A 56,427-nucleotide genomic window follows, 5' to 3' on the forward strand; every position below is an offset into this window, starting at 1 on the left:
GCCGACTCACCCCGACCACCGACACCGACTCGCAGACGGAGGTGAGCACCGATCCACTGATGGAACTACCCGCCTGATCACCAACGAAGGATCAGAAACCAGTTACACCACTACCCGGGACTTGACCCTCGACTCCCGTGCTCGCACGGTCGGTTTGATGTTCCCGCGTGGCTCGGGGAAGACGACGCTGACCGCCGCGATCGGGCTCTACAGCTTCTTCTGTTGGGGTGATGGCGCGAACGTGGTGGTGTTCGCTGTCGACGAGCGTCAGGCGGGTCTCGCGTTCTCGGCTGCGCGCCGGATGGTGGAGTTGTCTCCCGAGCTCGCCGAGCGCTGTCAGGTGTTCAAGGACCGCCTGTACATTCCGGCGACGGACTCCAGCTTCACGGTGTACCCGGCTTCCCCTGCAGCGGCTGAGGGCCTTGATTACGTGATGGCGATCGTTGACGAGGCCGGCGTGGTGAACAGGGACTTGTTCGAGGTTGTCCAGCTCGCTCAGGGTAAGCGTGAACGCTCGGTCCTGGTGGCGATCGGAACGCCTGGCCCGAATGTCGAAGACCAGGTTCTTCTGTCGCTGCGCGAGTACGCGCTCGCCAATCCTGGCGACACCACGATGCGGTGGAGGGAACATTCCGCTGTTGGTTTCGAGGACCATCCCGTCGACTGCGAACATTGCTGGAGCCTGGCGAATCCGGCGTTGGACGACTTCTTGCACCGCGATGCGCTGGTGGCTCTTCTGCCGCCGAAGACTCGGGAGGCTACGTTCCGGCGTGCTCGTCTGTGCCAGTTCGCTACCGATGTGGATGGCGCCTTCCTGCCGCCCGGTGTGTGGGACAGCCTCGGCAACGGTGAAGGTGTTCCTGAGGGCCTGGAAGTCGTTGTGGCGCTTGATGGTTCGTTCTCTGATGACACGACGGCCCTGCTCGTCGGCACGGTGTCGACGGAACCTCACTTCGACAAGATCCGCGTGTGGGAGAAGCCGCCTGGTGATGATTCTTGGCGGGTGCCGGTCGCCGAGGTGGAAGACGAGATCCGGCAGGCCTGCAAGCGGTGGCAGGTCGTGGAGATCATCGCCGACCCGTTCCGGTGGACCCGCACTCTGCAAGTCCTGGAATCGGAGAAGCTGCCGATCCTGGAGTTCCCGCACTCGCCGTCTCGCTTGACCTCGGCGACCGGCACCCTGTACAGCGCTGCCTTGAACGGCAAGCTGAGCCACTCGGGCGAATCCACCTTGGCCGCGCACGTCGGTGCCGCGGTGATCGTGGAGGACGCCCGGGGAATCCGCCTCGCCAAACAGTCGAGGTCTCGGAAGGCCCGCAAGATCGACCTGGCCGCGTGCTTGGTCATGGCGCACTCACGAGCTACGTGGCGCGCTACCCGCAACACCCGCAGAAGAACACGGAGTTTCCGATGACTGACACTTTGACCACCCTGCTGCTGCAGCTCGACCAGCCCGCGGCGATCTACGCCGAGAACGAACGGTACTACTCTGGCCGGCAGGCTCTCGCGTTCCTGGCCCCCGAATCCCGAGATGCGCTCGGTGACCGGTTCGGACGAATGGCAACGAACGTTCCTCGCCTGACGATCACCAGCCTGACCGAGCGGCTGCGCGTCACCGGCTTCTCCGGCGTCGACGTCTGGGATGACTGGCTCAGGAATGATCTCGATCAGCAGTCCACCATCGCGCACCGTGAAGCACTCCTCCTCGGCGCCTCCTACGCGATCGTGTGGGCCGACCAGTTCGGCAGGCCCAAGGTCACCATCGAATCGGCGCGGCAGGTCACCGTCATCACCGACCCCGGTACCCGGCAGATCGTGGCCGCGCTGAAGCGGTGGGAGACGGAGACGACGACCGAGGCTGTCCTGTACGGCCCGCACGAGATTGTGCGCCTTCGTGCCGAGCAGACCGGTGCGACGACGGCAGGCTTCAAGGTCATCGAGACGTTGGCGAATCCGCTGGGCATCGTCCCCGTCGTCCGGCTGACGAACTCGGATCGACTTCTCGACGATGGTGTCTCGGAGATCGAGGACCTGAAGCCGCTGATCGACGCTTTGAACAAGCTGTTGACGGACATGCTGGTGACCTCCGAATACGTTGGCCGGCCTCGCCGCTGGGCCACCGGAATCGAGATGGAGGAAGACGAGGACGGTAACGCGATCAACCCCATCCCGGAAGGCGATCGGGCGATGATCTCGGAGAACCCGGACTCGAAGTTCGGTCAGCTCGAAGCCGCGGATCTCGGAGGCTACGAATCGGCGGTCCGCATCCTCCTCGGGCAGATCATGGCGGTCTCCGCTCTGCCTGCGCACTACATCGGGCAGTTGACGGCAACCCCGCCATCGGCGGACGCTCTGCGCGCTGCAGAAGCGTCACTGACCGCCCGCGCTCAGGCACGACAGCAGGTGTTTGGTCGCGCGTGGGAGCAGGTGGCCCGACTCGTCGTCGCTGTCCGTGACGGTATCGATCCGCTGATGGTGGAACCTCGGGTGATCTGGGCTGATCCGGCTACCCGCTCGATCGCCCAGGAAGCCGACGCCGTGGTGAAGCTGTTCTCGTCGGGTCTGTTGCCCGCCGACTACGCCCTGCAGCGCCTCGGGTACGGGGATGACGAGATCCTTGCTATCCGGCAGGCCCGCCGTACCGCTGCGCTCGACTCCACCGCCGTGGATCTGTCGAAGCTGGTGGGTTGATGGCTCTCACGGACACGCTGAAAGCGTTGGCCTCCGACACCGAGCAGGTCGTGATCGCCGCCTACAGGAGCTTCCTGGAAGGTCTCATCGACCGAGACGACACTGTTGTTCTCATCGCCCAGGCCATCGCCGAGGCGAACGGACGAGCCCGGAGCTTGGCAGACATGTCGGTCGCCGCCCAAGTGATGATCGAACTGCAGGAACCGGTGCCGGTGTCCGGTGTCGACTACCCGAACGATGTGCCGCGCCTGCAGAAGGCCGCCGAGACGGTTCTGACGGTCGCCGAGGGCTCGGAGGTACCGGAAGCCATCATCGGACGGTTGGCCCGCTCGGAACCGCTGGAGGCCGCGGCGTCGACGTACTCGGACGCGATGGTCCGGTCGGGTGTCACGAAAGGGTGGGTCCGGCAGAAATCGGCGTCAGCGTGCCAGCTCTGCGAATGGTGGTGGCGCGCTGGCCGCGTCTGGCCGGCAGAACACCCGTTCCAGCACCACAAGGGCTGCACCTGCACCCCGAAGGTCGTTCTGAAGGAAGGAATCAAGGAGACATGGAAGACAGCACGAGCGAAGGGCATCCGATGACCGAAGTAGATCAGCAGCTCGACACCGAGCTTGTCGCCGACGAGGTACGGCAGGAGAGCGCAGGCCCTTCTGCGCCGACCGGCGAAGAAGTCACGGATGACCTTGAAAAGCCCGAGGACGAGCCCGAGACGTTCCCACGCGAGTACGTGGAGAAGCTGCGCCAGGAGAACGGGAAGTACCGTCAGCGGGCTCAGCAGGCCGACGACCTCGCCCAGCGGCTGCACACTGCGCTTGTCGCCGCCGATGGCCGACTGCAGGACCCCACGGACCTCGCCTTCGACCCGAGCCACCTGGACGACGACAACCTGACCGCGGCGATCGATGACCTGATCGAACGCAAGCCGCACCTGGCGGCCCGCCGAATTGTCGGCGACGTCGGGCAGGGTGCCACTACCACAGCAGGAGCAGTGAACCTGCTCGGAATCCTCGGAGGGAGGTGAACATGAATCTGAAGAACGAGACCGCAGAAGCCATCCTGGCCCGCATCAAGGATCTCGCCGAGAACGCGCCCGCTGGGAACGTGCGTGAACTCGCCGAGGCTTACTCGCTCGTCGTCGCCGCAAACCGGGGTGCCGGCGTGCCCGACGAGGATCGGAAGCGACGGACCGCAATGGCAATCTGATCTCAGTATGTGAGACGATGAAGGGGCGCATCTGGAATGCGCCCCTTCTTCTCGTCCTGGCGACGATCTAGAAATTCTCAATTCGTAGATCGCCCCAGGAGGCACCAATGGCTGAATCCACCGCCACCAATCCCACCCTTCTCGCCGATCAGGTCGCGTCCCTGCTCGTCCAGCCCCTCGAAGCCGCGTCGGTCGTCCTCGCGTCCGGTCCCCGGATCTTCGACACCGCACGCGAGCTCCGCATCCCCAAGCTCGTCTCCGGCTCCACCCCCGGCTTCGTCGGTGAAGGCGCCCTGATCCCCGACACCGCAGACGCGAGCTTCAGCGAGATCACCCTGATGCCGACCGAACGCAAAAGCATCAAGACGATCATGCGCTTCAGCTCCGAACTGGTCCGGCAGTCCGTCATCGGCATCGACTCGGTACTGAAGGCCCGCCTCGTCAAGGACGTCTCCGATCTCCTCGACGACGCCCTCCTGCAGGGAGCCGGGACCTCCGACTCGATCAAGGGAATCACCAAGCAGGCCGGCGTCACGACCGGCGATCTCGACGTCACCGACCCGGACAGTCTGCTCGACGCCATCGCCGCGCTGAACGCCAAGGAGATCACCCCGAACCGGTGGTTCCTGTCCGGCGCCGACTTCGCCGAACTCCGCAAGCTGAAGGAGTCCTCGACCTCGGCCCGCTACCTGCTGGAGCCCGACCCGTCGAAGGCCTCCGGCACCACCCTGTTCGGTATCCCGGCGACCGTCACGAACAAGCTGGACGCCGGGACCGCGGTCCTCGCCGACATGTCGACCGTGGCGATCGCACGCGACACCAGCCCCAGCGTGACCGTGCTCAACGAGCGTTACGCCGAATACGACCAGGTAGGTCTTCGTGTCACGTGCCGCTACGACCTCGGCCTGCTCCACCCGGAGGCGGTCTCGGTCCTGACCGCCACCCCGTAATGGCACCATCAGGGCAGGACGTGGCCGCGTTCCTGGGGAAGGAAACTGATCCTGGTGCGGTCGCGCTCGCCGAACAGCACGTCCAGATCGTGACAGCGATGGCCCGCGCCTACACCCGCGGTCGTGGCTTCTCGGCAGCTGGCGACCCGTCCGAGGACGTTGCCGCAGTCATCACGACGGCAACGGCACGGTTGGTCACCAATCCTGGGCAGCTCGCCTACGACCAATCTGCCGGCCAATTCTCGACGTCGGTCCGTGACTCGTTCGCGGGCTGGACGTTGGCGGAACTGTTCGTCCTGAACCGGTATCGGCGGAAGGCACAGTAGGAAGACTCGCGTTCCCGGCGCTCCCCGGTTGTAACGCGACGAGGCCCAGCGGAGGACCATCCCCGCTGGGCCTCATTCCGTCCGCAGTGCGTCCGCAGTAGATCCGAAACAGCCCGTCAGCACCAAACGCACACAACGCTTTGACCTGCACGAACAACGCCACCAAAACTCCGGCAACGTCAGCAAACCCCCAGGACGCAATTCCAGATGTACTACGACTGCTGATCGGCCACGGCTGACGACACGACTCCGCCCGCGCGACCTACGTCGCGCGGGCGGAGTCGTTCGCGCGGGGAGTCAGCCGTCGTTCCGCACGCCGGCGAGAAGACGTGGCTGATGGCCGGTGCAACCGCCGCCGTCAGAACAGGGAGGCGGCGGCGACGCCGAGTGCGGCGGCGGCGACCGCCGCGACGAGCGTGCCGAACAGTGCCGCGGCGGCCGCACGCCACCGGCCGCCGCGAGCCAGGGTGGCGACGTCGTACATCGCGGTGCTGAACGTGGTGTACCCGGCGCACATCCCGGAACTGAGGACGATCCCCCACTCCGCGCCGTCACCGCTGAAGATCGCCAAGCCGGTGAGGAAGCCCAGCACGAAGCTGCCGACGACGTTGATGCTGACGGTTCCCCACGGAAAGGCGGGTCCCGCCCACGACCGCACCAGAGTGTCCTGGCCGTAGCGGAGCAGCGCGCCGAGGCCGCCGAATACGCCGACGCCCAGGAGCAGCCACACGCTCATCGGAGGCCGCCCGCGCGGCGCAGCCCGTGCGCGGCCCAGATGCCCAGCGCCACCGCAGCCAGCCCGGCCGACAGGCTGGCTGCGGCATATGCCGCCGCCAGTGGAAGCCGATCGCCGCCGGCCAGCAGTTCGATCTGCACCGCGAAGCTGCTGTAGGTGGTGAACGTGCCGAGGAAGCCGGTGCCCAGGCACAGGCGCACTCGTCGACGGGTCCCGGACTCGGGTTCGGTGGTCTCTGATCCGGTGGTCTCTGATCCGGGAGTCTCGGGGCCGGCGAGCACCAGTGACTCCAGGAGCAGGCCCAGTGCCAGCGCGCCGACGACGTTCACCACGAACGTCGCCAGCGGGAAGCCGCCGCGGTCGCCCAGCGCCTCCTCGACGAGGTAGCGGGCCGGGGCACCGAGCAGTCCACCGAGGAAGACCCAGAGCATGGTAGTCCCGCTTCCCCGGGTGCGCCCCGTCGTCTAGCCGGAGGTCTGCAGGTACCGCTCCAGACTGTCGTCCAGTTCGTCCATCCACCGGGTGTGGTGAGGAATGCTACGGGTTCCGGTCATCACCGACGTGTAGGTGTAGTCGCGGTACCCCATGATGTCGGCGGCCTTGTCGTTCTTCCAGGCCAGGAAGATCTCCACCACCCCGTCGACGTCGAACTGCGGGTAGTCGGTGAGGTTCACCAGATCCTGGACGTAGTCGCCCTGGAACCGGATCTCGTCGGCGGCATCGGCGAGGGCGACGAAGCGCTTGCGCCACTCGGCGATCGACGCGTCCCGCTCGCTGCGGTCGGGCATCGCGGAGCGGCCCAGAATCAGGTCCCGGACGTACCAGGCCTGCGCGTCGAACATGTTGAAGGTGAACCACTGGTCCTGGGCGCCGACGTAGAACAGCTTCGGATTGTCGTTCCACACCACACCGCGGTAGAGCCCGTCCGGGTACACGTTGTTCGGCGACCGCAGACCCAGGTCCTCCGGCAGGTACGCGTACTTGTGCAGGTAGCCGGTGCACACGATCACCGCGTCGACGTCCTTGGTGGAGCCGTCGATGAAGTGCACCGTGTTGCCGTCGAACCGCTCGATGCCGGGCCGTTCGGAGAAGCCGTCGGGCCACTGGTAGCCCATCGGCTGGGTGCGGTAGCTCGCGGTGACCGAGCGGGCGCCCATCTTGTACGCCTGGCTGCCGATGTCCTCGGCCGAATAGCTCGAACCGATCACCAACACGTCCTGATCCTTCAGGCCCTCGGCGCCGCGGAAGTCGTGCGCGTGCGTCAGCATGCCCGGGAAGGTCTCGATCCCGGCGAAGGTCGGGAAGTTCGGGTAGGAGAAGTGACCGCTGGCCACCACCACGTAGTCGAAGGTCTCGGTCGAATCGGCCGCGGTCGGCAGCGTCTGGCTGGTGACGGAGAACTGTTCGGTGTCGGCGTCGTACGACACCCAGCGCACCGCGGTCTCGAAGCGGATGTACTTGCGGACGTCGCTCTTCTCCACGCGGCCGGCGATGTAGTCCCACAGCACTTCGCGCGGCGGGTACGACGACACGGGACGACCGAAGTGCTCGTCGAAGGAGTAGTCGGCGAATTCCAGGCCCTCCTTGGGGCCGTTCGACCAGAGGTTCCGGTACATGCTCGACGGCACGGGCTCGCCGTAGCCGTCCAGTCCGGTCCGCCAGCTGTAATTCCACTGTCCACCCCAGTCGGTCTGCTTCTCGTAGCACACCAATTCGGGGATCTCTGCTCCAGCCTGGCGCGCGGCCTCGAAAGCGCGCAGCATGGCCAATCCACTCGGTCCGGCACCGATAATCGCTACCCGGGACATGTAAAACCTCGCGTTCTGCATCTACTCAAATAACTCGGTGACGAGACGCGGTACACAGCGGTCGCGGCCTGGGTTCGGGCCTGCGACGGGACACGCTCGCGGGAGGTCGTCCCGGGCGGTATCCCACAAATCTTCCGCCGGTACTCCACACTCGCGCACCAACAGGCCCTCTGACCTTATCAAACTGTTCGGTAAGGTGACTTTCCATGAGACTCAAGCCCATGCTCCTGTTGCCCGTCGCTGCCTCCGCGCTGCTGCTCGTCGGCTGCTCGTCCGACGATTCGTCGAGCAGTGCGGACACCACCGGCGCCGCCCAGTCGGCCACCGACGGCGCGGTCACCGCGACCTCCTGCCCGAGCACCGAACCGGCCGCCGACACCGCACCGCAGTGGACCGTCACCGGCACCACCGGATCGATCGCCGTGGTGGGTCAGTCCGACACCACCGCACCGCTGATCACGGTGAAGGACAAGCCGTTCACGGTGGACAAGACCGAGGTCAAGACGCTGGAGGCCGGCGACGGCGCAGTCGTCACCGACAGCGAGATGATCAGCGTCTGCTACCAGGGCGTCAACGGCGCGACCGGCGAGGTGTTCGACAGCGCGTACGCGCGCGGCGAGGCCGCCGAGTTCAGCGCGGGCGGCGTGATCCCCGGTTTCGCCGAGGCTCTCGTCGGCCAGAAGAAGGGTTCCAGCGTCGCCGTCGTGATCCCGTCGACCGACGGGTACCCGCAGGGCACGCCGGACGGCTCGATCAAGCCGGGCGACACCATCATCTTCGCCCTGAAGATCCTCGACAACTGATCGCACAGCGACCCCAGCGGGGACCTCACCGGATCGCGGTGCGGTCCCCGCTCTCGTTCCTCACCCCTGCACACAGTTCGTCACCGGACCGCTCGTCACGGGTGTCGCGACCCTGTTGCCGCCTCGCGCACGGGGCTCGCGGCGGCGACCCGCTGTCAGGGTCGCGACACGCCGGGGTCAGGGACGGCCGACGGTAGGTCAGCCGGACCGCGGCCGTCGCGGTGTGTTGGCGAACGGTGTGATGAATTCGGGCGCGCCGGCCATGCCGCGCAGCGAACTGCCGGAGATGTTGGTGTACTCGATGCCGGGCAGATAGGGGTGGCCGTCCGGGTTCATCTCCGCGATGAAGAGGGAGCCGTCCATCATCTGCGGCAGTGCTTCGCACGGCATCACCAGCGACGGATCGACGCCCAACCGGTTCCGCAGGGTCGCCATCGCGTGCTTGGTCCCGTCCAAGGGCCGCCGTCCCCTGCCACAGCGGCGCCAGGGAGATGTACTTGCGGATCTTGCCCTCGCCACCGAGGAAGCGGGCCCAGTAGTTCGGGATCAGGGTGCCCTGCGAGTGCCCCACCACATCCACCTGGTCCGCTCCGGTCGCGGCCAGTACCTTCTCCACGAACTCCCCGAACTCGGCGGCGCTCACTTCGATGCGCCGCATGCCGCCGAGCGCCGAGATCGGCCAGTTGGCGTGTTCGACGGCGCCGTAGGTGAGGGTGAACACCGCATAGCCCGCGTCGGTGAGCAGCGGGACGTAGGTGCCCCAGTTGGTCTGCGCTCCGCCCGCGGTCCCATGCACCAGAATGACCGGCACCGGGTGCGCCGGATCGAGCGGTTCGTCCCAGCGAGATTGGCCCCGGGCAGACTGCGACCGGGATGGGCGATCTCCGGGGCGATGCCGGAGAAGAAGTCGTAGACCACGCGGTTCTGCGCCCGCTGCTGTTTCGGCCGCAGTTCGAGGAGCGCCTCCCACGGCACTCGACGCGGCGCCTCGTGCCCCAGCACCAGCGCCGGCTGCGCCAGCTTCTGCCCCACCAGCAGCGGCACGGTCACGACGTCGCTCAGCGCACGACCCACGGTGTCGCGGTCCACCTTGCGCAGCGCGCGGTTGTACAGCGAGAGCATTCTTCACTTCGCACTGACCGTTTACTCGCCTCCCGCCCCGGTCATTCCCCGAATACCTCGGTCACCACACCCTTCGCGCGTCGGGTGACGCGCAGGTAGTGCTCGAGGAACTCGACGGCCTCGTCCTGCGGCCACCCGGCCGCGTAGGCGATCGCGCGGAGTTCGCGCCCGGGCCCGGGCAGCTGGTCGACGGGCTTGCCGCGCACCAGCACCAGGGCGTTGCGCGCCCGCGTCGCCGTCAGCCAGGCCTCGGTCAGCATCGCCACCTGCTCGGCGGGCAGCAGCTCGGCGGCCTCGATGGCCTCCAACGCCTCCAGCGTGGACGTGCGGTGCAGCTCCGGATGCTTGTGGGCGTAGCGCAGCTGCAGCAGCTGCACGGTCCATTCCACGTCGGCGAGGCCGCCGCGCCCCAGCTTGGTGTGCGTGGTCGGGTCCGCGCCGCGCGGCAGGCGTTCGGCATCCACCCGCGCCTTGATGCGCCGGATCTCGCGCACCGCGTCGGCGGACACTCCCCCCTCGGGATAGCGGATGGCGTCGATCATGTGCAGGAATTCGAGGCCCAGTTCCGGGTCGCCGGCCACCGCGTGCGCGCGCAGCAGCGCCTGCACTTCCCAGGCCTGCGCCCACTGCTCGTAGTAGGCGCGGTACGACGCCAACGACCGCACGATCGGGCCGTTCTTGCCTTCCGGACGCAGCCCCACGTCCACCTCGAGCGGCGGGTCCGCGCTCGGGGTGCCGAGCAGGGCCCGCACGTTGTCGGCGACGTTCTGCGCCCAGCGCAGCGCCGTGGTCTCGTCCTCGCCCTCGATCGGGTCGCATACGAACAGCACGTCGGCGTCCGAGCCGTAGCCGAGTTCGCCGCCGCCGAGACGGCCCATCCCGATCACCGCCATGCGAGCCGGGACCTCCCCCGATTCGTCGGTCGTGGCGGCGATGACCTTCTCCAGCGCCGCGTTGATCACGGCGGCCCACACCGTCGACAGGGCCCGGCACACCTCCCGCACGTCCATCAGGCCGAGCAGGTCCGCCGAGGCGATGCGCGCCAGTTCGGCACGACGGTGCGAGCGAGCCACCGCGATCGCCTTGCGCGGGTCGGCCTGCCGACGGACCGAGGCGATCAGGCCCTTGACCACCTCGTCGCTGGTCACCTCGCACAGCTTGGGGCCGGAGGCGCCCGAGGAGTACAGCGCGATCACGTCGGGCGAGCGCATCAACAGGTCGGCGATGTACTCGGACGTGCCGAGCACATGCATCAGCTGCTCGGCCACCACCCCGTCGTCGCGCAGCAGCCGCAGGAACCATTCGGCGTCGACCAGCTCGTCGCACAGGCGCCGATAGTTGAGCAGCCCAGCGTCGGGGTCCGGGGTGTCGCTGATGTGCTGCAGCAGGCCCGGCAGGATCAGCATCTGGATCTGACCGCGGCGGCCGCGCGCGGAGCCGAGCGCCTTGATGTGCGCGAGCGCCCGCTCCGGCTTGGCGTAACCGAGCGCGGCGAGTTGCCGCTGCGCGGACTGGTTCTGCAGATACAGCGAATCCGTGTCGAACCGGGTCACCGCCTCCAGCAGCGGGCGGTAGAAGAGCTTCTCGTGGAGTTGCCGCACACGCGTGCGCTGTCGGCGCAGTTCGCGGCGCAGCACCTCGGTCGCGTCGCTGCGTCCCTCCGGCCGGATGTGCGCGGCCCGGGCCAGCGGGCGCAGGGCGGCCGCATCCTGCAGGTCCGGCAGCAGGTGGGTGCGCGACAGTCGCTGCAGCTGCAGCCGGTGTTCGAGGCCGCGGAGGAACTCGTAGGAAGCGTGGAGGTTGGCGCCGTCGGTGCGGCCCACGTAACCGCCGTCGGTGAGCGCGTCGATCGCGTCCAGGGTCGACGCGACGCGCAGGCTCTCATCGGCGCGACCGTGCACCATCTGCATCAGCTGCACCGCGAACTCGACGTCGCGCAGGCCGCCGCGCCCCAGTTTCAGGTTGCGGTCGCGTTCGTTCTCCGGCACCAGCGCTTCCACCCGGCGCCGCATCGCCTGGACGTCGACCACGAAGTCGTCGCGTTCGGCGGCCGACCACACCAGCGGCGCGGTGGCCTCGGTGTACTCGCGGCCCAGCGCCAGGTCGCCGGTCATCGCACGCGCCTTCAGCAGCGCCTGGAACTCCCACGTCTTGGCCCACCGCTGGTAGTAGGCCAGGTGCGAGTCGAGGGTGCGGGTCATGGCGCCGCGCTTGCCTTCCGGACGCAGCGCCGCGTCGACCTCGAAGAAGGCCAGCGAACCGACGCGCATCATCTCCCCGGCGAGCCGCGCGGAGGTGGTGTCGGCGGGTTCGGCGACGAAGACGACGTCCACGTCGCTGACGTAATTCAGTTCGCGCGCACCGCATTTGCCCATCGCGATCACCGCGAGTCGCCCGGTGAGCGGATCGTCGCCGAGCACCTCGCGCACGGCGACGGCGAGCGCCGCCGTCAATGCCGCGTCGGCCAGATCGGACAGGTGCGCACCCACTTCGGGCAGGAACAGCACCGGCTCGTCCTCGACCACCGGGGCCAGGTCCTGCGCGGCCAGGCGCAACACCAGATTGCGGTAGGCCACGCGCAGCAGACTCACCGCCGTCGGCCCGCTGACACCGGCGCGGAAGAGCAGGCTGTCGCCGGCGTCCGGTTCGGGTTCGGCCTGCACCGCGGCCAGCATCTCCGCGCGGGCCTGCTCGGCCGACGGCAGCTTCTCGATCAGCAGCAGCCGCCAGGCATCGGTCTCGGCGACCAGGTGATCGCCCAGTGCGTCGGACGCACCGAGCGTGGCGAGCAGGCGGCTGCGGAAGCGCCGGTCAGTCCGCAGGAGCCGGTCAATCTCCGCCCAGTCCGCCTCGGTCTGGGCGGCCCGGATGCGGATCAGCGCGCGCAGCGCCAGATCCGCGTCGGGCGCCCGGGAGAGCGACCAGAGCACGTCGACGGCGGCCTCATCGTTCCAGCCGAGGACGTCCAGGTCCTCCCGAGCCGTCGGCTCCATGAGACCCAGTCGACCAGGGCTCGGCACCACCGAGCGTCCGCGTATCGCCGTCACGTCGTCGAGCCTATCGCCCGCCGCCGTCGATACACGGCTAGTGCCCCGTGTTGGAAATTGGTGAATGGTTCCCGCGAGTCAGATGGGCGGATGGCAAGGCGGAGGAGGGAGCCGTAGCGGCAGCTACAGCGACCGACGACAACGCCGCCAGGCGTTCATCTGGCCGCGGGATACCAACAATGAATTTCCAACACGGGGCACTAGAGCGGCAGGTAGTTCTGCAGCTCGAACGGGGTCACTTCCGCGCGGTAGGTGGTCCACTCGGCCCACTTGTTGCGCAGGAAGTAGTCGAAGACGTGCTCGCCGAGCGCTTCGGCCACCAGTTCCGACCGTTCCATCTCGCCGAGCGCGTCGGCCAGCGAGTTGGGCAGTTCGCGGTAGCCCATGGCGCGCCGCTCGGCCGGGGTCAGGGCCCACACGTTGTCCTCGGCCTCCTCGGGTAGCTCGTAGCCTTCGGCGATGCCCTTGAGTCCGGCGGCGAGCAGCACCGAGAACGCCAGGTACGGATTGCAGGCCGAGTCCGGGCTGCGGACCTCGATGCGCCGCGACGACGCCTTGTTCGGGGTGTACAGCGGCAACCGGACCATGGCCGACCGGTTGGCCCGCCCCCAGGTGGCGGCGGTCGGCGCTTCCCCGCCGTGCACCAGACGCCGGTAGCTGTTGACCCACTGGTTGGTCACCGCGCTGATCTCGTTGGCGTGCGTGAGGATGCCGGCGATGAACTGCTTGCCGGTGTCCGAGAGCTGCATCGGGTCGTCCGGGTCGTGGAAGGCGTTGGATTCGCCCTCGAACAGACTCAGGTGGGTGTGCATGGCCGATCCCGGGTGCTTACCGAAGGGCTTGGGCATGAACGTCGCGCGGACTCCGTCGCTGATCGCGACCTCCTTCACGAGGTAGCGGAAGGTCATCACGTTGTCGGCCATGCTCAGCGCGTCCGCGTACCGCAGGTCGATCTCCTGCTGGCCGGGGCCGCCTTCGTGGTGGGAGAACTCCACCGAGATGCCCATCGCCTCGAGCGCTTCGATGGCGTGGCGGCGGAAGTTGGGCGCCGCATCGTGCACGGCCTGGTCGAAGTAGCCGCCGTTGTCGGCCGGGATGGGTTCGCTGCCATCGAGCGGCATGTCCTTGAGCAGGTAGAACTCGATCTCCGGGTGCACGTAGCAGGTGAACCCTTGATCGGCGGCCTTGCTCAGCTGGCGACGCAGCACGTGCCGCGGGTCGGCCCATGCCAGCGTGCCGTCGGGCATGGCGATGTCGCAGAACATGCGCGCCGAATAGTTGCGGCCGTCGGTGTCCCAGGGCAGCACCTGGAAGGTCGACGGGTCCGGCTTGGCCACCATGTCCGCTTCGAAGACGCGGGAGAAGCCCTCGATGGCGGAGCCGTCGAACCCGATGCCCTCGGCAAAAGCGCCTTCGAGCTCGGCCGGAGCGATAGCCACCGATTTCAGATAGCCCAGGATGTCGGTGAACCAGAGACGGACGAAGCGGATGTCTCGTTCTTCCAACGTCCGCAGCACAAACTCTTGTTGACGATCCATGGCCCGACCCTATGCGCGTCCTGTTACGCCCGTGTTACACCCGACGCCCCGGGCCGCACCGCGCGCGCGTGTGAGCAAGACCACCGGCCCGCCCGGTGTCGCCCGTCGCTCGACGATGGGAGAATCGGGGTTGTCCACACCGACCCGGGTACCCGCAGAGCGGGACTCGAGGCAGAAATGAGACCGCGATGTCCCACGCACCGATCTACGGATCCACCGACGCCGCTCCGGCCGCACCGCGCCGCGTCACCCGACTGCAGCACCTGGCGCAGTGGAAGGCCGAAGGCCACAAGTGGCCGATGCTGACCGCCTACGACTACTCCACCGCCCGCATCTTCGATGCGGCCGAGATCCCCGCGCTCCTGGTCGGCGACTCCGCCGCCAACGTGGTGTACGGCTACGACACCACCGTGCCGATCAGCGTCGACGAACTGCTGCCGCTGGTGCGCGCCGTGGTCCGCGGCGCCCCGCACGCGCTCGTCGTGGCCGACCTGCCGTTCGGCAGCTACGAGGTGAGCCCGCAGCAGGCCCTCGAGTCGTCGATCCGCTTCTTCAAGGAGGGCGGCGCGCACGCCGTCAAGCTCGAGGGCGGCGAGCGGATAGCCCCGCAGATCGCGGCGCTGACCGCCGCCGGCATCCCGGTGATGGGCCACGTCGGCTTCACGCCGCAGAGCGTGAACACCCTCGGCGGCTACCGCGTGCAGGGCCGCGGCGACGGCGCCGACCAGCTGATCGCCGACGCGATCGCCGTCCAGGAGGCCGGCGCGTTCGCCGTCGTCATGGAAATGGTTCCTGCCGAGATCGCCGCGCAGATCACCCGCAAGCTCACCATCCCGACCGTCGGCATCGGCGCGGGCAACGAGACCGACGCGCAGGTGCTGGTCTGGCAGGACATGGCCGGCTACACCCACGGCAAGACGGCGAAGTTCGTCAAGCGATACGCGAATGTAGGCGAGGACCTCTCGCGGGCGGCGCGCACCTACGCGGCCGAGGTGGCCTCCGCGGCCTTCCCCGGACCCGAACACTCTTACTGACCCACCCGCTGCCCCGGCGGCCACGCACTAGTGTGGTCGCCATGGCAGCGCTCTATCCCCCGATCGAACCGTACGCATCGGGGCATCTGGACGTCGGCGACGGACAAGAGGTCTACTGGGAGACTTCCGGCAACCCCGAGGGCAAGCCGGTGCTCTTCGTCCACGGCGGCCCCGGCGGCGGCACCTCCCCCGCGCAGCGGCGCTTCTTCGACCCGGAGCGCTACCGGATCATCCTCTTCGACCAGCGCGGCTGCGGCCGGTCCCGCCCGCACATCGCCGACGGCGCCGACCTGAGCGTGAACCACACCGGCGCACTGATCGACGACATGGAGCGGTTGCGCGCCCACCTGGGCGTGGAGCGGTGGCAGATCTTCGGCGGCTCGTGGGGGTCGACACTCGGATTGGCTTATGCCCAAACGCATCCCGAGCGCGTCACCGAACTGGTGCTGCGCGGCATCTTCCTGCTCCGGCGCAGCGAGATCGACTGGTATTACAACGGGGGCGCCGCGCACATCTTCCCGGACGTCTGGGAGACCTACCTGGCGCCGATTCCGGAGGCCGAGCGCGACGGCGACCTGGTCGCCGCCTACCACCGGATCCTCACCGGGCCCGACCCGGCGGCCGCGCAGCGCGCCGCGAGTGCCTGGACCGGCTGGGAGAACCGGACCAGTCACCTTCTGCCGCAACCGGATGCGGACTCGTCCGACCGCTTCGACCTGGCCTTCGCGACCATTGAGAACCACTACTTCGTGCACCACGGCTTCCTCGACGAGGGCCAGCTGTTGACGAACATCGCTGTGCTGCACCACATTCCGGCCGTCATCGTGCAGGGACGCTACGACGTCGTGTGCCCGATGCGCAGCGCCTGGGATCTGCACCGAGCCTGGCCGGAGGCAGACCTGGTCATCGTCGACGATGCGGGCCACGCTTCGTTGGAAACCGGCATCGCCGACGCCCTGGTGTCGGCCACCGACCGCTTCGCCACAGGAGACAACCGTTGAGTGCACGTGAATCGCTGGAAGTAGAGCTCAAGTTCGACGTCGACGCCGGCCAACCCGCGCCGGATCTGAGCGGACTCGCACCGGGCGGCGCCGGCGCGCCGACGGTGTACGAACTGAACGCCACCTACCTCGACACCGCCGGTCACGACCTGGCCGCGCGGCGGATCACGCTGCGGCGCCGCACCGGTGGCACCGACGCGGGCTGGCACCTGAAGCGACCGACCACGCACTCCGACGCCCGCCACGAACTCGCGATCGACTTCACCGATGCGCCGGCCGACGGCGGCGTCCCCGCGCCCATTCGAGACGCCATCCTGGCGATCGTCCGCGACCAGCCGCTGATCCCGGTCGCCGAGATCATCACCGAGCGCACCGTGACGCTGGTCCACGGCGCGGACGGCTCCGTGCTGGCGGAGTTCGCCGAGGATCGGGTGCTGGCCCACGCCCATCAGAGCCAGCGCACACAGGAGTGGGCCGAGTGGGAGTTCGAACTCGTCGACGGCGACGCGGAACTGCTCCCCGCTGCCCGCAAGCTCCTGCGCGCCGCCGGCGCCCGCAAGGCCGCCAGCGTCTCCAAGCTCGCCCGCGCGATCGGCTCCGAGCCGCACACGCACAAGCCGACACGACTGCGTAAGAAGCCCACCGCACTCGACCTGATGGTGCATTCGCTTGCCACACATCGGGATTCGTTGGTCGCCTGGGATCCACTCGTGCGGGAGAACGCCTTCGACGCCGTGCACCAGATGCGCGTCACCGCCCGCAAGCTCCGCTCCATCCTGACGTCGTTCCCGCAGATCCTGGATCCGGCCAGCATCGCCGGTCTCAGCGACGAACTGCGCGAACTCGGCGAGGTCCTCGGTGAGGCACGCGACCGCGAAGTGCAACTGGAGATCAACCGAGAACTGCTGGCGCAGGAGAGCGACGTCCCGGCCGACCTGCGGACGGCCCTGATCGACGACGAGATCGCCAGCCAGGAGCGCGCTCTGCGCACCCTGCGCTACGCGCTGTCCACGCCGCGCTACCTGTCCCTGCTGAACACCCTCGACCGCGTGATCACCGACCCCGTGCCGGGCCCGGACGCCGACCGCGCCGCCGCGAAGGTGGCCGTCGCTGGCATCGAGCACGCGCGCAAGCGCCTGCGGAAGGCGGAGAAGTGGCTGACCGCGCTGGAACCGTGGTCCGCCGAATGGGTGGAGCAGGTGCACCGGATCCGCAAGCGCGCCAAGGCCGTTCGCTACACCGCCGACGCCGCCAAGCCGCTGGACCTGAAGACCGCGACCAAGACCGCCAAGCAAGCGGCCCGCATTCAGACCCACCTCGGCCATTTCCAGGACACGGTGGTCAACCGCGAGCAGCTCACTCGGGTCTCCGCGGAACCGGGCCTGTCGGCGCGCGCGATCTTCGTGCTGGGGCGCCTGGATGCACGGGAAGAGACGCGCGGGCGCGCCGCCGTCCAGGCCTATCTCGACGAGAACTGAGGTGTAGTTCACACGAGTTCGGCGTCGCCGACTACATAGGGTAGCCTCCGCTAAGTATTCACTTTCGGAAGAATCCTCCCCTTGGCGAAAGCAGGCTCCCCCATGTCCCGTCGTCTTGCCCGGACCGCTCCGGTCCTGGCCGCCCTCGCAGCGGTGAGCCTGGTGTTCACCGCCTGCTCGTCCACCGAGTCCACGGCGTCCGGCGCCACCATCAGCGTGGAGGCCACCAACGGTACCGTGCAGGTGCCGAAGGACCCGAAGCGCGTTGTGCTGCTGGACAACACGGCCGCCGAGACGGTCAAGGCCATGGGCGTCACGCCGGTGGCGGTGCCCAAGGGGCTGCTCGCGCCGTCGAAATTCGGCGACTGGATCGACAACCCGGACATCGCCGACGTCGGCACGCACAACGAGCCGAAGATGGAGGTCATCGAGGACGTCGACCCCGACCTCATCATCGCCGGGTACCGCTTCGCCAAGTACACCGCGGATCTGACCGCGATCACCGATCAGACCGGCGGCGCCACCATCGACATCGCCGCGTCCGACGACGCGGAGGGCGGCCGGGTGGCGGCGATGATCCGCCAGACCACCACGCTGGGCGAGATCTTCGGCAAGCAGCAGCAGGCGGGCGAGATCGTCAGCACCTTCAACGGGCAGCTCGACGCCGCGAAGGCCGTCAGCACCGGGCAGACCGTCTTCCTGTCGATCGTCAGCGGCGGCAAGATCGACAACGGTGCCAAGCGCATGCAGCCGCTGGTCGCCCCGTTGGACCTCAAGGACGTCTTCGGCGGCCAGGCCGGCGATCACCACCAGAACTCCGGACTCACCCCCGAGGCGATCGCGCAGGCCAACCCGCAGTGGGTCATCGTGATGGACCGCGACGCGGCCACCGCGTCCGACGGCGAGAAGACCACGCCCGCGGCCAGCGTCTTCGCCGCCCAGGAGGCGTTCGCCAAGACCGACTTCATGCGCGAGAACCACGTGATCTACCTGGATCCGGAGTTCTACGTCCGCGAAGGCATTCAGTCGTACGGCCAGAGTTACCAGCAGATCGCCGACGCCCTCGGCGCCGCAAAGTAGCGCGGTGACCGCGCAGGCGACCACCACCGCGCCCCGTCCCCCGGCCTCCCGGGCGGCGGGGCGCGGTTGGGCGATGCCGACCATGGTGGTCGCCGCCGTCGCGCTGGTGGCCGGATCGCTGATGATCGGCGAGTATCACATCACCGCGTCCGGGCTCCTGTCCGGCGACGCGGACATGTGGGAGATGTTCTTCATCTCGCGGGTGCCCCGCACGCTCGCGCTGATCTTCGCCGGCATCGCCATGAGCTTCTCCGGCGTGATCATGATGCGCCTCACGCAGAACCGGTTCGTCGAGCCCACCACGGCGGGTACCGCGGAATGGGCCGGGCTGGGCGTACTGCTGTCCTGGCTGCTCATCCCCGAGTCGTCGCCGCTGGTGAAAATGGTGGTGGCCACCACCACCGCGCTGATCGGCACTTTCGTCTTCCTCGGCATCATCTCCGGGATCCGCGCGCGCCGATCGGCCGTCGTGCCGCTGGTCGGCATCATGATGGGCGCCGTGGTCGGCGCCTTCGCCACCTTCATCGCCAATAAGAACCAGTTGCTCCAGTCGCTCACCGCGTGGCGGTCGGGCGGCTTCAACAGCGTGGTGCGCGGCTTCTACGAGCCGCTGTGGGCCGTGGTCATCATCGCGATCGCCTGCTTCGTCCTCGCCAACTACTTCACCATCGCCGGCCTCGGTCGCGACGTGGCCGTCAGCCTCGGCCTGCGCTACGGCCTCGTGGTGACCCTGGGCGTCACCATGGTGGCGCTGGCGACCGGCGTGACCTCCGTCGTCGTCGGCTTCATCCCGTTCCTCGGCCTGGTGGTGCCCAACCTGATCAGCGCACTCCGCGGCGACGATCTGCGGCGCAACCTCCCGTGGATCGCGGTGCTGTCGATCGTGATGATCGTCGGCTGCGACCTGATCAGCCGACTCGTGGTGCGCCCCATGGAGATTCCCGTCTCGGTGACCATGGGCGTGCTCGGGACGGTCACCTTCCTCGCGATCCTGCTCTCCGGGAGGTCCCGTGTCGCCCTCTGATCTGGCCACCGCCGCACCGTCGATCACCGGCGGCCGGTCCACCCGCGTCTCGCCGACGGCGCGTCTGGTGATCGCCGGGCTGCTGGCCGCCGCCGCGCTCGCCGCGTTCCTGTTGCTGCGCAACGGCATCGACGGCCTGGAAGTGGAGTCGGTGTTCGGGCTCTCGTTCACCCGCCGGGTCAACACCGCGATCGCGATCGTGATCGCCGCGGTCTGCCAGGGCATGGCCACCGTCCTGTTTCAGACCGTGACGCACAACCGGATCCTGACACCGGCCATCATCGGCTTCGACTCGCTGTACGTGCTGATTCAGACCGTCGCGGTCAGCGTGGTCGGAGCGAGTTTCATCGCCAACTCCGACACCGTGCCGCAGTTCCTGATGCAGACCGCCGCGATGGCGGTGTTCGCCCTGGCGCTGTACGGTTGGCTGTTCGCCGGCCGCCGCTTCGGGAGCCTGTTCCTGCTTCTGCTGACCGGCGTCGTCCTGGGCCTGGCCTTCCGGTCGATCGCCGAGTTCCTGCAGCGCCTGCTGTCGCCGACCGACTTCGATGCGCTGTTTCTCAACATGTACGGCCGGATCTCCGACGTGAACGCGTCCCTGCTGCCGGTCGCCGGCGGACTGGTCGCGGTGGTCGCCGTGGTGGTGTGGCGTCGGCGGCGGATCTACGACGTCCTGCTGCTGGGTCGCGAGCCCGCCATCGGTCTCGGGCTGGATCACCGCCGCGAGCTGACGCTGACCCTGGTGATGATCGCCGTGCTCATGGCGGTCAGCACCGCACTGGTCGGGCCGCTCACCTTCTTCGGCTTCATCATCGCCACCCTCGCCTACCAGGTGGCCGGCGACTGGCGGCACCGTGCGCTCCTGCCGATGTCCATCCTCATCGGCATCTTCACCCTGGCCGCGGGCCAACTGCTGATCAACACCGACGTCTTCGGCACCAACGTCATGCTGACCGTCGTCATCGAGTTCTGCGGCGGCGTCGTCTTCCTCGGTGTGCTGCTCCTGCGAAAGGGATCGCTGTGATCGAGTTCCACGAACTCACCAAGAAGTACGCGGAGAACGTCGTCCTGGGACCGGTGTCCGGCGATTTCGGCGACGGCGGCCTCACCGCCCTGGTCGGCCCCAACGGCGCCGGCAAGTCGACGCTGCTGACCATCATCGGCCGCCTGCTGAACGCGACCAGCGGCACCGCCACCCTCGACGGTGTCGCCATCGACTCAATGAAGCCGCGCGAGGCCGCGAAGAAGCTGGCGGTGCTGCGCCAGGAGAACGGCGTCAACGCGCGCCTCACCGTGCGCGACCTGGTCTCGTTCGGCCGCTTCCCGCACTCGCGGGGACGACTCGATGCCGACGACGAGCGTCTGGTCGCCGAGGCCATCGCGTTCCTCGAACTCGACGACCTCGCCGAGCGCTTCCTGGACGAACTCTCCGGGGGCCAACGCCAACGCGCGTTCGTCGCGATGACGCTGGCGCAGGACACCCCGGTGATCCTGCTCGACGAGCCGCTCAACAACCTCGACATCCGACACCAGGTGTCGATGATGGGCCAACTGCGGCGCGCGGCCGACCTGCTCGGCCGCACCATCGTGGTGGTGATCCACGACCTCAACTTCGCGGCGGCCTACGCCGACCGGATCATCGCGCTCAAGCACGGCACCATTGTCGCCACCGGCGGCCCCGAGGAGATCATGCGCAGCGACCTGCTGTCGGACATCTTCGAGACCACCGTCGACGTACACGTGCTCGACGGGCTTCCCGTCGCCGTCTACGCCGGCCGATAGCCCGCTTCGACCGCAGATCAGTCGGCGGCGAAGGCGACGGTGGCTGTTTCGGGATCGGCCTCGGTCACCGTGACCACGCAGCGCTGCCCGGCGGCGGGCGCCGGAGTGCACGGTGCGATGACGGCGGGGACTGCGATGAAGATCTCCGCCGGACGACGACCGGCCGCGTCCCGCATGACCGTCGCGTCGAACCGCGCACCGATCTGGTCGGCCAGTACCACCGCTTCGGCCAGGTTCACGCTGTTGCGGGCGGCGGTACTCGCCACCGCATCGGCGCCGCTCATCACCTTGCCGAGCCCGGGCAGCGCAGCGACCACCCAGTCCGGCACCGGCCGCCCGGCGGTCACCGACAGGCAGATCTCCGTGGCGAACCGGTCACCGAGCCGACGCAGCGGCGCCGTGACGTGCGCGTACAGCCCGCCGACACCGGCGTGCACCAGTTCGGCGTCGGTCACCGCATCGGCGGCCCCGACGTCGGCGAGGCCGGTGCCGATGGCTCGGTACCCGGCTCCGCGCATCAGGCGGGCGCCCGCGCTCATCAGCGCGAGGGTCGACGGCTCGTCCGGCGCCAACGACGCCAGGAACTGTCCCGGGGTATCGCCGCGCGGCCAGTGGGCGCCGAGCGAGGCGGCCACGCTCCGCAGTTCGTCCACCGCCTCGCGCTCGGCGGCCGGCAGCGTCCGGAAGAAGCCGACGCCCGCCGCGCGCATGATGGTGCCCGCGCACAGGCCCACCAGCAGCGACACCTGCGCATTCCAGCCGTCGGCGGGGGTGCGCGGGGCCAGCTGCAGGGTCCATGCCCGCGCGTGCCGCGGATCGTGGTTCTCCCGCACCTCCTGGTCCGGCAGGTCCAGCATCACCGCGCCGCGCGCCAGCGACCAGGCTTCGCGCGCCGACGCGAACGCGGGCAGTGCCGCCAGCGCCGGGTGCAGGGTTCCGGCGGCCGCGTCGGCGGTCACCCCGGCGTAGTCGAGCCGGGCCCGCGAGCGCACCGTCGCGCGCTCGCACGTCACGTCGACCACGTCGCCGTCGGCGGCGACCCGCACCGTCCACAGGACGGCGGGCCGGTCGACGTCGGGGAGCAGCGAACCGGCGCCCTCGGACAGCACCCGCGGGTGCAGCGGCACGTTGCCGTCCGGGAAGTAGATGGTCTCGCCGCGTCGGCGGCTCTCCGCGTCGAGCACTCCCCCGGGTTCCACCAGGGCGGCGACGTCGGCGATCGCGTAGTGCACCAGGAAGCCGTCGCCGTCGGCCACCACGCGCACGGCTTGGTCCAGGTCCATCGAGCCGGGCGGGTCGACGGTCACCAGTTCCAGATCGCGGTGGTCGGTGCGTCCGTCGGCGTGGCGATCGACGGCCGCCGCGGCCGCGGCTTCGACGTCGGCCGGGAAGTCGACGACCAGGCCCAGTTCGGCGCGCAACTTCCCGAAGTCGATGCCGGGGGCGTGAAATCTGCGTTCGACCATGTCTCCCTGTCCCCTCCGTCGCCCTGTCCCCTCCGCTCGGCGGAGCGAGAGAAGTGCGCGAACGAGTCGGTCTGTAAGCCGGATCCTGTACCGACCCGAAGGTCGGCGGCGACCATCCATCTGGGCACACCGTCGCCGGGTACCTCGAGCAGCCAACCCGCGAGCTCGGACGAGCCGTCCTCGATCACTCGCGCATCCGCACCGCAGGCGGTGCGGACTTCGGCCTTGCTCCGGGTGGGGTTTACCTAGCCGCCGCGGTCACCCGCGGCGCTGGTGCGCTCTTACCGCACCGTTTCACCCTTACCCGCTGCACGCAGCGGGCGGTCTGTTCTCTGTGGCACTGTCCCGCGAGTCACCCCGGGTTGCCGTTAGCAACCACCCTGCTCTGTGGAGTCCGGACTTTCCTCGACGCCCGGCCTGCGCGGAGATCCGCACGGTTCCGATGCCGCGGCCGCCCGACCGACTCGTTCGCGTTCCCTACGATAGCCGCTGCGCGTCCGCCGAGACCATGCGACGGGTCAGGAGAGGTGACCGGTGTCGTTCACGAGCTTCACCACGGCGCCGCCGTCCGGGTAGTACTCGGCGATCGACAGCGACGCCAGGTCCAGGTGCAGGCGGAACAGGAGTTCCGGTCCGACGCCGAGCGCATCGCGCAGCATCGTCTTGATCGGCGTCACGTGGCTCACCGCGAGGATCCGGGCGCCCGGGTACTGCGCGAGGAGCTCGCGTTTGGTCGCGGCCAGGCGCGCGCCCACCGCCGCGAAGCTCTCCCCACCGGGCGGTGCCGCCTCCAGGTCGCCCAGCCACCGCCGATGCAGCTCCGGGTCGCGGGCCGCCGCTTCACGGAAGGTCAGGCCCTCCCAGGCGCCGAAATCGGTTTCGATCAGGCCGTCGTGCACCTGTACCGGTAGCCCGACGACGTCGGCGACGGCCTGCGCGGTGGCGCGCGCCCGGGCCAGCGGCGAGGACACGATGACGTCGATCTGGTCGCGGGCGCCCAGCCGCTGCGCGGCTGCGGCCGCCTGCGACCGACCGAGTTCGGTCAGTGCCGGATCCCCGTGACCGGAGTACCGGCGATCCACCGACAGCGGCGTCTGACCGTGCCGCAGCAGCGTGATCCGGGTGGGCCGATCCACCTGCCCCTGCCAGTCGGGTGCCGTCACTGCCCGGACCCCGGCGTCGGCAGGCCCGACTGCTCGGTGCGCACCATGATCGCGGTGCACTCCTCACACCGCACCACTTCGTCCTCGGCGGCCGCCGCGACGGCCGACAACGTGCGCGGATCCAGTTCCATCCGGCAGGCGCCGCACCGGCGCTGGCGCAGCAGACCCGCGCCGACCCGTCCTTGTTCACGCAGCCGGTCGTAGACGGCCAGCAGGTCGTCGGCCACCTCGTCGGCGATGGCGGCCCGACGGCTCAGGAACTCGGTGACGATGTTCTCGGTGGTCGCGGTCGCGTGGTCGCGCGCCGTGACCGCTTCGGCGAGCAGCTCCCGGTGGTGCAGCACCGTGCCCTGCGCTCGCTCGAACTCCATGCCCAGCGCCTCCTGGCGCTCCATGATCTCCAGCAGGTCCGACTCGAGCACGTCGCGGCGGAGCTCCAAGCCGCTCAGCTCGTGCTGCAGTTCGGCGAGCGCCTTGTGGCTGAGCAGACCCGAATCCAGCTGCGTCTGATCGCGTTTGGCGTGCTCAGTGATGCCGGTCAGCTCTTCGTCGGTGGCATCGTAGGTGCGCTGCAGCTCGGCTACCGCGGCCTCGGCCCGGGCGACGTCCTCCTCGGCCACCGCGAGCTGTTCGGTCACCTCCGCGACGCGTGCTGCCTCGGGCAGTTGCGTCAACTGATGGCGGGAGCGGGCGAGCTCGGCGTCGAGATCGGCGAGGTCGAGCAGTCGGCGCTGCTGCGCGGGCGCGGCTTTCATGATTTCGGTCTCTCGTTAGGGCGTGCTGATCAGGAGGGCACAACGTTGAAGGGATCGGTCGACGGCTGGAAAACCGTTGCCGGACAACCGAACTCGGTAAGCAGTTCGGCGGCGCTGGCACACCAGGGGAACTCGGTGGCCCAGTGACCGGCGTCGACCAGCGCCGGACTCCCGGCGCGCAGGGCTTCGTCCACCACATGATGCCGGAGGTCCCCGGTGAGGTAGACGTCGACGCCCGCGGCGGTAGCCGCACCGATCAACGAATCGCCGGCGCCGCCGCACACCGCGACCGTCTGCACCGTCGCGTCCGGGTCGCCGGCCGCCCGGATCGGCCACGCCGCCTGCGGCAGCACGGCGGCGGCGTGCGTGACGAACTCGCGCAACGACATCGGCGCGGCGAGCCGACCGACGCGGCCCAGGCCGATGTCGCTGTCCAGCGCGACCTGCGCGAAAACGTCGAACGCCGGTTCCTCGTACGGGTGGGCGTCCCGGAGTGCGGCGAGCACCGCCGCTCGCGCCGACTTCGGCGCCGCCATCTCCAGTCGGTCCTCGTCGACTCGCGTCAACGCGCCGATCGCGCCGATCGCGGGCCGCGCTCGATCCATGGGGAGGAACTGTCCCGTACCCACCACCGACCACATGCAGTCGCGGTAGTCGCCGAGCGCCCCGGCACCGGCTCGGAACATCGCCTCGGCGACCTGCTCGGCGTTGCCCTCCGGCACCATCACCACCCACTTGTCCAGCGGCACAGTCGGTTCCGGCGCCAGCGGCACGCAGCGATGCAGCCCGAGCGCGTCGGCCAAGGCATCCGAGACGCCGCCCCGAACCTTGTCGGCGTTGGTGTGAGCCGAGTACAGGGCGCAGCCGCCCTTGATCAGCCGGTGCAGCAGCCGCCCCTTGGCGGTGTTCGCGGCCACCGTCTCCACCCCGCGCAACAGCAGCGGGTGGTGCGCCACGATCAGGTCCACGCCGTCGGCGAGCGCCTGGTCGACCACCGCATCGGTCACGTCGACGCAGACCAGCACCGACGCCACCGGATCGGTGGGGTCGCCGCACACGAGGCCGACGGCATCCCACGATTCGGCCAAGCGCGGCGGATAGGCACGATCCAGGGCGTCGACCACCTCGGCCAGATCTCTACTCATCGACACTCTCCCAACCATCGCGCATGGATCCATCCTGCCCCGCTCCGGCTGCCGCGGCGGCCGGTTGTGCCGAGCGTACGGGCATCATGGACGAGTGACCGCTGAGACCTCCCCCACCCGCCCCGACCCGGCCCACCCGAGCACGGTGCTGCTCGTCGACCTCGACGGCACCGTGACCGACAGTTACCTCGGGATCACCGCGTCGTTCCGCCATGCGATCGAGACGATGGGCGGCGCCGCGCCGTCGGACGACTTCCTGGCCGGGATCGTCGGACCGCCGCTGCTGGACTCGATGCGCGCCTACGGTTTCCCGCCCGACGACGCCGAGCGGGCCGTCCGGGCCTACCGCGAGCGCTACGACGTGCTCGGCTGGAAGGAGAACGCCGTGTATCCCGGCATGGCCGAACTCCTCGCCGATCTGGCCGCCGACGGGCGCACCCTGGCCATCGCCACGAGCAAGAACGAGGCGATGGCGCGCCGGATCCTGGAGCACTTCGGATTGACCGAATATTTCACCGTGATCGCGGGCGCCAGCGACGACAGCACACGCCGAAGTAAGGCACAGGTCATCGCTCGGGCGCTGAACGCACTAGACTTGGACCCGAACACCGCCCCGATCGTCATGATCGGCGACCGCTCACACGATGTCGTCGGCGCCGCCTCGTTCGGCCTCGACACCATCGCTGTCGGCTGGGGATACGGTCGACCGGGGGAGGTCGACGAAGCCACGTGGACCGTGCAGACGGTCCCGCAACTGCGCGAGGTACTGGGTGTCTGACAACCCCGAAGAGCTGCACATCTGTTTCGTGTGCACCGGCAACATCTGCCGGTCGCCGATGGCCGAATCGATCGTCGCCTCGGCGATCGACGACGCCGGTCTCTCCGACCGGGTCACGGTCAGCAGCGCCGGAACCGGAGGCTGGCACGTCGGGGAGCCCGCGGACAATCGCGCCCGCACCGAACTGCTCGCACACGGCTACAGCGACACGCACATCGCGGCGCAACTCGACTCGCGGCACCTGGCGGCGGACCTGCTGATCGCCATGGACTCCGGGCACGTCCGGGAACTCGCACGTAAACGGCTCGGCGAACGCGTCCGCCTGCTGCGCAGCTTCGACCCGAACGCCGACGGCGACGACGTTCCGGATCCGTTCTACGGCGGCCCCGAGGACTTCGCCGGGGTGCGTCGGCAGATCGAGGCCGCGGCGCCCGGAATTGTGACCTGGGCCCGTGCCGAGCTGACCGCACGGGGCTGATCGGCACCTGCTCGGTACCCTGGGCACTGTGCAACTGCTGCGAACTTTCCTGCGCCCGGGGTGGATCCTGTCGACCGTCCTGGTCGGCATCTTCGTCGCACTCTGCTTCCTGATCCTGGCGCCGTGGCAGCTCGACAAGAACACCGACACCGAGCGCCGCAACAACCTGATCCGCAGCGCCACCGAGACCGCCGCCGTCCCCCTCGAGGAGCTCGTTCCGGTCGGCGGCACCCTCGACGACGCCGATCAGTGGCGCGAGGTGACCATGACCGGTCACTACCTCACCGATCAGCAGATCGTGATGCGGCTGCGGTCGGTGGCTCAGCGGCCGGCCGCCGAAGTGATGACCCCGTTCCAGATCGCGGGCACCGATCGGGTGGTCCTGGTGGATCGCGGCTGGGTTCGCCCCGAGGTCGACGGCGCGGTGATCCTGCCCGGCGCTCCGCCCGAGCAGGTGACCATTCACGCCCGACTCCACGATTCCGAGGGCACCAGTGTCGGCAAGGAGCCGCGCATGGAGTCGTTGACCCCCGGTGGCACCGGCGACAAGGTCCTCACCGCGTACACCACCGACACGGCCGCCCTCAGCGCCGCGTCGGGGCTCGCGCTCGACCCGTTCTACGTCCAGCTGGTCCCTGATCAGCCCGGCGGTCTCGGTGCGATCGAGTTGCCGCAGCTGGAGTCCGGCCCCTACCTCGGTTACGGCCTGCAGTGGCTGGCGTTCGGCATCATGGCCCCCTTGGGCGTGGCCTACTTCGTCTGGGCCGAGGTCAAGCACCGTCGTGCACTGCGTCGGAACGACGACGGCACGCAGGCCCCCGCCGGCGAGCCGACGGAATCCACGCGTAAGACCGAACGACGCCGCATCCGCGACGAGCTGCGGCAGGCCAGCGGACCGGAGCTCACCTCGGCCGCCGCCCGAGGACCCGACCACGCTGCGACCCCCGCGGCGGACGAGCCCGCTCCGGACGAGGACGTCCGAGTCAGCACTGCGGACGAGGACGTCCGAGTCAAGACTGCGGACGAGGACGTCAAGGCGAAGCTCGCCCGCCGCTACGGTCGCTGATCAGGGCCGACCGAAGAGACCGAAGTCCAGCGAGCCCCAGTCCAGCGAGCCGGAGCTACCGGAGGGGCCGTTGCACCCGGTCACGGTGATGTGGCGCCATCCGCGGTCACCCAGCCATTCGGGCGACCCACTCGGGGTCTGACCGTTGTTTCCGGGCGGACCGAGCACGATCCGGTAGGAGACCTCGTGCGTGCTCGCCCCCGGGTTGGGCAGTGGCGGGGTCCATGTACCGGTCGGCTTCTTGAGGTCCTGGACATAGGTAGCGGTCACCGGAGCCCGGTTGGAGACCATCGTCCGACTCTCGGCGGTATTGGTCCCCGCTCCGCCGTCCGGCCAACTCGGCAGCTCCGCCTTCGAGTGCATACCGCCGGTACGCCAGACCTCGACCGGCACGCCCGCCATCGGCCGCCCGGCTTCGTCGTCGATCCGCCAGTCGATCGTGTAGGTCGTCACGTTGGTCTTGTTCACGATCGAGAACTCCGCCTTGCAGTTCCCGAGGTTCTTGGCCGAATGGGTCACCGCCCCCTCCGGCTGACCCGGTGCCACCGGACCGGGGACGAACGGTTCGGCCTGGGCGGCTCCGACGGGCATCGCCAGGGCGACGGTGAGGGCCATGCCGGCGGCGCCGGCCAACGAGAAGGTCCGCTTCATCACAGAACTCGCTTTCACGGGGTAGTTGTGACACACCCCATATCCACTATTTCGGTTGCACACGCATGCATCGGCCGGACACAGGATCGCGCGGCCCTCCGGAAGGCCGCACGGTCCCGGCCGCGGCTACCATCGTCGACGATGGCCAAAGCACCCAAACCCGAAGCCGGCAGCTTCGACATCTCCACCGGCACCGCCCAGTTGACCCCCGACGGCGTGGGCGGCTGGCTGCTGACCGTCAACGGCGCGCAGAGCAGTCATATCGACCCCTTCGATCCGACCACCCTCGAGTTCGAGTACATGCGCCAGATGGCCGCCGCCATCGCCGACGCGCACCCCGATCCGCAGACGCCGCTGCGGGTACTGCACCTCGGCGCCGCCGCCTGCGCGCTACCCGCCGCCCTGGCGCACCGCTACCCGAAGTCACGGCACGTGGCCGTCGAGATCGACGCCGAACTGGCCCGGTTGGTGCGCGAATGGTTCGATCTTCCGCGCGCGCCGCGCCTGCGGATTCGCGTCGGCGATGCGCGCGAGGTGGTCGAGTCGCTGACCGAGCACACCCGCGACCTCGTGATCCGCGATGCCTTCGCCGAAGCGATCACCCCCGCCCACCTGATGACGGTCGAGTTCACCCGCGCGGTGGCTCGAGTCCTCGCACCCGGCGGGCTGTATCTCGCCAACTGCGGAGATCGCCGGGACCTGCGGTCGGTGCGCCGCGAGATCGCCACCATCGGCGAGGTCTTCGGCAACGTCGAACTGATCTCGGACCCGTCGATGTTCAAGGGGCGGCGCAGCGGCAACATCGTCGTCGTCGCCGGCGACGGCCCGCTCCCGGATTCGGCCGCGCTGGAGCGGATCCTGCGCAGCGACCCGGAGCCGTCCCGCCTGATGACCGGCGCCGCCGTCGGTGATTTCACGCGGGCCGCCGAGGTGTTGCGGGACGCCGAGGTTCAGAGCGGGTAGCCCACCGTGCACCGCACCGGTGCCCGGGTGCCGGCGAGCGTGTTACGCACCTGACCGCCGACCCAGCTGTCGTAGGGCAGTCCGACGTGGCCGACGGTGTCGCGCGGGCAGTGATCCTGCACCACCACGTTGCGCACGTTCGCCGCGGCGGGCAGGAACCCATTGGAGTACGGGGCGGAGACCTCGTCGTGGCGGGTCATGATCATCGTGTACTCGATCGCCGGATGGGTTGGGCCCCAATCGTTCTCACCGGGTGCGCGGGCCGGCAATCGATCGGTGATCGACCCCAGCTTCGAGATGCCCTTGTTCGACGGCCCCAGGCCGATCAGGTGGCGGACCTGCGCGGCACGTCCCGGCAACTGCGTCATCAACTGGGCTACCGCGTTGCCCTGGGAGAAGCCGATCAGGTCCACCTGGCGGGCACCGGTGCGCCGCAGGACGCCGTCGACGAAGGCGCCGACCTGCTTCGCCGACGTCTCCCGCTGAGCCAGGCCGCCGATCTGCGCGCTCCAACTGGTCTGCCCGTAGGTGAGGCTGTAGACGCAGTAGCCGCGGTTGGCGAGGGTCGGCGCCAGGTACTGCCAGGCCGACATCTGGTTCTGCGCCGTGCCGTGCAGCAGCACCACCGGCATCCGGTCGCTGCGGCAGCCGGGCACATTGGACCCCGGCGGCGACAGCTGTGCGGGCTGCAGGTCGCCGGTCACCGAGGCGACACCCGCGTCGGTGACCACCGGATACGGTGGCGCGGCCGAGGCTGCGCCCACCCCGGTCACCACACCGGTCACCGCCATCGCGACCGCACCGGCCCACGTCGTCAGGCGGGTGTTGAACGATCGATCCGAGTGCGCCATGCCCTCTATCATCGCGTGCCCGAACCGACATCGCCGCGAGACCGACGCAGTTGGTGGCCCCAGCACAGCAAGCCCGTCAGCCGCGGCGGTCCTCGTCGGCCCACTCGTCGACGAGGGTCCGCACGCGATCGGCGATATCGTCGCGAACGAGGCGCATCCGCTCGATCCCGTCGATGCCACGCTCGGACGGTTCGTCGGTGTCCCAGTTGACGACGCGGAGGCCGGGTTCCTCGACGACCGCTTCGCGACCCAAGGTGACCACGAGGTCCACACGGCTGAGAAGGTCCGGATCGACCTCCTTCGGGACCTCGGTGGTGATGTCGAGGCCGATCTCGCGCAAGGCTTCGGCCGACAGTGCGTTGACGGTAGCGCCCGGTCGGGTGCCCGCGGAATGGACCTCGATCGCGCCGCCGGCGACCTGGGCCGCAAGGGCAGCCGCCATCTGCGACTTACCGCCGTTCTTGACGCAGACGAACAAGACGCACGGACGGTGCGGAGTCGGCCGGGTCATCGTCGTTCGCCTTCCGCCACGGACGGGTCCGGGGAGTCGGTTTTCGAGAACCGCCCGCGCAGGGCAAGGGACACGTAGACGAGGGCGACGAGGATCGGCACCTCGATGAGCGGGCCCACCACCCCGGCCAGCGCCTGGCCCGAGGCGGCGCCGTAGGTCCCGATGGCCACTGCGATGGCGAGTTCGAAATTGTTGCCGGCGGCGGTGAAGGCGAGGGTGGTGGTCCGCGCGTAGCCGAGTCGCATGGCGACGCCGAGAGCGAATCCACCGCCCCACATGATGGCGAAGTACGCCAGGAGCGGCAGCGCGATGCGGGCGACATCCCACGGCTTGGAGGTGATCTGATCGCCCTGGAGCGCGAAGAGGATCACGATCGTGAACAGCAGTCCGTACAGCGCCCACGGCCCGATCCTCGGCAGGAACGACTGCTCGTACCAATCGCGGCCCTTGGCGCGCTCGCCGAGTCGCCGGGACAGGTACCCGGCGACCAGCGGAATGCCGAGGAAGATCAGCACAGACTTGGCGATCTGCCAGGGCGAAGTGTCGATCGTGGTCTGTTCCAGGCCCAGCCAGCCGGGCAGCACGGACAGGTAGAACCATCCGAGGACCGCGAACATGACCACCTGGAACACCGAGTTGATCGCCACGAGGACGGCGGCGGCTTCTCGGTCGCCGCAGGCGAGGTCGTTCCAGATGATGACCATCGCGATGCAGCGCGCCAGACCCACGATGATCAGGCCGGTGCGATACTCGGGCAGATCGGGCAGCATGAGCCAGGCGAGCGCGAACATCAACGCGGGCCCCAGCACCCAGTTCAGCACGAGCGATCCGATGAGCAGCTTGCGGTCGCCGGTCACTGCCTCGAACCGGTCGTAGCGGACCTTGGCCAGGACCGGGTACATCATGATCAGCAGACCGAGCGCGATCGGCAGCGAGACGCCGTCGACCTGGACCGATTCGATGGCGGTGTCCAGTCCGGGGACCACCCGGCCCAACACCAGACCCAGCACCATCGCCGCCCCGATCCACAGCGGCAGGAAGCGGTCGAGCGTGGAGAGCCGACGGACCACGTCCTGGTCGGCGGGTGCGGTCACTGGGGCGCGCAGCACGACGTGCCGGAGCCCGCCTCGCCGACGCTGGTCAGGTCGAGGAGCGCGGGGGCCTCGCCGAAGCTCTCCGCGTCGGCGAGCACGGTGTAGACCTCCCAGCGTTCACCATCGGGAGCGCCCACCCAGACCTTGTCCTGGGTCGCGAAGCAGCAGGTCGTGTTGATCTGCTCCTCGGTGAACAGGCCCTCACCGCTTAGTCGGGCGATCTCACCGTGGACCACCTCGCTCGATTCGACCTCGACGCCGAGGTGGTTGATGCTGCCACCCTGCCCGGGGTTCTCCAGCAGCACGAGTTTCAACGCGGGGTCGGCGATCGCGAAGTTCGCGTAGCCGGGTTTGACCTTCGCCGGAGGCGTGCCGAAGAGCTTGGTGTAGAACTCGATCGCCGCCGGCAGGTCGTCGACGTTGAGGGCGAGCTGGACGCGAGACATGGGGAACCTCCAACCAATTGATGAGTGACGAGGCGTACGTGGTCAGTAGTACTCCACGACTTCGATATATGTCAAAGTAATCGGTAGGATGCAACCATGCCCAAGCCGCTTCCCGTCGTCGACATCAGCGCGCCCATCTGTTGCGCCCCATTGGCATCCGGGCCGATGGATCCCGATGACGCGGTGGAACTCGCGTTACGCCTGAAGGCCCTCGCCGACCCGGTGCGACTCCAGTTGATGGCCTTGCTGATGGGGGTCGACGACGGCGAGATGGCGGCCACCGACCTGGCGCGCGCGGTCGGCGTTTCCGGCGGGACGGCCTCGCATCACCTCGGCCAACTGCGCGCCGCGGGCTTGGTCGCCTCCACCCGGCGCGGCGTGAACGTCCTCTATCGCGCCGAACCGTCGAACCTGGAAGCTCTTCGCCGAGTCCTCGCGACCTGCTGCTGACGACCGATGCGACGACGCCGAGAGTGCGGCGCCCACTCGGGCTGCGTCGATTCAGGCCCGCGCCGTGCTCGATGCCGGCAGGCGCTCGAGTTCGACGGCGTACTCGGGCTCGGCCAGGCGGGTCTGGATCTCGGTGGCCAACACCGTCAGCCGCAGGTTGGCCTCGTCCACCACGCGCTGCAGGTCCCGATGGGAATCGAGCGTGTGCGCCGCCTCCGCCTCCAGCGAGGCATCCCGAATCACGTCGAGCGACAACGCGATGTCGGCGATGTGCAGCAGGACGGTCTCGTTGGCCCCGCTCGACACCAGGAAGCCCGACCACCGTCCCAGCAGGTCGGCCAGGCGGGACCGTTCGGCCAACAGCACCTGGCGCAGGTCCTCCAGCCCGGCCACGTAGGCGTCGTGATCGTCGTCGAACTCCGGCAACCGCAGAGTCCGCGGCACGATCAGCCCCCGAGAGAGTTCGCTGTGCCGGTCGTCGGCGAGGGCGTGCAGGAATTCCGTGAACGCCAACCGGTTGACCGGCGCCCAGCGCCGAGCGGTGGATCGTGCCAGCACCTTGTCGAGCACGAGGACCGTGAGCAAGAAGGTCACGAAACCGGCGGCGAGCCCCGAGAGGATCACCACTTCCTGCCAGATCGCCGAGGTCACGTCGAACCAGATGATGACGAAGACGACGAGGCCGATCAGAAGGCCGATGACGACGTTGATCAGTCGACTCCACACGCGCTGCCTGGACAACCCGCTACTCCCTTGACTCACCCATGCTCCCCGCACGGTGATGACACCATAGCGCGAGCGTCGAGCGCAGCGTTTTTCCCTGGTCAGACTGTGCGCGCAGTAGGGATCGAACCTACGACCGCTGGTGTGTAAAACCAGTGCTCTACCGCTGAGCTATACGCGCGTGCCGTCGTGGTGCACACCACTGACTGTGGTGAAGATACCGCCCGCCACGACCCGCACCCAAACCGGCACCTCCGCGGTGCCGCGGCGCCGTCGGGCGCGCCGCGCGAGAATCCCTCCGTTCGGCCTCCCCGAGAGTTAGCGTTGAGTCCCGAGTTTCTTCAGGAGGCCCCCGATGGTCACTTTCGTTCCCCGCGAACCCGTCGTCCACGCCCTGCGCGACGAGTGGGCCACCCTGGACGCCCTGGTCTCCGGATTCGACGACGACGAGTGGGCGGCGCCGTCGGTCCTGCCCGGCTGGTCGGTGGCCGACATCATCGCCCACATCACCGGCACCGAATGGTCGCTCACCGGCCGCGAGATGGCCGCCACCCGCGACGTGGCCGCTCTCCCCCACGTGCACAATCCGATCGGCGAGCTCAACGAACGCTGGCTCGACTACTACCGCGAGCGCACGCGCGACGATCTGATGGCCGATTTCCGCGACGTGACCGCGCAGCGGCTCACCGCACTCGACGGCATGACCGAACAGCAGTGGGACGCCGCGGGCTTCACCCCCGCCGGCACGGACTCCTACGGTCGATTCATGCGGATCCGGGTCTTCGACTGCTGGGTGCACGAGGTCGACATCCGCGACTCCCTCGGCCTCGGCGCCCCCGACGACCCGCTGCCGGCGACGTGCACGCGCAAGGAGATGGTCGCCTCGCTGCCGTTCATCATCGGCAAGAAGGCCAAGGTTCCGGCCGGGTCCGCGGTGACCGTCGACTTCACCGGCATCGCGCCGCGCGCCGTGCACATCGCGGTGGAGGATCGGGCGGCCGTGGTCCCCGAGCTCGACGGCCCGGCGGACGTGACCTTGCGCGTGGACCTGGCCGACTACGCCCGCCTCATCGGCGGTCGCACCACCGCCGATGAGGCCACCGTGCAGATCGAGGGTGACACGGCACTGGGCGAGCGGATCGTCGCCAGTCTCCACTACATGATCTGACCGGGGCAGCGCCCGGCAGGAGAAGACCGGGCGGCAACCCGCTGCCGGTTTCGTGATCGATCCGGTACCCGCTCCCGGTTGCCAGGCGTGTTACCAGTGGGGTGCAATAGCACCATTGTGACTATTGATCTGAAACGACGGCTCGCCCGCCGTGCTGCCCTCGCCGTGGCCGGCACCGCCGTCGCCGCCACCGCGCTGACCTGTGCCCCCGCCCCGGCCCAGGCCGACCCGATGACCGAGCTGATGGGTGTCGCCGGCCAGATCCTGCAGGAGCTGCCGGGCACGTCAAATCTGTCGACCGACCTGCCGTCGCTGTTCACCCTGCTGCTCCCCGACGCCGCCCCGCAGCTCCCGCCGAGCGGCGACCGTCGCACCTCCTGCCGCCAGGTGATCCACATCGGCGACTCCACGTCCGTCGGCATCGACGACCCCGCGAAGTTCCCCGACGCCGCCGACCGCCTCAGCGCCCAGTACGAGCGCGTCGGCGCCGCGCGCACCGTCCTGAACGCCTCCGGCGGGCGCTCCATCGTCGAACGCGTCAATGGTGAGCCCAACGCCCTCGACGCCGTCACCACCGAGCGCACCCGCAACCCGCAGGGCTGCTGGGTGATCGCCATGGGCGTGAACGACGCCGCGAACGTGGGGGTCGGCAGCACGGTCTCCGCCGACGAGCGGATCGACGCGATCATGGCGGCGGTCGACGGCCGGCCGGTCCTCTGGCCCACCGTCGCCACCCGCAACCCGTCGGTGCGCGGCTACGACGCGGCGAACATGGACCGCTTCAACGCCGCGTTGGCCCGCGCCGCGACCCGCCATCGAAACCTCCGCGTCTACGACTTCGCCGCCGAAGCGCAACCGAGCTGGTTCACCGACGACGGCATCCACTTCAACCAGTCCGGGACCACGCAACGGAACCGACTGTTCGCGACGGCGCTCGCCACCGCGTTCCCCGCCGGCGGCGCGCCGCGCGGCGTCGCCCGCTGAGGGAGAACCGACCGGGACAAGACCGACGGGGGCAAGACCGAACTGGGACAAAGCGGTTCGCGATGTGAGCACATTCACTGTCGACACGCCGAACAATCGCGGCGATTAGTCCGATTCGGGGACAAGCGGTGCGCGGTCGCCGCGATATCGTGATGCGTTGCGGCATGAGTCTTCGCCCGTGAATCGTTTCGTCGAGGGGCCGCAGATACCTGTCGGCAACCATCGAGGAATGCGCGCTCTCCCCATGCCCCGCCCCACCCACAACACTGCGTCATACCTGCCGGCCCTCGACGGCCTCCGCGCACTCGCGGTGGTCTTCGTGGTGCTCTATCACCTCGACGTTCCGGGGTTCGGTGGCGGACTGCTCGGGGTCGGCATGTTCTTCACCCTCTCGGGCTTCCTGATCACCTCGCTGTTGATCTCCAGCCAGGAGAAGACCGGCGGGCTGGGGCTGCGCACGTTCTGGATCCGGCGGTTCCGCCGCCTGGTCCCGGCCGTGGTCCTGGTTCTCGCCGCAACGCTGGTCACCGCCGCCGTCATGGTGCCCGACCAGCTCACCGGATACCTCTGGGAGTCCTTGGCGGCACTGTTCTACGTGAACAACTGGTACACGATCGCCTCCAGCACCTCGTACTTCGACCGTTTCGGCGGCCCCAGCCCGCTCAGCCACCTGTGGTCGCTGTCGATCGAGGAACAGTTCTACGTGGTGTGGCCGCTGGTGCTGGCGCTGCTGTACTTGGTCGTCAAACGACGCATCGGCATCACACTGGTGACCGTCGGCCTGGCATTGGGTTCGTTCTATCTGCTCTACGACCTGGCCTCCCCCGTCCTGGACAACACCCGCGCCTACGAGGGCACCGACACCCGTGCCGGCGGCCTGCTCCTCGGTGCCGCGATGGCCTTCTGGTGGCCGGCCCGCAAGCACCGCATCACCCACGCCCAACGCTGCTGGCTCGACGTCGCGGCGCTGGCCGGTCTCGCCGCGGTGATCTACCTCGTGGTCTTCACCAACGACAACTCGATGAGCCTCTACTCCTGGGGGCTGCTGGTGCTGACGCTGGCGACGATGGCCGTCCTCGCCGCCGCCGTGGCCCCGCAGACGCTGGTGGCCACCCTCCTCGCGCTCCCACCGCTGCGGTGGATCGGCGAGCGTTCCTACGGCCTGTACCTGTGGCACATGCCGGTGGTCGCGTTCGTCCCGCTCGCCGTCCGCACCGATGCGCCGTGGTTCAGCGCCCTGCTCGTCATCGGCATCACCGTGGTGCTGGCGACCCTGTCGTGGCGCTACGTCGAGGATCCGATCCGGCGCTACGGCTTCGTCGGCGCGCTCACCGGCAAGCACCACGACCCCGACGCCCCCGCGACGCCGCCGGCCGCCGATCCCGCTCCCCGCGCGATCGTCGACGAGGCGCCCGACCCCGACCTCGACCTCGATCAGGCCGCGGCGCGACCGGAACCGACGGCTCGCGCCATCGTCGAGGAACCGGTCGACCTCAGCGCGATCCTCGGCGGACCGTCCGCGGTCGCGGACGACGACGCCGCCGCCGAGAACCCCGCCTCCGAGGTCACCGACGACGAACGCGCCGTCCCCGAACCCTCGCTCGCGATGGTCGTAATGGACCACACCGACGACGCGGCCGGTACCCCCGCGGCGCTGCTCGACGCGGCCGAGGCGCCGGAGGACTGCGCGGACGAGGCTGATGACGACACCAACGAAGGCCCCGCCGACGAAGCACCCGCCGAGGAACCCACCGCCGAGGAACCCCTCGTCGTCGTGATCGCCGATCCGCACCAGCGCACCCGCACGCGTCGCGGCGCCTGGCGGTCGGTGGGTGCGGTGACCGGCATCCTCTCGCTCGCCGCCGTGCTGATGATCGGAGCCAACCTGCTGAACCCGGACATGGCGGTGGTGCGCGCCTTCTCGTCGTCGGCGATCGACACCGACCTGGCGGACGACGAGGGGAAGCCGACCACCGAGCCGGTCGGCCCGACCCTGCCCGCGGACCTCCGCCGCACCAGCTGCACCGAGGTGATCCACGTCGGCGATTCGACGTCCATCGGTATGGAGGACGTCGGCCTGCAGCCGGATCCCACGAAACGGCTTGCGGCACAGTACAAGCGGGTCGGCGCGAAGGAGTACCACTCGGACGTCGCGGGCGGACGAGCGAGCATCGAGCGCCTCAACGGCGAGCCCAACGCCCTCGAAGCCATCCAGACCGACCTCCAGCGCGGCTGGAAGGGCTGCTGGGTGATGGCCAAGGGCATCAACGACACCGCGAACGTGGAGGTCGGCGGCCCCGGACCGCTCGACATGCGCATCGATCTCCTGATGGAGCCCCTGAAGGGTCAGCCGGTGCTGTGGCCGACCATCTCCACCAACCACCTCAACGAGAACCCGGCCTACAACAACCGGGCCATGGCGCGGTTCAACAAGGCGCTGATCCGCGCGTGCAAGCGCTACCCCAACCTGCGGGTCTACGACCTGGCCGGGGAAGTGCACGACAGCTGGTTCGAGGACGGCGTGCACTTCACGCCGGAGGGCAACGCCGCGCGCGCCACCATGCTCGCGACCGCGCTGGCCACCGTGTACCCGGCGAACGACCTCGCCCCCTCCGGGTGCCTGCTGCGCTCGGTCGACGCCGTGCAGCCGCCGGCCGACCAGCAGAAGTAGTCGCTACTGCTCGAGGACGGCCAGGGCCGCGGCCCAAGTCTCCTCGGTGCGCGCTTCCCCGGGGCCGATCATCGCCGAGAAGACGACGGTGCCGTCGACGTCCACCACGAACGTCCCCCGGTTGGGGATGCCGCGCGTGTCGTCGAAGACACCGTACTCGGCGGCGACGGCGCCGTGCGGCCAGAAGTCGGCCAGGATCGGGAACAGGAAGCCCTGCGCCGACGACCACACCTTGTGGGTGGGCGGCGGGCCCACCGAGAGGCCGACGACACTCAGTCCGCGCTCCTCGAACTCCGGCAGGTGATCGCGAAGGTAACCGAGTTCGCCTTCGCAGGTCCCGGTGAACGCGAGCGGGAAGAAGACCAGGAGCACCGGGCCCTTCGCGCGCAGCGCGGCCAGGCCCACTTCCTGATTGTTCTGGTCCCGGAGCAGAAAGTCGGGCGCGACGGCGCCGACCGGAATCGGGACGGCCATCAGCGCTTGCCGCGCGGACGCGATTCCAACCGGGAGCCCGACCACTCACCCAGGTTGATCACCTTGGTCTGGCTGAGGCCTGCGGTCGGCGCCGCCTCGGCGATCTCGGTCGGGTCGACATAGCCGTCCTGGCCGGTCTTGGGCGAGACCACCCAGATGAAGCCGCCTTCGGCCAGCGGCCCGATCGCATCGACCAGTGCGTCGACGAGATCGCCGTCACCGTCGCGCCACCAGAGCAGGACCGCGTCCATCACGTCGACCGCGTCGTCGTCGAGCATCTCGTCGTCGATCAGATCCTCGATCGCGATCCGCAGATCGTCGTCGGTGTCCTCATCCCAGCCGAGCTCTTGAATCACCATTCCCTTGACGAATCCGAGCTTGCTGGCGTTGCCGCCCTCTGTGGTGGCTACCACCGGTTGTGACCTCCTCTTTCCAGTTCGACGGGCTCGTCGCGACGAGCACCCCCCGAAATCGTTGTTCGACTATCGAAGCTAAGCGTAGAGGGTCGATCGGCGCGACGAACAGGCCTTACCCGCAATCGGTCACTTCACCGACCTGCGGACGACGATTCAGTTGACGCCGGTGGGCAGGAATTCACCGCACGCATCGATGAGTTCGGTGCGCCGCGCGCCCCAATCGTCCATCGCTTTGTTCAGCGCCAGCTTGTGCCTTTGCCCGATCTGCTCGGACAGTTGCTCGGTCGCGGTCAGGAAATCGTGCGCCCTGGCGGCGAGGTCGTCCGGCACGTCCGGGGTCAACGCCTGGCGGATCAGATCGGCGCCGGTGTCGAGCGTGTCGCGGGCGTATCGGTCCTCGGTGTCGATCCGCCGGTAGTCGTGCGTCTGGTTCAACCGGGCGACGAAAGCGTTGTAGTCGCGCACCATCACCGCCGCCGAGGTGATCGACTGCCGGCACACGCCGACGGCCGCATCGATCTCCGTGCGCGATTCGGTGGTCACCGTCGTGACGCTCACCGACGGACCGTCCGGCGCGGCCCGCTCACCGCCGCAGGCGGCCACCGCTGTCACGGCCAGCAACGCCAGCAGCGCCCCGCCGAGCATCCGAGCACGCACGTGCCCACTCCTCCCCAAGCCGCGACCCCCGTCGCACATACCGCACGACGACGGCTTGCTCCCCGCCGAACGCTACTCCGGACCACCGGGACTGTCCGGACATCCGCGCATGAGTGACTGGACACATCCGCTGCCGTCGCCTGTGACATGGTGCACGATGGAGAGTGCGGCGTGCTTCACGAACGGGTACGCCGCGCCGGCCGCACCACCCCTTCGCGGCCGCACCACCACCGGCCTCGCCGACCCCCGCGAGGCCGCGCGATGAGAGACAGGTGACACGTGACTGATCAGGCCGACGTCAACGCAGGGCCTCCGACGAGTTCCAATCGAGTTCAGGTGATTCGCGACGGAGTCGCGTCCTATCTGGCCGATTCCGACCCGGGCGAGACCGACGAGTGGCTGGAGTCGTTCGACGCCATGCTCGACGCGGCCGGCCCTGAGCGAGCACGCTACCTGATGCTGCGCATGCTCGAGCGCGCCGATGACAAGCGCGTGCAGTTGCCGTCGCTCACCTCCACCGACTACGTCAACACCATCCCCACCGATCTGGAGCCGCAATTCCCCGGCGACGAGGACATGGAACGCCGCTTCCGCTCGTACATCCGGTGGAACGCCGCGATCATGGTGCACCGCGCCCAGCGACCCGGCATCGGCGTCGGCGGCCACATCTCCACCTACGCGTCCTCGGCCTCGCTGTACGAGGTCGGCTTCAACCACTTCTTCCGCGGCCTCGACCATCCCGGCGGCGGCGACCAGATCTTCATTCAGGGTCACGCCTCCCCCGGCATCTACGCCCGCGCCTTCCTCGAGGGCCGGATCGACGAGAACCGCATGGACGGCTTCCGCCAGGAGCACAGCCACGCCGGTCTCGGCGGCGGCCTGCCGTCGTATCCGCATCCGCGCCTGATGCCGGAGTTCTGGCAGTTCCCCACCGTCTCCATGGGCCTGGGCCCGATGAACGCGATCTATCAGGCACGGTTCAACAAGTACCTGCACGACAACGGCGTCAAGGACACCTCGCAGCAGCACGTGTGGGCGTTCCTGGGCGACGGCGAGATGGACGAGCCCGAATCGCGGGGCCTCGCGCAGATCGCCACCATCAACCATCTGGACAATCTGACGTTCGTGGTGAACTGCAACCTGCAGCGACTGGACGGGCCGGTGCGCGGCAACGGCAAGATCATTCAGGAGCTGGAGTCGTTCTTCCGCGGCGCCGGCTGGAACGTCATCAAGGTGGTGTGGGGCCGCGAGTGGGATGAGCTGCTGCACGCCGACCAGGACGGCGCCCTGGTGAACCTGATGAACAAGACGCCCGACGGCGACTACCAGACCTACCGCGCCAACGACGGCGGCTTCATCCGCGAACACTTCTTCGGCCGCGACCCGCGCACCAAGGAACTGGTCGCCGACATGACCGACCAGGACATCTGGAACCTCAAGCGCGGCGGCCACGACTACCGCAAGATCTACGCGGCCTATCAGGCGGCGCTCGCGCACAAAGGCCAGCCGACGGTCATCCTCGCCCACACCATCAAGGGCTACACGCTCGGTGAGCACTTCGAGGGCCGCAACGCGACCCACCAGATGAAGAAGATGACGCTCGACGACCTCAAGGCCTTCCGCGACACCACGCACGTGCCGATCACCGACGCACAGCTGGAGGCGGATCCGGCGATGCCGCCGTACTACCACCCCGGCATGGCCTCCCCGGAGGTCGAATACATGCTGAGCCGACGCAACGACCTCGGCGGTTTCCTGCCACGACGGCACTTCACGCCCAAGCCGCTGGCGCCGGACACCTCCGCCGCGATCAAGGCGGTCTCGGCGGGATCCGGCAAGCAACAGATCGCGACCACGATGGCGCTGGTGCGCGTGTTCCGTGAATTGTTGCGCGACAAGGAGATCGGCAAGCGCATCGTGCCGATCATCCCCGACGAGGCCCGCACCTTCGGCATGGACTCGTGGTTCCCGACGCTGAAGATCTACAACCCGTCCGGGCAGATGTACACCTCGGTCGACGCCGAACTCATGCTGGCCTACAAGGAGGACAGCTCGGGACGGATCCTGCACGAGGGCATCAGCGAGGCCGGTTCGGCGGCCAGCTTCACCGCGGTCGGGACGTCGTACGCCACGCACGGCGAGCCGATGATCCCGCTGTACATCTTCTATTCGATGTTCGGCTTCCAGCGCACCGGCGACAGCTTCTGGGCGGCCGCCGACCAGATGACGCACGGTTTCGTCATCGGCGCCACCGCGGGCCGCACCACCCTCACCGGTGAGGGACTGCAGCACGCCGACGGGCATTCGCACCTGCTGGCCGCCACCAACCCCGGCGTCGTGTCCTACGACCCGGCGTTCGCCTACGAGTTGGCGCACATCGTCGACTCCGGGCTCCGGCGGATGTACGGCCCGGATCCGGAGAACGTGTTCTTCTACGTCACCGTGTACAACGAACCGATTCATCAGCCCGCTCAGCCCGCGCACGTGGAGGTGGCCTCGCTGATCAAGGGCGGCTACCTCTACCGCCCGGCCCCGGAACCCAAGCAGCATCGGGCGGCCATCCTGGTCTCCGGCGTCACGATGGGCGACGGGCTGGCCGCGCAGGACCTGCTGGCCGCCGACTGGAACGTGGCCGCCGACGTCTACTCGGTGACCTCGTGGACCGAGCTGGCCCGCGACGGCATCGAGTGCGACCGGGAAGAGCTGCGCGAGAGCACCATCCGCCAGCCCTTCGTCACCGGCCTGCTCGCGCAGAGCTCGGGACCGTTCGTCGCGGCCTCGGACTACATGCGCGGCGTCCCCGAGCAGATTCGCGCCTACGTCCCCGGCACCTACCTGACGCTGGGCACCGACGGCTTCGGCTTCTCCGACACCCGCTCGGCGGCCCGGCGCGTGTTCAACGTCGATGCCGCCTCGATCGCGGTGGCGGTGCTCGTCGGTTTGGCGCGGGACGGCAAGATCGACCGGTCCGTCGCCGCCGCTGCCGCCGCCAAGTATCAGATCACCGAGGTCAGTGCCGCGCCGAAGAGCACGGCCGACCCCGGCCTGGCATAGATTGGAGGGGTGCCTGACGTCGCCGAACCGGAACGCCCCGGAAGTCCGGAGCACCCGGAGAACATCGTGAGCGTGTTTCAGACGCACGTGCCGACTCGACCGTCGGTCCACGACGCGCTCCCCGACACGCTGCTGCGACGAGTGAAGCAGTACAGCGGCCGCCTCTCCAACGAGGCGGTCGCCTCGATGTCCGATCAACTCCCCTATTTCGGTGATCTCGACGCATCCCAGCGCGCCAGTGTCCAGCTGGTGGTCCAGACGGCGGTGGTGAACTTCGTCGACTGGATCCAGGATCCCGAAGGCAACATCAAGTTCACCGTGCAGGCCTTCCAGGTGGTCCCGCAGGACCTGGCGCGTCGCATCACACTGTTGCAGACGGTGGAGATGGTGCGCGTCGCGATGGAGTTCTTCGAGAAGTGGCTCCCGCTGCTGGCCCGCGACGACGCGCAGCTGCGCGCACTGACCGAGGCGGTGCTGCGATACGGCCGCGAGATCGGCTTCGCCGCGGCCGCCATCTACGCCACCGCCGCCGAGTCCCGGGGCGCCTGGGATTCGCGATTGGAGGCGCTCGTGGTCGACGGCGTGGTCCGCGGCGACACCGGGCCACAGTTGATGTCGCGCGCCGCCGCGCTCAACTGGGATTCGGCGGCGCCGGCGACGGTGATCGTCGGCTCGCCGCCCCCGGAACAGAACGTCTCGGTACCGCTGGCGATCCACAACACCGCCAAGCAGTACGACCGCGCGGCGCTGTCGGTGGTGCAGGGCCGACGACTGGTCACCATCGTCAGCGGCACCATCAACCCCACCGAGCGCTTCCTCAGCGACCTGCTGGAGCACTTCGCCGACGCCCCGGTGGTGATCGGCCCGACGATGCCCAACCTCGCGACGTCACCGGCCAGCGCCACCGAGGCGATCGCCGGAATCGAGGCCATCGTCGGCTGGCCGAGTGCGCCGCGTCCCACCTACAGCTCCGATCTGCTTCCCGAACGCGCCCTCAACGGCGACCGCAGCGCCGTGCGGACGATGACCGACACCCTGGTGCTGCCCCTCGCCGATCCGGCGGGGACCTTGGCGACCACTCTCGCGGCCTTTCTGGACGCCGGCGGCTCCATCGAATCGGCGGCCCGCACGTTGTACGTTCATCCAAATACCGTTCGGTACCGTCTGAAAAAGATCGCCGACGCCACCGGTCGTGACCCAAGTCACCCGCGCGATGCCTACGTCCTGCGTGTCGCGGCCACCGTCGGTCGATTGACACGATTCGGCGACGAATCGGAACCTCAGGCCACTTGAGTAACACCGGCCCCGAGTGACGGCCCCATACGTGCAGGCAGAAGCAATCTTGCAACTTTTGTGTAACGGATCTCGACACGACAACGATGGCGCCAAGGCCCGGGGGTCGCTCGTCACCCCTTTGTAGGAAACCTACAAAAACACGCCCAAAGGTTGGGACCGCTCAACCCCACGGAGAGGCACCCAAAAGGTGTTCTCTGGTCACGTGCTCTCGTTGCTTGCGCCCGGACAGGGTTCTCAGACTCCCGGCATGTTCACCGAATGGTTGAGCGTGCCCGGAACCACCGACCGCGTCACCGCGTGGTCCGACGCCATCGGCCTGGACCTGGTCCGCCTCGGCACCTCGGCCACCGCCGAGGAGATCACCGACACCGCGATCACGCAGCCACTCGTCGTGGCCTCCGCACTGCTGTCCTACGGACTGCTCCGCGAGAAGTACGGCGACCTGCCCGCCGACACCGTCGTGGCCGGCCATTCGGTCGGCGAGCTCGCCGCGGCCGCCATCGCCGGGGTCATCACCGACGACGAAGCGGTCCGCCTCGCCGCGATCCGCGGCGCCGAGATGGCCAAGGCCTGCGCGCTGGTGCCCACCACCATGGCCGCGGTGCTCGGCGGCGATGAAGCCCAGGTGCTCGCCAAGCTCGAGCAGTACGAGCTGATCCCCGCCAATCGCAACGCCACCGGCCAGATCGTGGCCGCCGGCGCCGTGGAGAACATCGACAAACTGATCGAGGACGCCCCGGAGAAGGCCCGCATCCGCAAGCTCGCGGTCGCCGGCGCCTTCCACACCGCGTTCATGGCCCCCGCGCAGGAGGCCGTGGCCGCCGCCGCGGCGACCATCACCCCGCGCGACCCGTCGCTGACCCTGCTGTCCAACGCCGACGGCGCGCCGGTCGCCTCCGGCGCCGACGCGCTGAGCAAGCTCGTCACCCAGGTCACCAGTCCGGTGCGGTGGGACTTGTGCACGGCCGCCATGCGCGAGGCCGGCACCGACGCCATCGTCGAGCTGCTCCCGGGCGGCACGCTGGTCGGAATCGCCAAGCGCGAACTCAAGGGCGTGCCCTCGCGCGCCGTCAAGGTCCCCGCAGATCTGGAGGACCTCCCAGGACTTGGATAGCGGTCGGCAACCCCGACCCACCCCGGAGAGTCGCACTCGCGGCTCGTCCAATGCGGCGTCTCGTCGCACTCCGGATTACGAATAACGACGCAACCCACACGAAGGAGAGCCCCATGGCTGCAACTCAGGAACAACTCATCTCCGGCATCGCCGAGATCATCGAAGAGGTCACCGGCATCGAGCCGTCGGAAGTGACCATGGAGAAGTCCTTCGTCGACGACCTGGACATCGACTCGCTGTCGATGGTGGAGATCGCCGTGCAGACCGAGGACAAGTACGGCGTGAAGATCCCCGATGAGGATCTGGCCAACCTGCGCACCGTCGGCGACGCGGTCGGTTACATCCAGAAGCTCGAGGCCGAGAACCCCGAGGCCGCTGCCGCGATCGCCGCCCAGATCGAGGCCGACAAGGACAACTGATGACCGAACTGCGTGACTTTTCCACCCGAGGTGGAGAGTTCCCCAGTGTGGTCGTGACCTCGATGGTCGCCACCACCTCCCTGGGTGTCGACCTCGACTCCACTTGGCAAGGGCTCTTGGCCGGCCAGTCCGGTATCCGGGAGCTGACCGACGACTTCGTCACCAAGTACGGTGAGCTGCCCTGCCGCATCGGCGGACGCCTCCTCGAGGATCCGGCGAACGAAGTAACCCGCGTCGAGGCGCGCCGGATGGCGTACGTCGAGCGCATCTCGCACGTGATGAGCAAGCGCCTCTGGGCGCAGGCCGGCACCCCCGAGGTCGATCCCGAGCGGCTCGCCGTCGTGATCGGCACCGGCCAGGGTGGCGGCGACGCCATGATCGACGCGGTCAAGGCAATCGAGTCGTCGGGCAACTACCGCAAGGTCTCGCCGCTGGCGGTGTCGATGGCCATGCCGAACGGCCCCGCGGCCGTGGCGGGCCTCAACATCGGCGCCCGCGCCGGTGTGATCACCCCCGTGTCGGCCTGTTCTTCCGGTGCCGAAGCCATCGCGCATGCGTGGCGGCACATCGTCATGGGCGACGCCGACATGGTGTTGACCGGCGGCGTGGAAGGACACATCGACGCGGTGCCGATCGCAGCGTTCTCGATGATGCGTGCGATGAGTACCCGCAACGACGATCCGGCGGCCGCCTCGCGTCCGTTCGACTCCTCGCGCGACGGCTTCGTCTTCGGTGAAGCCGCCGCCATGCTCATCATCGAGCGTGAGGATCATGCCCGGGCTCGCGGTGCGCACATCCACGCTCGCGTCATGGGCGCAGGCATCACGTCCGACGGATTCCACTTGGTCGCCCCCGACCCCAGCGGACAGGGCAACACGCGGGCCATGGCTCGCGCGATGCAGACCGCCGGACTGTCCAAGTCGGACATCACCCACGTGAACGCGCATGCGACGTCGACTCCGATCGGCGACACTGCGGAAGCGCTGGGTATTCAGGCGGCCGTGGGCAACCACGCCGCCATCTATGCGCCGAAGTCGGCGCTGGGCCACTCGATCGGCGCCGTCGGCGCCCTGGAAGCGGTCCTGACCATCAAGTCGGTGGAAGAGGGAATCATCCCGCCGACACTGAATCTGGAGACCCTGGATCCCGAGTGCGGCGACATCGACGTCGTGCACGGCGAACCGCGCAAGGGGCAGATCGATTACGCCCTGAGCAACTCCTTCGGATTCGGCGGTCACAACGTAGCGCTCGCGTTCGGACGCTACTGACCTTCCAGCCCCTCGCAAGGAGAACGCGATGACCGCTCTGGCTCCCATCCCCGGCCACGAGGAAGCAACCGATCCCCGAGATCCGCTGCTACGTCTGACCCAGTTCTTCGACGAGGGCACCGTCGCGCTCCTGCACCCCCGAGATCGCTCGGGGGTGCAGGCGGCGACCGGTCAGGTCGACGGTGTGCCCACCGTGGCGTACTGCACCGACGGCACCGTCATGGGCGGCGCCATGGGGGTGGAGGGCTGCGCGCACATCGTCGCCGCCATCGACACCGCGATCGACCTCGCGGCACCCGTCGTCGGCATCTGGCATTCCGGCGGCGCGCGGCTCGCCGAGGGCGTCGAAGCCCTTCATGCGGTTGGCCGCGTCTTCGAGGCCATGGTCCGCGCGTCCGGCGCGGTCCCCCAGATCTCCGTCGTCGTCGGCTTCGCGGCCGGCGGCGCCGCATACGGCCCGGCCCTCACCGACGTGGTGATCATGGCCCCCGAGGGCCGCGTCTTCGTCACCGGTCCGGACGTGGTCCGCAGCGTCACCGGCGAGGACGTCGACATGGAGTCGCTCGGCGGCCCCCACACGCACGGCCGCAAGTCCGGCGTCAGCCACATCACCGCCGCCTCCGAGGCCGACGCCTACTGGCGCGCCCGGCGGCTGGTCGCCACTTTCGTCCAGCCCGGTCACGTCGACCGGGCGCACGCCGAGGCCGGCGACACCGACCTCAAAGCCCTGCTCCCGGAATCGAATCGACGCGCCTACGACGTGCGCCCGGTGATCGAGGGACTGCTCGACACCCAGCTCGACGCCGCGGGCGCCACGCGCATCAGCACCTACGAGGAACTGCAGTCCAAGTGGGCGCCCAACATCTCCGTCGGCTTCGGTCGCCTCGCCGGACGCAGCGTCGGCGTCATCGCCAACAATCCCATCCGGATGGGCGGTTGCCTGAACTCCGAGGCCGCCGAGAAGGCCGCCCGATTCGTCCGTCTCTGCGACACCTTCGGCGTGCCCCTCATCGTCCTCACCGACGTCCCCGGCTACCTGCCGGGCGTGGACCAGGAATGGGGCGGGGTGGTTCGACGCGGCGCCAAACTGCTGCACGCGTTCGCCGACTGCTCGGTCCCCCGGGTCACCCTGGTGACCCGCAAGATCTACGGCGGCGCATACATCGCGATGAACGCCCGCGCGCTGGGCGCCACCGCTGTCTTCGCCTGGCCGGGTTCCGAGGTGGCCGTGATGGGCGCCAAGGCCGCCGTCGGGATTCTGCACCGCAAGACGCTCGCCGCCGCCGCCGAGCACGAGCGCGAGGCCCTGCATGACCGCCTGGCCGTCGAACACGAGCAGTTGGCCGGTGGAGTCGCGCGCGCCCAGGAGATCGGCGTGGTGGACGACATCATCGACCCGGCCACCACGCGCAGCCGCCTGGCCGAGGTCATCGCCACGACGCCTGTCCGGCGCGCCCGGTACAAGAACATCCCGCTCTGAGTCCCGCATCGGCCGTGACACCGATCGTCGTCGACCGTCAATCTCACCATGAATCACACCAGTCACATACGCCACTCAATTACCATCGGATGCGACACACCCGTCGCACGACACGCCGGTAATCTCGTCGCACCACTGGCGCAACACGCACCACTCAAGGCATAATTCACACCAGCAGATGTGCTATCCGGACCGACTAGGCGTTGGGGAAGACGTTCCTCGTCGAACCGGAGGTGAAACAACGTGCGCAACCTGAACCAGTTTGCGGACCTGACGAGCGGTGTGGTGTACATCCACGCCGCACCCGTCGCGCTGTGCCCGCATGTGGAGTGGGCACTGTCGTCGACGCTGAACGCCCGCGCGGACCTGAAGTGGTCCTCGCAGGCAGCCGAGGACGGCCGCATGCGTGCGACCGTCGACTGGGTCGGCCCCGTCGGCACTGGCGCACGCCTGACCAACGCCCTGCGCGAATGGTCCGGGCTGCTCTTCGAGGTCACCGAGAACCCGAGCGAGGGTGTCGACGGCGAACGCTTCGCCTACGCCCCCGGCCTCGGTCTGTGGCGCGGATCCACCAGCGCCAACGGCGACGTGATCCTCGGCGAGATGCAGCTGCGCACCATGCTCGACGCGCAGCCGGACAGCTTCGGGCTGGCCGGCGAACTGGAGTCGGCCCTGGGTACCGCCTGGGACGAGGCCCTCGAGCCCTACCGCATGGGCGGCGTGGGCGCCGAGGTCACCTGGTTGCGTCAGCGCGTCGGCTGACCCGAGTCCGCCCGTTCCACGCGGACGATGTGCGCGGCCCGGGCGTACACCGACTCGATGGTGAGCACCACCGCGCACCCCACCGCGATACTTCCGGGCACGAAGACCAGCAGGTCGTCGATCTGTTCCCAGGCCTTGGGGCTCCACAGCGCCACCCAGGTGAGGCACAGGGCGATCACCGTGGAGATCTCGCCGAGGAAGTTGATCACCACGAAGGCCACCGCGGCGCGGCGGTGTCGGCGCACCGCCTTGCGGGAGAAGTGGAAGTTGGCCGAGAAGGCCAGCAGGAGCACCGCGAACAGCGACAGCAGCAAACCAAGATCGTCTGCGGTCAGATCCCGCATGGCACGTCCCCTTTCGAACCCGACACTCGTCCGAGACGATAACCCACCCGATGAGGAGCATCCGTCATGTCGACCTTCCGCCACGCCATCGAAGCCCGGGACATGGACGCCGTGGACGCCCTGCTCGCCGAGAACGTCGTCTTCCGCAGCCCGGTGGCCTTCTCCCCCTACCCGGGCAAGGCGATCACCTCGGCGATCCTGCGCGCAGTGTCCGAGGTCTTCGAGGACTTCGTCTACGTCCGCGAGATCGCCGACCCCGAGGGCGGCCACGCCCTGATCTTCGAGGCGAAGGTCGACGGCCTGGCGATCACCGGCTGCGACTTCCTCACCTACGACGACGACGGCAAGATCGTCGACTTCATGGTGATGGTGCGACCGCTGCGCGCCGCCGAGGCCCTCGCCCGCGAGATGGGCGCACGTTTCGAGGCGATCCAGGCGCAGGCACTGTCGTACCTGGAGCGCCGGCAGCAGTAGCGGGAAGTCCCGGCCCGAGTACCACGAAACAACGAAACCCTGTCCCGGACAACGTGTCCGGGACAGGGTTTCGTCACCTCTCGCCTAGCGCGACAGTGGGTAGCGGAGGCGGGCGACGGCGACGTCGTTCCAGATCTCCGAGGTCACCTCACCGGCGCGGACCGGCACCACCCGGCCGCTGTTCTGCAGCACCACCACGGCGATCCGCGACATGAGATCGTAGCCGTCGTCGAGATAGGTCACCTCACCGGTCTCGTTGTCGAGGCGGCCCAGCGTGTCGACGGTGAAGTCGTACACCAGGGTGTCGACGGCGCCGGCGACCGCGGCCCGGGCGATGTCGCCGAGGTCCAGGGCCACGAGGCCCTTGCTGGTGCCGTCGGCGATGGTGTCCACCGTCTCCGTGCTGCGTCGGGCGTTGATCTCGGTCAGGCCGGCGCGGATGGCCGCGTCCACCTGATCGGCACGCAGGTCATCGGGGCTGCCCGGGATCAGCACCACTTCGCGGCGACCGTGGAAGTTCTCGCGGAACATGCCCTCCAGCGGGTCGGTGGCGAACAGGAACAGCGGACGCTCACCGCTGGGGTCGGCGTTGGTCAGCATCGACTCCACCTTGGCGGCCACGCGCTTGGCATACGCTTCCAGCGCCTGGGTGCGGTCGTCGCCGTGCGCACGGGGATCGACGATGTTCTCGTCCACCTTGAGCTCGTGCGCTTCGGTGGTGCCCGATGCGGACCACACGTGCCATTCGCTGGCCGACAGGGTCACGGCGAAGGCGCGCTGCGGGTTGGCCACGGAGCGGACGATCTGCCCGAGGTCCCAGTACTTGCCGACCTGCACCTGGTGCTCCAGGTTATTCGGCAGCACGAAGATCTCGGCGCCGTCGGCGGTGGCGAAGACCGCCAGCGACCGCGACAGCACGTCCCAGCAGTCGTCGGCGAGAATCGCCTCGGTGATCGCGTGGAAGGTCTCTTCGATCGCGTGGTCGGCACCGCCCTCGCGCAGCGTGCGGATCGCGCCGTCCATCGAACTCTTCAGCGTGGTGCGAGCCACCTCGTAGTCGGCAGCGGTCGCCGGCAGGTAGACCGTGACCGCGTTCTCCTTCGGTGCGCCCATGTCGAGCAGCTCTGCGGTGGTCGGAAACTCATAGCGGGCCAAAGGAATGCCTCCTCTTTGCAGTTTCGACGCAGATCGAGGCGCCGAGACGGCGGCTGCACCGGATTCGGCGCTCTTCCACCGACACCCCCATTTTAGCTGATCACGGTTACCGCAATTCCGTCAGGATGCCCTGATTGAAGTTGCCCCACAACGGCTTCGCCCACGCCCCGAAAGGCTGATCGGTGAGCACCACCGCGGCGGTGTTGCGCACCGGATCCACCCAGAGGAACGTCCCCGCCTGACCGAAGTGGCCGAAGGTCGACGGCGAGTGATCCGGCGCCGTCCAATGGGGATTCTTGTCCCCCTTGAGCTCCGGGCCCAGGCCCCAGTCGTTGGGCGCAAACTTGCCGTAGCCGGGCACGAAGCCGGCCAGTCCGGGAAACTGCACCGATCGCGAGGCTTCCGCGGTCTGCGCCGAAAGAAGTTGCGGGGCAAGCAGATCCGCGGCGAACCGGGCGAGATCGGCGACGGTCGACGACGCGCCGTGCCCAGCCGGTCCGAGGAGCGCCGTACGCGTCATGCCCAACGGCTCGGTGATCGCTTCCCGCAGGTAGTCGGCGAAGGCGATCCCGGTCTCGCCTTCAACGATTTCGGCGAGCAGCTCGTAGCCGGCCGACGAGTAGATCCGCTGCGTGCCGGGCGCCGCCTTCACGTCGCGGCTGTCGAAGGCCAGACCCGAGGCGTGCGCCAGCAGGTGCGCCACGGTGGCACCGGGCGGCCCGGCCGGGTCGTCGAGCTCGACTGCCCCCTCCTCCACCGCGACCAGGACCGCCTGTGCCACAAGGAGTTTGGTGACCGACGCCAGCGGGTACACCCGATCGACGTCGCCAAAGGTCGCCGGGGCGCGGCCGGGCGCCAGGACCGCGGCGGACACGTTCTCCACCGGCCAGTCGGCCAGTTGCTGCAGTGCTTCCACGCCCCGCACCCTACCGGCGGCACACGGCCGCCGGTACGGGCCTCGCGGCGTGGAGGTCCAGCCGGTGGAGATCCGGCGGGTGAAGGTCCAGCGGATAGAGGTCTAGCGCGCGGAGGTCGCCGGAGTCCGCGTGGCCGGCGTCGTCGTGGCCGGGGCGGTCTCGTTCGGGGCGGTCTCGTTCGGGGCCGGGGTCGGCTCCTCGTCGATCACCTCGGGCGCCACCTCGAGCTCGCCGGACTGCTCGATCACCTGGCCCTCGTCGAGGGTGCGGCTCACGTCGTCGACGTTGCCGAGGACCCGGTCCACGTCGGCGGTGGTGTAGCCGCAGTTCTTGGTGGCCTCGGAGACCCACTTCTTGGTCAGGCGCGGAATCCCGGCCTCGTGGGCCGCGGTCACGGTGCCGTTCTGAATGTCCTTGGAGCGGCTCAGGTCCGGGACCTCGGCGCACACGTGGAAGGCCGAACCGTTCTTGGTCCAGAAGACCTTGTCCTCGCCGGTCAGTTCCTTCACCACGTTGGTCTCGACGCTGTACTGCTCCACCGACGGAGCGTCCTTGTCGAAGGAGAACACGCCGACCAAGACGGCCACGGCGATGGCGACGGTGCCGAGGATGCCCTTCTGCTTCCCGTCCATGTTCTTGTCCAAGAAGATCAGCACGATCAGCGGCAGGAACGCCAGGATCGTCATGATGACGCCCAGCTGGTTCTGCACGAAGAACCGGACCTTGTCCTTCTCCGAGGCCGGGTCGTACCGGTTGGCCTTCTTCCAGAGCAGCGATCCGCCGAGGGTCAGCACCGCGATACCGATGATCAACCCGATGATCAGCCAGGTGTTGACCGGCTTGTCCGGCAGCAGTGCCCAGACGATGGTGAAGATCTCCAGCCCGATGGCCACGATCCACAGGACCATCGCGACGATGCGCAGCTTCAGCGCCGTCGACTTCGCTTCCGGCGACGCGTGGAACGAGCCACCCTTGGTGGTGTTCTGTTCGGCCACCTCGGCGCCGCGCTCGGCGCGCGACTTCGACGACTTGCTACTGCGGGGCTTCTTGCTCTCGGCCATCGTTCCTCCAGATCGGGGCAATCGCGATCACTGTAATGCGCTCTCGTGCAAGCAGAACCACCGGACAGCGAAATGTCGTGGGAGCGGACGATTCCACTCCCACGACATTTCGGTGGTGTCACCGCGCCGGGGCGCGGCGTCGATCAGTGATCTTCGTCGGTGTACCGGATCACGCCGCGGATGTTGCGGCCCTCGAGCATGTCCGTGTAGCCCTCGTTGATCTGGTCGAGGCGGTACTCGCGGGTGATCATGTCGGCGATGTTCAGCTTGCCGATCTTGTACATCGACAGCAGGTTCGGGATGTCCAGCTTCGGGTTGGCGCCGCCGAAGATGGAGCCCTGCAGGTTCTTCTGCAGCAGGGTCAGCATCGACAGGTTCAGGGTGACCGAGTTGTCCATCATGTTGCCCATGCCGGTCACCACGCAGGTGCCGTTCTTGGCGGTGATGCTCAGCCAGGTGTCGACGTCCTTGCCGAAGACCTCGCCGACGGTGACGATGACCTTCTGGCACATGCCCCACTCGGTGGCGTTGCCGATCTCGTTCATCGCCTCGTCGATCGACGCGAAGACGTGGGTGGCACCGAACTTGAGGGCCTGCTCGCGCTTCCACTCCACCGGGTCGATGGCGAAGATGTTGCGGGCACCGGCGATCTTGGCGCCCTGCAGTGCCGCGGTGCCGACGCCGCCGACACCGATGATGGCGACGTCCTCGCCCGGGCGGACGTCGCCGCTGCGGGTGGAGCTGCCGTAGCCGGTCGGGATGCCGCAGCCGCACAGCGCGGCGACCTCGAACGGGATGTCCTTGTCGATCTTCACGGCCGACGCCTCGTGCACCACCATGTACGGCGAGAAGGTGCCCAGCAGAGTCATCGGGTAGACCGGCTCGCCGTCGGCGGTGTGGATGCGGAAGGTGTGGTCGGAGACTGCTTCACCCTGCAGGAGCATGGCGCCGAAGTCGCACAGGTTCGCGACGCCGGCCTTGCACGATTTGCACTTGCCGCACGACGGGATGAACGACAGGACCACGTGGTCGCCGACCTCGAAGTCGGTGACGCCCTCGCCGATCTCCTCCACCACGCCGGCGCCTTCGTGGCCGCCGAGGATCGGGAAGCCGGCCATCGGGATGCCGCCGGTCATCAGGTGATGGTCGGAGTGGCACATGCCCGCCGCTTCCATCCGGATCTTGATCTCATGGGCCTTGGGATCACCGATCTCGATCTCTTCGATCTTCCACGGCGTGTTGAGCTCCCGGAGGATTGCACCCTTAGTCTTCAAAATTCCCAACCTCACTCGAGTTGCACACCGCCGACTCCGGCGGCTCGGACATGACGCGCGGTGGCCCCGCACTCTGTCAGTGACAGTAGTCACCCGACGCCAAAATTGAAACACGTTACAGTTACCCGCGAGTCACTCCCCCTCACCCCCTCCGCCGACGACGCTGCCGTCTGCTCCAGTCGCATAGTGACTGGAGCAGACGGCAGCGTAGATCGGGAGGGGTCGGGTGGGACGAGTCGGGGCGGGCGGGTGGCTAGCGGACCAGGCCGGCGTCCTTGCCGCCGTAGGCGGCGCGCAACGTCGGCTTGACCACCTTGCCGCCGGCGTTGCGCGGCAGTTCGTCGACGACCACGACGTCCTTCGGGTGCTTGAAGCGGGCCAGGTTGTCGTTGAGGTAGGGCTCGAGCTCCTCTAGCGTCAGCTCGTCGACGCCCTCGGCCAGAACGACGACGGCCACCGGGACCTCGCCCCACTTCTCGTGCGGACGGCCGATGATCGCGGCTTCCAGAATCTTCGGGTGGCTGAACAGCACGTTCTCCACCTCCGAGCAGTAGATGTTCTCGCCGCCGGAGATGATCATGTCCTTGGCGCGGTCCACCACGTAGAGGAAGCCCTCCTCGTCCTGGCGCACCAGGTCGCCGGAGTGGAACCAGCCGTCCCGGAAGGCCTCGGCGGTACCCTCCGGGTTCTGCCAGTAGCCGACCATCATGGTGGGGCCGCGGTAGACGATCTCGCCGACTTCACCGGGCGCCACGTCCTCCCCGAGCGGATCGACGATGCGCGCGGTCACCGCGGGCACCACCTTGCCGATGGACCCGATCTTGCGCAGCGCGTCCTTACCGTCGAGCACGCAGGTGACCGGTGACATCTCGGTCTGCCCGAAGACCGCGACGTTCATCGCGTCCGGGAAGGTCTCGTTCATCGCGGTCAGCACCGAGTCCGACGCCGGGGCCGCGCCCCACGAGATCACCCGCAGCTTCAGGTCGCGCGGCCGCGCCTGCTGCGCGGCGCAGACGGCCTGCCACTGCGCGGGCACGAGGAAGATGCTGGTGGTGCCCTCGGCTTCGAGCATGTCGAGCATCTCGTTCGGGTCGAAGGCGCCGAGCGGGTGAATCAGGCTCTGCGCCCCCATGTAGATCAGCGAGGTCATCGCGCCCAGACCCGCGATGTGGAACATCGGGGCCACGCAGGAGCCGATGTCGTCGGTCTTGGTGTCCAGGGCCTGCAGCAACGTCGCACCCTGCGACTGCAGATTCTGGTGGGTCAGCATGGCGCC

General features: G+C 68.5%; 56 protein-coding genes, 1 tRNA gene and 1 other RNA gene (1 of these 58 only partly in view). 31 read left to right on the plus strand and 27 right to left on the minus strand.

What is annotated here, in order from left to right:
• Positions 1-157: 157 nt before the first annotated feature.
• The 7 genes from ABD989_RS13595 to ABD989_RS13625 all read left to right on the plus strand — a co-directional run bounded on the left by ABD989_RS13595 (position 158) and on the right by ABD989_RS13625 (position 5,170).
• A complete protein-coding gene (locus ABD989_RS13595; RefSeq protein ID WP_345313979.1) occupies positions 158-1,414 on the plus strand; it encodes a terminase large subunit domain-containing protein in 1,257 nt (418 codons plus the stop codon).
• On the plus strand, positions 1,411-2,691 hold the full coding sequence (locus ABD989_RS13600) for a phage portal protein (RefSeq protein WP_345313891.1): 1,281 nt from the start codon (positions 1,411-1,413) through the stop codon (positions 2,689-2,691). Before ABD989_RS13595 ends, ABD989_RS13600 begins: the two co-directional genes overlap by 4 nt.
• On the plus strand, positions 2,691-3,272 hold the full coding sequence (locus ABD989_RS13605) for a hypothetical protein (protein ID WP_345313892.1): 582 nt from the start codon (positions 2,691-2,693) through the stop codon (positions 3,270-3,272). The genes ABD989_RS13600 and ABD989_RS13605 overlap by 1 nt, the downstream gene beginning before the upstream one ends.
• Positions 3,269-3,712: a hypothetical protein gene (locus tag ABD989_RS13610; RefSeq protein ID WP_345313893.1), complete on the plus strand. Its 444-nt coding sequence runs from the start codon at positions 3,269-3,271 to the stop codon at positions 3,710-3,712. Before ABD989_RS13605 ends, ABD989_RS13610 begins: the two co-directional genes overlap by 4 nt.
• A gap of 2 nt (positions 3,713-3,714) precedes the next feature.
• Positions 3,715-3,894: a hypothetical protein gene (locus tag ABD989_RS13615; protein ID WP_345313894.1), complete on the plus strand. Its 180-nt coding sequence runs from the start codon at positions 3,715-3,717 to the stop codon at positions 3,892-3,894.
• Positions 3,895-4,001: 107 nt separating this feature from the next.
• Entirely contained in the window at positions 4,002-4,844 is an 843-nt protein-coding gene (locus tag ABD989_RS13620; protein WP_345313895.1) for a phage major capsid protein, read from the plus strand.
• A gap of 20 nt (positions 4,845-4,864) precedes the next feature.
• The gene (locus ABD989_RS13625; RefSeq protein ID WP_345313896.1) at positions 4,865-5,170 is read left to right on the plus strand and encodes a hypothetical protein; all 306 of its coding nucleotides are present in this window, start codon (positions 4,865-4,867) and stop codon (positions 5,168-5,170) included.
• 358 nt (positions 5,171-5,528) lie between these two features.
• Here the strand turns inward: ABD989_RS13625 and ABD989_RS13630 are convergent, their stop codons facing one another.
• Genes ABD989_RS13630 through ABD989_RS13640 form a run of 3 tightly spaced genes read right to left on the minus strand, consistent with a single transcriptional unit; the run spans position 5,529 to position 7,714 of the window.
• A complete protein-coding gene (locus tag ABD989_RS13630) occupies positions 5,529-5,906 on the minus strand; it encodes a fluoride efflux transporter FluC (RefSeq protein WP_246996665.1) in 378 nt (125 codons plus the stop codon).
• Complete coding sequence (locus ABD989_RS13635) at positions 5,903-6,337, minus strand: fluoride efflux transporter FluC (protein WP_246996666.1); 435 nt, start codon at positions 6,335-6,337, stop codon at positions 5,903-5,905. Before ABD989_RS13635 ends, ABD989_RS13630 begins: the two co-directional genes overlap by 4 nt.
• A gap of 33 nt (positions 6,338-6,370) precedes the next feature.
• Entirely contained in the window at positions 6,371-7,714 is a 1,344-nt protein-coding gene (locus ABD989_RS13640) for an NAD(P)-binding domain-containing protein (RefSeq protein ID WP_345313897.1), read from the minus strand.
• Between the two features lie 206 nt (positions 7,715-7,920).
• Here ABD989_RS13640 and ABD989_RS13645 point away from each other — a divergent pair, with 206 nt between their 5' ends.
• A complete protein-coding gene (locus tag ABD989_RS13645; RefSeq protein ID WP_345313898.1) occupies positions 7,921-8,517 on the plus strand; it encodes an FKBP-type peptidyl-prolyl cis-trans isomerase in 597 nt (198 codons plus the stop codon).
• 25 nt (positions 8,518-8,542) lie between these two features.
• Here the strand turns inward: ABD989_RS13645 and ABD989_RS13650 are convergent, their stop codons facing one another.
• From ABD989_RS13650 to glnA, 3 genes are all read right to left on the minus strand, one after another.
• Positions 8,543-9,646, minus strand: a complete 1,104-nt coding sequence (locus ABD989_RS13650) for an esterase/lipase family protein (RefSeq protein WP_345313899.1) — start codon at positions 9,644-9,646, stop codon at positions 8,543-8,545.
• Positions 9,647-9,680: 34 nt separating this feature from the next.
• Complete coding sequence (locus ABD989_RS13655; protein WP_345313900.1) at positions 9,681-12,686, minus strand: bifunctional [glutamine synthetase] adenylyltransferase/[glutamine synthetase]-adenylyl-L-tyrosine phosphorylase; 3,006 nt, start codon at positions 12,684-12,686, stop codon at positions 9,681-9,683.
• A gap of 200 nt (positions 12,687-12,886) precedes the next feature.
• The gene (glnA, locus tag ABD989_RS13660; protein ID WP_345313901.1) at positions 12,887-14,224 is read right to left on the minus strand and encodes a type I glutamate--ammonia ligase; all 1,338 of its coding nucleotides are present in this window, start codon (positions 14,222-14,224) and stop codon (positions 12,887-12,889) included.
• A gap of 188 nt (positions 14,225-14,412) precedes the next feature.
• Here glnA and panB point away from each other — a divergent pair, with 188 nt between their 5' ends.
• From panB to ABD989_RS13695, 7 genes are all read left to right on the plus strand, one after another.
• On the plus strand, positions 14,413-15,258 hold the full coding sequence (panB, locus tag ABD989_RS13665) for a 3-methyl-2-oxobutanoate hydroxymethyltransferase (RefSeq protein WP_345313902.1): 846 nt from the start codon (positions 14,413-14,415) through the stop codon (positions 15,256-15,258).
• Positions 15,259-15,299: 41 nt separating this feature from the next.
• Entirely contained in the window at positions 15,300-16,259 is a 960-nt protein-coding gene (gene pip / locus ABD989_RS13670; RefSeq protein ID WP_246996674.1) for a prolyl aminopeptidase, read from the plus strand.
• Positions 16,256-17,737 carry a CYTH and CHAD domain-containing protein gene (locus tag ABD989_RS13675; RefSeq protein ID WP_345313903.1) on the plus strand — a complete coding sequence of 494 codons (1,482 nt, stop codon included), beginning with the start codon at positions 16,256-16,258 and terminating at the stop codon, positions 17,735-17,737. The genes pip and ABD989_RS13675 overlap by 4 nt, the downstream gene beginning before the upstream one ends.
• Positions 17,738-17,839: 102 nt before the next feature.
• The gene (locus tag ABD989_RS13680) at positions 17,840-18,817 is read left to right on the plus strand and encodes an ABC transporter substrate-binding protein (RefSeq protein WP_246996678.1); all 978 of its coding nucleotides are present in this window, start codon (positions 17,840-17,842) and stop codon (positions 18,815-18,817) included.
• A 4-nt stretch (positions 18,818-18,821) separates the two neighbouring features.
• Entirely contained in the window at positions 18,822-19,841 is a 1,020-nt protein-coding gene (locus ABD989_RS13685; protein ID WP_246996679.1) for an ABC transporter permease, read from the plus strand.
• Positions 19,828-20,865, plus strand: a complete 1,038-nt coding sequence (locus ABD989_RS13690; protein ID WP_345313904.1) for an iron chelate uptake ABC transporter family permease subunit — start codon at positions 19,828-19,830, stop codon at positions 20,863-20,865. The genes ABD989_RS13685 and ABD989_RS13690 overlap by 14 nt, the downstream gene beginning before the upstream one ends.
• Positions 20,862-21,623: an iron ABC transporter ATP-binding protein gene (locus ABD989_RS13695; RefSeq protein ID WP_345313905.1), complete on the plus strand. Its 762-nt coding sequence runs from the start codon at positions 20,862-20,864 to the stop codon at positions 21,621-21,623. The genes ABD989_RS13690 and ABD989_RS13695 overlap by 4 nt, the downstream gene beginning before the upstream one ends.
• 17 nt (positions 21,624-21,640) lie before the next feature.
• On the opposite strand, the gene ABD989_RS13700 is transcribed toward ABD989_RS13695, so the two are convergent.
• From ABD989_RS13700 to ABD989_RS13720, 5 genes are all read right to left on the minus strand, one after another.
• Entirely contained in the window at positions 21,641-23,089 is a 1,449-nt protein-coding gene (locus ABD989_RS13700) for an RNB domain-containing ribonuclease (protein ID WP_345313906.1), read from the minus strand.
• 58 nt (positions 23,090-23,147) lie between these two features.
• Positions 23,148-23,556: RNase P RNA component class A (gene rnpB, locus ABD989_RS13705), an RNA gene on the minus strand.
• A gap of 51 nt (positions 23,557-23,607) precedes the next feature.
• Entirely contained in the window at positions 23,608-24,252 is a 645-nt protein-coding gene (locus ABD989_RS13710) for a histidine phosphatase family protein (RefSeq protein WP_345313907.1), read from the minus strand.
• Entirely contained in the window at positions 24,249-25,007 is a 759-nt protein-coding gene (locus ABD989_RS13715) for a zinc ribbon domain-containing protein (protein ID WP_345313908.1), read from the minus strand. Before ABD989_RS13715 ends, ABD989_RS13710 begins: the two co-directional genes overlap by 4 nt.
• Before the next feature lie 29 nt (positions 25,008-25,036).
• Complete coding sequence (locus ABD989_RS13720) at positions 25,037-26,152, minus strand: Nif3-like dinuclear metal center hexameric protein (protein ID WP_345313909.1); 1,116 nt, start codon at positions 26,150-26,152, stop codon at positions 25,037-25,039.
• Positions 26,153-26,246: 94 nt separating this feature from the next.
• Here ABD989_RS13720 and ABD989_RS13725 point away from each other — a divergent pair, with 94 nt between their 5' ends.
• The 3 genes from ABD989_RS13725 to ABD989_RS13735 are packed head-to-tail and all read left to right on the plus strand — an operon-like array spanning position 26,247 to position 28,474.
• Positions 26,247-26,930, plus strand: a complete 684-nt coding sequence (locus ABD989_RS13725) for an HAD-IA family hydrolase (RefSeq protein ID WP_345313910.1) — start codon at positions 26,247-26,249, stop codon at positions 26,928-26,930.
• Positions 26,923-27,408, plus strand: coding sequence for a low molecular weight protein-tyrosine-phosphatase (locus tag ABD989_RS13730; RefSeq protein ID WP_308221389.1), 486 nt, complete (start codon positions 26,923-26,925; stop codon positions 27,406-27,408). Before ABD989_RS13725 ends, ABD989_RS13730 begins: the two co-directional genes overlap by 8 nt.
• Before the next feature lie 28 nt (positions 27,409-27,436).
• A complete protein-coding gene (locus tag ABD989_RS13735; RefSeq protein ID WP_345313911.1) occupies positions 27,437-28,474 on the plus strand; it encodes an SURF1 family cytochrome oxidase biogenesis protein in 1,038 nt (345 codons plus the stop codon).
• On the opposite strand, the gene ABD989_RS13740 is transcribed toward ABD989_RS13735, so the two are convergent.
• The gene (locus ABD989_RS13740; RefSeq protein WP_345313912.1) at positions 28,475-29,143 is read right to left on the minus strand and encodes a hypothetical protein; all 669 of its coding nucleotides are present in this window, start codon (positions 29,141-29,143) and stop codon (positions 28,475-28,477) included.
• A 123-nt stretch (positions 29,144-29,266) separates the two neighbouring features.
• Here ABD989_RS13740 and ABD989_RS13745 point away from each other — a divergent pair, with 123 nt between their 5' ends.
• Entirely contained in the window at positions 29,267-30,088 is an 822-nt protein-coding gene (locus ABD989_RS13745) for a spermidine synthase (RefSeq protein WP_345313913.1), read from the plus strand.
• Here ABD989_RS13745 and ABD989_RS13750 read toward each other — a convergent pair.
• The 4 genes from ABD989_RS13750 to ABD989_RS13765 form a co-directional block, all read right to left on the minus strand.
• A complete protein-coding gene (locus ABD989_RS13750; RefSeq protein ID WP_345313914.1) occupies positions 30,076-30,939 on the minus strand; it encodes an esterase/lipase family protein in 864 nt (287 codons plus the stop codon). The genes ABD989_RS13745 and ABD989_RS13750 overlap by 13 nt on opposite strands.
• A gap of 76 nt (positions 30,940-31,015) precedes the next feature.
• Entirely contained in the window at positions 31,016-31,450 is a 435-nt protein-coding gene (locus ABD989_RS13755) for an arsenate-mycothiol transferase ArsC (RefSeq protein ID WP_345313915.1), read from the minus strand.
• Positions 31,447-32,544: an ACR3 family arsenite efflux transporter gene (arsB, locus tag ABD989_RS13760; RefSeq protein WP_345313916.1), complete on the minus strand. Its 1,098-nt coding sequence runs from the start codon at positions 32,542-32,544 to the stop codon at positions 31,447-31,449. Before arsB ends, ABD989_RS13755 begins: the two co-directional genes overlap by 4 nt.
• Complete coding sequence (locus ABD989_RS13765; RefSeq protein WP_345313917.1) at positions 32,541-32,990, minus strand: ArsI/CadI family heavy metal resistance metalloenzyme; 450 nt, start codon at positions 32,988-32,990, stop codon at positions 32,541-32,543. The genes arsB and ABD989_RS13765 overlap by 4 nt, the downstream gene beginning before the upstream one ends.
• Positions 32,991-33,086: 96 nt before the next feature.
• Here ABD989_RS13765 and ABD989_RS13770 point away from each other — a divergent pair, with 96 nt between their 5' ends.
• Positions 33,087-33,440: an Rv2640c family ArsR-like transcriptional regulator gene (locus tag ABD989_RS13770; RefSeq protein WP_345313918.1), complete on the plus strand. Its 354-nt coding sequence runs from the start codon at positions 33,087-33,089 to the stop codon at positions 33,438-33,440.
• A 51-nt stretch (positions 33,441-33,491) separates the two neighbouring features.
• Here the strand turns inward: ABD989_RS13770 and ABD989_RS13775 are convergent, their stop codons facing one another.
• Both ABD989_RS13775 and ABD989_RS13780 read right to left on the minus strand, forming a co-directional pair.
• Positions 33,492-34,181, minus strand: coding sequence for a hypothetical protein (locus ABD989_RS13775; protein WP_345313919.1), 690 nt, complete (start codon positions 34,179-34,181; stop codon positions 33,492-33,494).
• Positions 34,182-34,272: 91 nt separating this feature from the next.
• Positions 34,273-34,344, minus strand: a tRNA-Val gene (locus tag ABD989_RS13780).
• Between the two features lie 174 nt (positions 34,345-34,518).
• Between ABD989_RS13780 and ABD989_RS13785 the strand changes: the two genes are divergently transcribed.
• From ABD989_RS13785 to ABD989_RS13795, 3 genes are all read left to right on the plus strand, one after another.
• The gene (locus tag ABD989_RS13785; RefSeq protein WP_345313920.1) at positions 34,519-35,331 is read left to right on the plus strand and encodes a maleylpyruvate isomerase family mycothiol-dependent enzyme; all 813 of its coding nucleotides are present in this window, start codon (positions 34,519-34,521) and stop codon (positions 35,329-35,331) included.
• A gap of 117 nt (positions 35,332-35,448) precedes the next feature.
• Complete coding sequence (locus tag ABD989_RS13790) at positions 35,449-36,315, plus strand: SGNH/GDSL hydrolase family protein (RefSeq protein WP_345313921.1); 867 nt, start codon at positions 35,449-35,451, stop codon at positions 36,313-36,315.
• Positions 36,316-36,544: 229 nt separating this feature from the next.
• Positions 36,545-38,986 (plus strand): acyltransferase family protein, encoded by a 2,442-nt coding sequence (locus ABD989_RS13795; protein WP_345313922.1) that lies wholly within the window; start codon positions 36,545-36,547, stop codon positions 38,984-38,986.
• 3 nt (positions 38,987-38,989) lie between these two features.
• On the opposite strand, the gene ABD989_RS13800 is transcribed toward ABD989_RS13795, so the two are convergent.
• The 3 genes from ABD989_RS13800 to ABD989_RS13810 form a co-directional block, all read right to left on the minus strand.
• Positions 38,990-39,460 (minus strand): peroxiredoxin, encoded by a 471-nt coding sequence (locus ABD989_RS13800; protein WP_345313923.1) that lies wholly within the window; start codon positions 39,458-39,460, stop codon positions 38,990-38,992.
• Positions 39,460-39,873: a DUF3052 domain-containing protein gene (locus tag ABD989_RS13805; protein ID WP_345313924.1), complete on the minus strand. Its 414-nt coding sequence runs from the start codon at positions 39,871-39,873 to the stop codon at positions 39,460-39,462. The genes ABD989_RS13800 and ABD989_RS13805 overlap by 1 nt, the downstream gene beginning before the upstream one ends.
• A gap of 156 nt (positions 39,874-40,029) precedes the next feature.
• On the minus strand, positions 40,030-40,533 hold the full coding sequence (locus tag ABD989_RS13810; RefSeq protein WP_345313925.1) for a hypothetical protein: 504 nt from the start codon (positions 40,531-40,533) through the stop codon (positions 40,030-40,032).
• A gap of 279 nt (positions 40,534-40,812) precedes the next feature.
• Between ABD989_RS13810 and aceE the strand changes: the two genes are divergently transcribed.
• The 7 genes from aceE (at position 40,813) to ABD989_RS13845 (ending at position 49,926) form a co-directional block, all read left to right on the plus strand.
• Complete coding sequence (aceE, locus tag ABD989_RS13815; RefSeq protein ID WP_345313926.1) at positions 40,813-43,587, plus strand: pyruvate dehydrogenase (acetyl-transferring), homodimeric type; 2,775 nt, start codon at positions 40,813-40,815, stop codon at positions 43,585-43,587.
• Positions 43,588-43,650: 63 nt separating this feature from the next.
• The gene (locus tag ABD989_RS13820) at positions 43,651-44,880 is read left to right on the plus strand and encodes a PucR family transcriptional regulator (RefSeq protein WP_345313980.1); all 1,230 of its coding nucleotides are present in this window, start codon (positions 43,651-43,653) and stop codon (positions 44,878-44,880) included.
• A 205-nt stretch (positions 44,881-45,085) separates the two neighbouring features.
• Entirely contained in the window at positions 45,086-45,997 is a 912-nt protein-coding gene (locus ABD989_RS13825) for an ACP S-malonyltransferase (protein ID WP_345313927.1), read from the plus strand.
• A 113-nt stretch (positions 45,998-46,110) separates the two neighbouring features.
• Complete coding sequence (gene acpM, locus ABD989_RS13830; protein WP_345313928.1) at positions 46,111-46,416, plus strand: meromycolate extension acyl carrier protein AcpM; 306 nt, start codon at positions 46,111-46,113, stop codon at positions 46,414-46,416.
• Positions 46,416-47,684 (plus strand): KasA/KasB family beta-ketoacyl-ACP synthase, encoded by a 1,269-nt coding sequence (locus ABD989_RS13835; protein ID WP_345313929.1) that lies wholly within the window; start codon positions 46,416-46,418, stop codon positions 47,682-47,684. Before acpM ends, ABD989_RS13835 begins: the two co-directional genes overlap by 1 nt.
• Before the next feature lie 28 nt (positions 47,685-47,712).
• Positions 47,713-49,164: an acyl-CoA carboxylase subunit beta gene (locus ABD989_RS13840; RefSeq protein ID WP_345313930.1), complete on the plus strand. Its 1,452-nt coding sequence runs from the start codon at positions 47,713-47,715 to the stop codon at positions 49,162-49,164.
• Positions 49,165-49,407: 243 nt separating this feature from the next.
• Positions 49,408-49,926, plus strand: a complete 519-nt coding sequence (locus tag ABD989_RS13845; RefSeq protein ID WP_345313931.1) for a DUF3145 domain-containing protein — start codon at positions 49,408-49,410, stop codon at positions 49,924-49,926.
• Here ABD989_RS13845 and ABD989_RS13850 read toward each other — a convergent pair.
• Positions 49,911-50,270, minus strand: a complete 360-nt coding sequence (locus ABD989_RS13850) for a hypothetical protein (protein WP_246991005.1) — start codon at positions 50,268-50,270, stop codon at positions 49,911-49,913. The two genes, ABD989_RS13845 and ABD989_RS13850, sit on opposite strands and share 16 nt — an antisense overlap.
• Positions 50,271-50,336: 66 nt before the next feature.
• Here ABD989_RS13850 and ABD989_RS13855 point away from each other — a divergent pair, with 66 nt between their 5' ends.
• Positions 50,337-50,744, plus strand: a complete 408-nt coding sequence (locus ABD989_RS13855; RefSeq protein ID WP_345313932.1) for a nuclear transport factor 2 family protein — start codon at positions 50,337-50,339, stop codon at positions 50,742-50,744.
• An 84-nt stretch (positions 50,745-50,828) separates the two neighbouring features.
• Here ABD989_RS13855 and ABD989_RS13860 read toward each other — a convergent pair whose 3' ends face one another.
• The 5 genes from ABD989_RS13860 to fadD5 form a co-directional block, all read right to left on the minus strand.
• Positions 50,829-51,899 carry a hypothetical protein gene (locus ABD989_RS13860; protein ID WP_345313933.1) on the minus strand — a complete coding sequence of 357 codons (1,071 nt, stop codon included), beginning with the start codon at positions 51,897-51,899 and terminating at the stop codon, positions 50,829-50,831.
• A gap of 106 nt (positions 51,900-52,005) precedes the next feature.
• Positions 52,006-52,815, minus strand: a complete 810-nt coding sequence (locus ABD989_RS13865; RefSeq protein WP_345313934.1) for a serine hydrolase domain-containing protein — start codon at positions 52,813-52,815, stop codon at positions 52,006-52,008.
• A 102-nt stretch (positions 52,816-52,917) separates the two neighbouring features.
• Positions 52,918-53,877 carry a hypothetical protein gene (locus tag ABD989_RS13870; protein WP_345313935.1) on the minus strand — a complete coding sequence of 320 codons (960 nt, stop codon included), beginning with the start codon at positions 53,875-53,877 and terminating at the stop codon, positions 52,918-52,920.
• A 143-nt stretch (positions 53,878-54,020) separates the two neighbouring features.
• Entirely contained in the window at positions 54,021-55,151 is a 1,131-nt protein-coding gene (locus tag ABD989_RS13875; protein WP_246991018.1) for an NDMA-dependent alcohol dehydrogenase, read from the minus strand.
• A 253-nt stretch (positions 55,152-55,404) separates the two neighbouring features.
• Positions 55,405-56,427, minus strand: the 3' portion of a protein-coding gene (gene fadD5, locus ABD989_RS13880) for a fatty-acid--CoA ligase FadD5 (RefSeq protein WP_345313936.1). It continues 573 nt past the right edge of the window; 1,023 of the gene's 1,596 nt are visible here — the last part of the coding sequence; its start codon lies beyond the right edge, outside the window; its stop codon occupies positions 55,405-55,407.

This window comes from Gordonia alkaliphila, from assembly GCF_039542465.1.
Lineage (GTDB): Bacteria > Actinomycetota > Actinomycetes > Mycobacteriales > Mycobacteriaceae > Gordonia > Gordonia alkaliphila.

What these genes read in the sequence shown, in the direction of transcription:
- ABD989_RS13595 (WP_345313979.1), top strand. Translation starts at nt 158, where the DNA reads ATGTTCCCGCGTGGCTCGGGGAAGACGACGCTGACCGCCGCGATCGGG.
- ABD989_RS13600 (WP_345313891.1), top strand. Translation starts at nt 1,411, where the DNA reads ATGACTGACACTTTGACCACCCTGCTGCTGCAGCTCGACCAGCCCGCG.
- ABD989_RS13605 (WP_345313892.1), top strand. Translation starts at nt 2,691, where the DNA reads ATGGCTCTCACGGACACGCTGAAAGCGTTGGCCTCCGACACCGAGCAG.
- ABD989_RS13610 (WP_345313893.1), top strand. Translation starts at nt 3,269, where the DNA reads ATGACCGAAGTAGATCAGCAGCTCGACACCGAGCTTGTCGCCGACGAG.
- ABD989_RS13615 (WP_345313894.1), top strand. Translation starts at nt 3,715, where the DNA reads ATGAATCTGAAGAACGAGACCGCAGAAGCCATCCTGGCCCGCATCAAG.
- ABD989_RS13620 (WP_345313895.1), top strand. Translation starts at nt 4,002, where the DNA reads ATGGCTGAATCCACCGCCACCAATCCCACCCTTCTCGCCGATCAGGTC.
- ABD989_RS13630 (WP_246996665.1), bottom strand. Translation starts at nt 5,906, where the DNA reads ATGAGCGTGTGGCTGCTCCTGGGCGTCGGCGTATTCGGCGGCCTCGGC.
- ABD989_RS13635 (WP_246996666.1), bottom strand. Translation starts at nt 6,337, where the DNA reads ATGCTCTGGGTCTTCCTCGGTGGACTGCTCGGTGCCCCGGCCCGCTAC.
- ABD989_RS13640 (WP_345313897.1), bottom strand. Translation starts at nt 7,714, where the DNA reads ATGTCCCGGGTAGCGATTATCGGTGCCGGACCGAGTGGATTGGCCATG.
- ABD989_RS13645 (WP_345313898.1), top strand. Translation starts at nt 7,921, where the DNA reads ATGAGACTCAAGCCCATGCTCCTGTTGCCCGTCGCTGCCTCCGCGCTG.
- glnA (WP_345313901.1), bottom strand. Translation starts at nt 14,224, where the DNA reads ATGGATCGTCAACAAGAGTTTGTGCTGCGGACGTTGGAAGAACGAGAC.
- panB (WP_345313902.1), top strand. Translation starts at nt 14,413, where the DNA reads ATGTCCCACGCACCGATCTACGGATCCACCGACGCCGCTCCGGCCGCA.
- pip (WP_246996674.1), top strand. Translation starts at nt 15,300, where the DNA reads ATGGCAGCGCTCTATCCCCCGATCGAACCGTACGCATCGGGGCATCTG.
- ABD989_RS13680 (WP_246996678.1), top strand. Translation starts at nt 17,840, where the DNA reads ATGTCCCGTCGTCTTGCCCGGACCGCTCCGGTCCTGGCCGCCCTCGCA.
- ABD989_RS13700 (WP_345313906.1), bottom strand. Translation starts at nt 23,089, where the DNA reads ATGGTCGAACGCAGATTTCACGCCCCCGGCATCGACTTCGGGAAGTTG.
- ABD989_RS13715 (WP_345313908.1), bottom strand. Translation starts at nt 25,007, where the DNA reads ATGAAAGCCGCGCCCGCGCAGCAGCGCCGACTGCTCGACCTCGCCGAT.
- ABD989_RS13720 (WP_345313909.1), bottom strand. Translation starts at nt 26,152, where the DNA reads ATGAGTAGAGATCTGGCCGAGGTGGTCGACGCCCTGGATCGTGCCTAT.
- ABD989_RS13745 (WP_345313913.1), top strand. Translation starts at nt 29,267, where the DNA reads ATGGCCAAAGCACCCAAACCCGAAGCCGGCAGCTTCGACATCTCCACC.
- ABD989_RS13750 (WP_345313914.1), bottom strand. Translation starts at nt 30,939, where the DNA reads ATGGCGCACTCGGATCGATCGTTCAACACCCGCCTGACGACGTGGGCC.
- ABD989_RS13755 (WP_345313915.1), bottom strand. Translation starts at nt 31,450, where the DNA reads ATGACCCGGCCGACTCCGCACCGTCCGTGCGTCTTGTTCGTCTGCGTC.
- ABD989_RS13765 (WP_345313917.1), bottom strand. Translation starts at nt 32,990, where the DNA reads ATGTCTCGCGTCCAGCTCGCCCTCAACGTCGACGACCTGCCGGCGGCG.
- ABD989_RS13770 (WP_345313918.1), top strand. Translation starts at nt 33,087, where the DNA reads ATGCCCAAGCCGCTTCCCGTCGTCGACATCAGCGCGCCCATCTGTTGC.
- ABD989_RS13785 (WP_345313920.1), top strand. Translation starts at nt 34,519, where the DNA reads ATGGTCACTTTCGTTCCCCGCGAACCCGTCGTCCACGCCCTGCGCGAC.
- ABD989_RS13795 (WP_345313922.1), top strand. Translation starts at nt 36,545, where the DNA reads ATGCGCGCTCTCCCCATGCCCCGCCCCACCCACAACACTGCGTCATAC.
- ABD989_RS13800 (WP_345313923.1), bottom strand. Translation starts at nt 39,460, where the DNA reads ATGGCCGTCCCGATTCCGGTCGGCGCCGTCGCGCCCGACTTTCTGCTC.
- acpM (WP_345313928.1), top strand. Translation starts at nt 46,111, where the DNA reads ATGGCTGCAACTCAGGAACAACTCATCTCCGGCATCGCCGAGATCATC.
- ABD989_RS13835 (WP_345313929.1), top strand. Translation starts at nt 46,416, where the DNA reads ATGACCGAACTGCGTGACTTTTCCACCCGAGGTGGAGAGTTCCCCAGT.
- ABD989_RS13840 (WP_345313930.1), top strand. Translation starts at nt 47,713, where the DNA reads ATGACCGCTCTGGCTCCCATCCCCGGCCACGAGGAAGCAACCGATCCC.
- ABD989_RS13850 (WP_246991005.1), bottom strand. Translation starts at nt 50,270, where the DNA reads ATGCGGGATCTGACCGCAGACGATCTTGGTTTGCTGCTGTCGCTGTTC.
- ABD989_RS13855 (WP_345313932.1), top strand. Translation starts at nt 50,337, where the DNA reads ATGTCGACCTTCCGCCACGCCATCGAAGCCCGGGACATGGACGCCGTG.
- ABD989_RS13870 (WP_345313935.1), bottom strand. Translation starts at nt 53,877, where the DNA reads ATGGCCGAGAGCAAGAAGCCCCGCAGTAGCAAGTCGTCGAAGTCGCGC.